Source organism: Halorubrum trueperi (assembly GCF_042662525.1).
Lineage (GTDB): Archaea > Halobacteriota > Halobacteria > Halobacteriales > Haloferacaceae > Halorubrum > Halorubrum trueperi.
The window spans coordinates 339317-394084 of the sequence record NZ_JBHSXI010000001.1 but is presented as its reverse complement, the minus strand read 5'-3'; the positions used below and the strand labels follow the sequence as shown (position 1 = coordinate 394084).

At 66.2% G+C, this 54768-nt stretch carries 56 protein-coding genes and 1 tRNA gene (1 of these 57 running past the window's edge); 35 read left to right on the top strand and 22 right to left on the bottom strand.

Annotated features, from left to right (window positions below):
* Window positions 1-32: the 5' end (the start) of a DUF5658 family protein gene (locus ACFQEY_RS01940; RefSeq protein ID WP_379764264.1), read on the bottom strand. 889 nt of this gene lie to the left of the window's left edge; 32 of the gene's 921 nt are visible here — the first part of the coding sequence; the start codon lies at window positions 30-32; its stop codon lies off the left edge, out of view.
* A gap of 85 nt (window positions 33-117) precedes the next feature.
* Window positions 118-717 carry a hypothetical protein gene (locus ACFQEY_RS01935; protein WP_379764262.1) on the bottom strand — a complete coding sequence of 200 codons (600 nt, stop codon included), beginning with the start codon at window positions 715-717 and terminating at the stop codon, window positions 118-120.
* 260 nt (window positions 718-977) lie between these two features.
* On the opposite strand from ACFQEY_RS01935, the gene ACFQEY_RS01930 reads away from it, so the two are divergent.
* The 5 genes from ACFQEY_RS01930 to ACFQEY_RS01910 all read left to right on the top strand — a co-directional run bounded on the left by ACFQEY_RS01930 (window position 978) and on the right by ACFQEY_RS01910 (window position 5851).
* Complete coding sequence (locus ACFQEY_RS01930; RefSeq protein ID WP_379764260.1) at window positions 978-1544, top strand: hypothetical protein; 567 nt, start codon at window positions 978-980, stop codon at window positions 1542-1544.
* Between the two features lie 255 nt (window positions 1545-1799).
* Window positions 1800-2564, top strand: a complete 765-nt coding sequence (locus tag ACFQEY_RS01925) for a hypothetical protein (protein WP_379764258.1) — start codon at window positions 1800-1802, stop codon at window positions 2562-2564.
* 712 nt (window positions 2565-3276) lie between these two features.
* Window positions 3277-3828, top strand: a complete 552-nt coding sequence (locus ACFQEY_RS01920) for a hypothetical protein (protein ID WP_379764256.1) — start codon at window positions 3277-3279, stop codon at window positions 3826-3828.
* Window positions 3829-4010: 182 nt separating this feature from the next.
* Entirely contained in the window at window positions 4011-4556 is a 546-nt protein-coding gene (locus tag ACFQEY_RS01915) for a DUF7344 domain-containing protein (protein WP_379764254.1), read from the top strand.
* A gap of 239 nt (window positions 4557-4795) precedes the next feature.
* Complete coding sequence (locus ACFQEY_RS01910; protein WP_379764252.1) at window positions 4796-5851, top strand: hypothetical protein; 1056 nt, start codon at window positions 4796-4798, stop codon at window positions 5849-5851.
* A gap of 10 nt (window positions 5852-5861) precedes the next feature.
* Here the strand turns inward: ACFQEY_RS01910 and ACFQEY_RS01905 are convergent, their stop codons facing one another.
* Window positions 5862-6980, bottom strand: coding sequence for a DUF5305 domain-containing protein (locus tag ACFQEY_RS01905; RefSeq protein WP_379764250.1), 1119 nt, complete (start codon window positions 6978-6980; stop codon window positions 5862-5864).
* 106 nt (window positions 6981-7086) lie between these two features.
* Window positions 7087-8355 (bottom strand): DUF7504 family protein, encoded by a 1269-nt coding sequence (locus ACFQEY_RS01900; RefSeq protein WP_379764248.1) that lies wholly within the window; start codon window positions 8353-8355, stop codon window positions 7087-7089.
* Between the two features lie 219 nt (window positions 8356-8574).
* Here ACFQEY_RS01900 and ACFQEY_RS01895 point away from each other — a divergent pair, with 219 nt between their 5' ends.
* Entirely contained in the window at window positions 8575-9696 is a 1122-nt protein-coding gene (locus ACFQEY_RS01895) for a hypothetical protein (protein WP_379764246.1), read from the top strand.
* A 39-nt stretch (window positions 9697-9735) separates the two neighbouring features.
* On the opposite strand, the gene ACFQEY_RS01890 is transcribed toward ACFQEY_RS01895, so the two are convergent.
* Window positions 9736-10272, bottom strand: a complete 537-nt coding sequence (locus ACFQEY_RS01890; protein ID WP_379764244.1) for a hypothetical protein — start codon at window positions 10270-10272, stop codon at window positions 9736-9738.
* A 166-nt stretch (window positions 10273-10438) separates the two neighbouring features.
* Here ACFQEY_RS01890 and ACFQEY_RS01885 point away from each other — a divergent pair.
* A tRNA-Gln gene (locus tag ACFQEY_RS01885) sits at window positions 10439-10581 on the top strand.
* 1237 nt (window positions 10582-11818) lie between these two features.
* Window positions 11819-11950: a rubrerythrin-like domain-containing protein gene (locus ACFQEY_RS01880; protein WP_379764243.1), complete on the top strand. Its 132-nt coding sequence runs from the start codon at window positions 11819-11821 to the stop codon at window positions 11948-11950.
* Window positions 11951-11977: 27 nt separating this feature from the next.
* On the opposite strand, the gene ACFQEY_RS01875 is transcribed toward ACFQEY_RS01880, so the two are convergent.
* From ACFQEY_RS01875 to proS, 3 genes are all read right to left on the bottom strand, one after another.
* Window positions 11978-13216 carry a helix-turn-helix transcriptional regulator gene (locus tag ACFQEY_RS01875; protein WP_379764241.1) on the bottom strand — a complete coding sequence of 413 codons (1239 nt, stop codon included), beginning with the start codon at window positions 13214-13216 and terminating at the stop codon, window positions 11978-11980.
* Window positions 13217-13327: 111 nt separating this feature from the next.
* On the bottom strand, window positions 13328-14563 hold the full coding sequence (locus ACFQEY_RS01870; RefSeq protein WP_379764239.1) for a DUF7096 domain-containing protein: 1236 nt from the start codon (window positions 14561-14563) through the stop codon (window positions 13328-13330).
* Between the two features lie 103 nt (window positions 14564-14666).
* Complete coding sequence (gene proS, locus ACFQEY_RS01865; RefSeq protein ID WP_379764237.1) at window positions 14667-16199, bottom strand: proline--tRNA ligase; 1533 nt, start codon at window positions 16197-16199, stop codon at window positions 14667-14669.
* A 163-nt stretch (window positions 16200-16362) separates the two neighbouring features.
* On the opposite strand from proS, the gene ACFQEY_RS01860 reads away from it, so the two are divergent.
* The gene (locus tag ACFQEY_RS01860; RefSeq protein WP_379764235.1) at window positions 16363-16965 is read left to right on the top strand and encodes an NUDIX hydrolase; all 603 of its coding nucleotides are present in this window, start codon (window positions 16363-16365) and stop codon (window positions 16963-16965) included.
* Window positions 16966-17117: 152 nt separating this feature from the next.
* On the opposite strand, the gene ACFQEY_RS01855 is transcribed toward ACFQEY_RS01860, so the two are convergent.
* The 4 genes from ACFQEY_RS01855 to ACFQEY_RS01840 form a co-directional block, all read right to left on the bottom strand.
* Complete coding sequence (locus tag ACFQEY_RS01855) at window positions 17118-17603, bottom strand: DUF371 domain-containing protein (protein WP_379764233.1); 486 nt, start codon at window positions 17601-17603, stop codon at window positions 17118-17120.
* 75 nt (window positions 17604-17678) lie between these two features.
* Window positions 17679-18509 (bottom strand): amidohydrolase family protein, encoded by an 831-nt coding sequence (locus ACFQEY_RS01850; protein WP_379764231.1) that lies wholly within the window; start codon window positions 18507-18509, stop codon window positions 17679-17681.
* A gap of 76 nt (window positions 18510-18585) precedes the next feature.
* Window positions 18586-19773 carry a redox-regulated ATPase YchF gene (locus ACFQEY_RS01845; protein WP_379764229.1) on the bottom strand — a complete coding sequence of 396 codons (1188 nt, stop codon included), beginning with the start codon at window positions 19771-19773 and terminating at the stop codon, window positions 18586-18588.
* 418 nt (window positions 19774-20191) lie between these two features.
* Window positions 20192-21301 (bottom strand): OBG GTPase family GTP-binding protein, encoded by a 1110-nt coding sequence (locus tag ACFQEY_RS01840; protein WP_379764227.1) that lies wholly within the window; start codon window positions 21299-21301, stop codon window positions 20192-20194.
* Window positions 21302-21456: 155 nt separating this feature from the next.
* Between ACFQEY_RS01840 and ACFQEY_RS01835 the strand changes: the two genes are divergently transcribed.
* Window positions 21457-21657: a VNG_1110C family protein gene (locus ACFQEY_RS01835; RefSeq protein WP_379764225.1), complete on the top strand. Its 201-nt coding sequence runs from the start codon at window positions 21457-21459 to the stop codon at window positions 21655-21657.
* Window positions 21658-21790: 133 nt separating this feature from the next.
* Here ACFQEY_RS01835 and ACFQEY_RS01830 read toward each other — a convergent pair whose 3' ends face one another.
* On the bottom strand, window positions 21791-22210 hold the full coding sequence (locus tag ACFQEY_RS01830; RefSeq protein ID WP_379764223.1) for a hypothetical protein: 420 nt from the start codon (window positions 22208-22210) through the stop codon (window positions 21791-21793).
* A gap of 366 nt (window positions 22211-22576) precedes the next feature.
* Here ACFQEY_RS01830 and coxB point away from each other — a divergent pair, with 366 nt between their 5' ends.
* Complete coding sequence (coxB, locus tag ACFQEY_RS01825; protein ID WP_379764221.1) at window positions 22577-23335, top strand: cytochrome c oxidase subunit II; 759 nt, start codon at window positions 22577-22579, stop codon at window positions 23333-23335.
* The gene (locus ACFQEY_RS01820) at window positions 23332-25830 is read left to right on the top strand and encodes a cbb3-type cytochrome c oxidase subunit I (protein ID WP_379764219.1); all 2499 of its coding nucleotides are present in this window, start codon (window positions 23332-23334) and stop codon (window positions 25828-25830) included. Before coxB ends, ACFQEY_RS01820 begins: the two co-directional genes overlap by 4 nt.
* A gap of 76 nt (window positions 25831-25906) precedes the next feature.
* Here the strand turns inward: ACFQEY_RS01820 and ACFQEY_RS01815 are convergent, their stop codons facing one another.
* Window positions 25907-26422, bottom strand: a complete 516-nt coding sequence (locus ACFQEY_RS01815) for a DUF7575 domain-containing protein (RefSeq protein ID WP_379764217.1) — start codon at window positions 26420-26422, stop codon at window positions 25907-25909.
* Between the two features lie 79 nt (window positions 26423-26501).
* Here ACFQEY_RS01815 and ACFQEY_RS01810 point away from each other — a divergent pair, with 79 nt between their 5' ends.
* Window positions 26502-26642, top strand: a complete 141-nt coding sequence (locus ACFQEY_RS01810; RefSeq protein ID WP_379764215.1) for a hypothetical protein — start codon at window positions 26502-26504, stop codon at window positions 26640-26642.
* A 52-nt stretch (window positions 26643-26694) separates the two neighbouring features.
* Window positions 26695-27687, top strand: coding sequence for an NAD-dependent epimerase/dehydratase family protein (locus tag ACFQEY_RS01805; protein ID WP_379764213.1), 993 nt, complete (start codon window positions 26695-26697; stop codon window positions 27685-27687).
* 16 nt (window positions 27688-27703) lie between these two features.
* On the opposite strand, the gene ACFQEY_RS01800 is transcribed toward ACFQEY_RS01805, so the two are convergent.
* Both ACFQEY_RS01800 and ACFQEY_RS01795 read right to left on the bottom strand, forming a co-directional pair.
* On the bottom strand, window positions 27704-28453 hold the full coding sequence (locus tag ACFQEY_RS01800) for a GNAT family N-acetyltransferase (protein ID WP_379764211.1): 750 nt from the start codon (window positions 28451-28453) through the stop codon (window positions 27704-27706).
* 177 nt (window positions 28454-28630) lie between these two features.
* Window positions 28631-28906: a cytochrome C oxidase subunit IV family protein gene (locus tag ACFQEY_RS01795; protein WP_379764209.1), complete on the bottom strand. Its 276-nt coding sequence runs from the start codon at window positions 28904-28906 to the stop codon at window positions 28631-28633.
* 264 nt (window positions 28907-29170) lie between these two features.
* Here ACFQEY_RS01795 and ACFQEY_RS01790 point away from each other — a divergent pair, with 264 nt between their 5' ends.
* Window positions 29171-29689 carry a hypothetical protein gene (locus ACFQEY_RS01790; protein WP_379764207.1) on the top strand — a complete coding sequence of 173 codons (519 nt, stop codon included), beginning with the start codon at window positions 29171-29173 and terminating at the stop codon, window positions 29687-29689.
* 15 nt (window positions 29690-29704) lie between these two features.
* Here the strand turns inward: ACFQEY_RS01790 and ACFQEY_RS01785 are convergent, their stop codons facing one another.
* Complete coding sequence (locus ACFQEY_RS01785) at window positions 29705-30229, bottom strand: halocyanin domain-containing protein (RefSeq protein ID WP_379764206.1); 525 nt, start codon at window positions 30227-30229, stop codon at window positions 29705-29707.
* A 180-nt stretch (window positions 30230-30409) separates the two neighbouring features.
* On the opposite strand from ACFQEY_RS01785, the gene ACFQEY_RS01780 reads away from it, so the two are divergent.
* Together ACFQEY_RS01780 and psmB are read left to right on the top strand one after the other, a co-directional pair.
* Window positions 30410-31009, top strand: coding sequence for a hypothetical protein (locus ACFQEY_RS01780; protein ID WP_379764204.1), 600 nt, complete (start codon window positions 30410-30412; stop codon window positions 31007-31009).
* 154 nt (window positions 31010-31163) lie between these two features.
* Window positions 31164-31895: an archaeal proteasome endopeptidase complex subunit beta gene (gene psmB, locus ACFQEY_RS01775; protein WP_379764202.1), complete on the top strand. Its 732-nt coding sequence runs from the start codon at window positions 31164-31166 to the stop codon at window positions 31893-31895.
* A gap of 40 nt (window positions 31896-31935) precedes the next feature.
* Here the strand turns inward: psmB and ACFQEY_RS01770 are convergent, their stop codons facing one another.
* The gene (locus tag ACFQEY_RS01770; RefSeq protein ID WP_379764200.1) at window positions 31936-32688 is read right to left on the bottom strand and encodes a protein sorting system archaetidylserine synthase; all 753 of its coding nucleotides are present in this window, start codon (window positions 32686-32688) and stop codon (window positions 31936-31938) included.
* Window positions 32689-32861: 173 nt separating this feature from the next.
* Here ACFQEY_RS01770 and ACFQEY_RS01765 point away from each other — a divergent pair, with 173 nt between their 5' ends.
* Together ACFQEY_RS01765 and ACFQEY_RS01760 are read left to right on the top strand one after the other, a co-directional pair.
* Complete coding sequence (locus ACFQEY_RS01765) at window positions 32862-34016, top strand: SPFH domain-containing protein (RefSeq protein ID WP_379764198.1); 1155 nt, start codon at window positions 32862-32864, stop codon at window positions 34014-34016.
* Window positions 34017-34094: 78 nt separating this feature from the next.
* On the top strand, window positions 34095-34703 hold the full coding sequence (locus tag ACFQEY_RS01760; protein WP_379764196.1) for a winged helix-turn-helix transcriptional regulator: 609 nt from the start codon (window positions 34095-34097) through the stop codon (window positions 34701-34703).
* A gap of 28 nt (window positions 34704-34731) precedes the next feature.
* On the opposite strand, the gene ACFQEY_RS01755 is transcribed toward ACFQEY_RS01760, so the two are convergent.
* The 3 genes from ACFQEY_RS01755 to ACFQEY_RS01745 all read right to left on the bottom strand — a co-directional run bounded on the left by ACFQEY_RS01755 (window position 34732) and on the right by ACFQEY_RS01745 (window position 36595).
* Window positions 34732-34986 carry a DUF7123 family protein gene (locus ACFQEY_RS01755; RefSeq protein ID WP_379764194.1) on the bottom strand — a complete coding sequence of 85 codons (255 nt, stop codon included), beginning with the start codon at window positions 34984-34986 and terminating at the stop codon, window positions 34732-34734.
* A gap of 187 nt (window positions 34987-35173) precedes the next feature.
* The gene (locus ACFQEY_RS01750; protein WP_379764192.1) at window positions 35174-35770 is read right to left on the bottom strand and encodes a DUF84 family protein; all 597 of its coding nucleotides are present in this window, start codon (window positions 35768-35770) and stop codon (window positions 35174-35176) included.
* A gap of 54 nt (window positions 35771-35824) precedes the next feature.
* Window positions 35825-36595, bottom strand: a complete 771-nt coding sequence (locus tag ACFQEY_RS01745; RefSeq protein ID WP_379764190.1) for a cobalamin-binding protein — start codon at window positions 36593-36595, stop codon at window positions 35825-35827.
* Window positions 36596-36788: 193 nt separating this feature from the next.
* On the opposite strand from ACFQEY_RS01745, the gene ACFQEY_RS01740 reads away from it, so the two are divergent.
* From ACFQEY_RS01740 to ACFQEY_RS01715, 6 genes are all read left to right on the top strand, one after another.
* Complete coding sequence (locus ACFQEY_RS01740) at window positions 36789-37760, top strand: transcription initiation factor IIB (protein ID WP_007998204.1); 972 nt, start codon at window positions 36789-36791, stop codon at window positions 37758-37760.
* An 89-nt stretch (window positions 37761-37849) separates the two neighbouring features.
* Window positions 37850-38554, top strand: a complete 705-nt coding sequence (locus ACFQEY_RS01735) for a type I 3-dehydroquinate dehydratase (protein ID WP_379764188.1) — start codon at window positions 37850-37852, stop codon at window positions 38552-38554.
* 347 nt (window positions 38555-38901) lie between these two features.
* Complete coding sequence (locus ACFQEY_RS01730; protein ID WP_379764186.1) at window positions 38902-39867, top strand: rhomboid family intramembrane serine protease; 966 nt, start codon at window positions 38902-38904, stop codon at window positions 39865-39867.
* Between the two features lie 120 nt (window positions 39868-39987).
* A complete protein-coding gene (locus tag ACFQEY_RS01725; RefSeq protein ID WP_379764184.1) occupies window positions 39988-40782 on the top strand; it encodes an endonuclease V in 795 nt (264 codons plus the stop codon).
* 76 nt (window positions 40783-40858) lie between these two features.
* Window positions 40859-41131, top strand: coding sequence for a DUF7385 family protein (locus ACFQEY_RS01720; protein WP_379764181.1), 273 nt, complete (start codon window positions 40859-40861; stop codon window positions 41129-41131).
* A 62-nt stretch (window positions 41132-41193) separates the two neighbouring features.
* The gene (locus ACFQEY_RS01715; RefSeq protein ID WP_379764178.1) at window positions 41194-41487 is read left to right on the top strand and encodes a hypothetical protein; all 294 of its coding nucleotides are present in this window, start codon (window positions 41194-41196) and stop codon (window positions 41485-41487) included.
* A 92-nt stretch (window positions 41488-41579) separates the two neighbouring features.
* Here the strand turns inward: ACFQEY_RS01715 and ACFQEY_RS01710 are convergent, their stop codons facing one another.
* Window positions 41580-42026, bottom strand: coding sequence for a universal stress protein (locus ACFQEY_RS01710; protein WP_379764175.1), 447 nt, complete (start codon window positions 42024-42026; stop codon window positions 41580-41582).
* Between the two features lie 152 nt (window positions 42027-42178).
* On the opposite strand from ACFQEY_RS01710, the gene ACFQEY_RS01705 reads away from it, so the two are divergent.
* The 10 genes from ACFQEY_RS01705 (at window position 42179) to ACFQEY_RS01660 (ending at window position 54573) form a co-directional block, all read left to right on the top strand.
* Window positions 42179-43591 carry a GntP family permease gene (locus tag ACFQEY_RS01705; protein ID WP_379764172.1) on the top strand — a complete coding sequence of 471 codons (1413 nt, stop codon included), beginning with the start codon at window positions 42179-42181 and terminating at the stop codon, window positions 43589-43591.
* A 265-nt stretch (window positions 43592-43856) separates the two neighbouring features.
* Complete coding sequence (locus tag ACFQEY_RS01700) at window positions 43857-44624, top strand: nucleotide-binding protein (protein ID WP_379764169.1); 768 nt, start codon at window positions 43857-43859, stop codon at window positions 44622-44624.
* On the top strand, window positions 44621-45322 hold the full coding sequence (locus ACFQEY_RS01695; RefSeq protein WP_379764166.1) for a DUF8054 family protein: 702 nt from the start codon (window positions 44621-44623) through the stop codon (window positions 45320-45322). The genes ACFQEY_RS01700 and ACFQEY_RS01695 overlap by 4 nt, the downstream gene beginning before the upstream one ends.
* A 285-nt stretch (window positions 45323-45607) precedes the next feature.
* Window positions 45608-47965, top strand: coding sequence for a phosphoenolpyruvate synthase (gene ppsA, locus ACFQEY_RS01690; protein WP_379764163.1), 2358 nt, complete (start codon window positions 45608-45610; stop codon window positions 47963-47965).
* A 136-nt stretch (window positions 47966-48101) separates the two neighbouring features.
* Window positions 48102-49169: a tyrosine decarboxylase MfnA gene (gene mfnA / locus ACFQEY_RS01685; RefSeq protein ID WP_379764160.1), complete on the top strand. Its 1068-nt coding sequence runs from the start codon at window positions 48102-48104 to the stop codon at window positions 49167-49169.
* Window positions 49170-49449: 280 nt separating this feature from the next.
* Complete coding sequence (locus tag ACFQEY_RS01680; protein WP_379764158.1) at window positions 49450-50124, top strand: 2,5-diamino-6-(ribosylamino)-4(3H)-pyrimidinone 5'-phosphate reductase; 675 nt, start codon at window positions 49450-49452, stop codon at window positions 50122-50124.
* Between the two features lie 256 nt (window positions 50125-50380).
* Window positions 50381-51304, top strand: coding sequence for a coiled-coil protein (locus ACFQEY_RS01675; protein WP_379764156.1), 924 nt, complete (start codon window positions 50381-50383; stop codon window positions 51302-51304).
* A 145-nt stretch (window positions 51305-51449) separates the two neighbouring features.
* On the top strand, window positions 51450-52385 hold the full coding sequence (sppA, locus tag ACFQEY_RS01670; RefSeq protein ID WP_379764154.1) for a signal peptide peptidase SppA: 936 nt from the start codon (window positions 51450-51452) through the stop codon (window positions 52383-52385).
* A gap of 72 nt (window positions 52386-52457) precedes the next feature.
* Window positions 52458-53588: a DUF373 family protein gene (locus tag ACFQEY_RS01665; RefSeq protein ID WP_379764152.1), complete on the top strand. Its 1131-nt coding sequence runs from the start codon at window positions 52458-52460 to the stop codon at window positions 53586-53588.
* A 160-nt stretch (window positions 53589-53748) separates the two neighbouring features.
* The gene (locus ACFQEY_RS01660; RefSeq protein WP_379764150.1) at window positions 53749-54573 is read left to right on the top strand and encodes a shikimate dehydrogenase; all 825 of its coding nucleotides are present in this window, start codon (window positions 53749-53751) and stop codon (window positions 54571-54573) included.
* Window positions 54574-54768 lie beyond the last annotated feature (195 nt).

The following is a 54768-nucleotide window of genomic DNA, read 5'->3' as shown; positions in this document are numbered from 1 at the left end:
AAGAGAACCGTCGCGTGGGCGGAGCGATCCATGCGTGCTGGCCGTACGTTACACGCTCCGATTGTTAAACGACGCGGGGATCGCGAACGAAACGGTGAGAGATGAGTGGGGAGGAGTCTAGCTGTCGTCGGACTCGGCGGTGATAGTGAGGGTGTAGTCCCCGTTATCGAGGTCTCCCTCGTCCCCGCCGTTGATCAGGTCGATCTCGATGCCGAAATTGATCGAGTCGCCCGATTCAAGGGAGTCCGTGATGTCGTCTTCCCCGGTGAGGATGTCGCCGCCGTTATCTACCGAGTCCTCGCTGTCCCCGTCGAACTCGTCGACCGGGAATGAGAACGTCTCCGAGGCGTCAGCGTCACCCGGTATGTCGGTGAACTCGAGCGTGACCGAGTTCACGGTCTGGGTCCCCTGATTGGTCACGGTCACGAGGTTCCGGAACGTCGTAATCGCGTTCTGGTTAAGTCCATCGGCCCCCTCTGGGTCGTTTCCGTCGAGGTTGATCGCGATCGTGTCGTCGGTCTCCTCGACGTACGCGTTGTTGTCGTCTCCGTCGCGGTCGGCCGGCTCGAGCCCCAAGAGGGCGTTCGCGTCGCCGGCGGTCTCGACGGAGACCGTCCGATCGGCCTCCACCGTGTCGAACGCGCCCGTGCTGAGTATCGCGCCGCCGCCCGCCACCAATCCACCGAGTCCGATCAGGACGCTGCGTCTGTTTGCCATATCTATCCAGTGTATCCCCACCCCCTTTGTATTGGGCCGCTTGAACGGGACTGCGCCCGAACACGGAAGCGGTATCGGTCGGCTTGAACCGCGCCACAGGTGAAGGAGAGCCGGTATCGGACACCTTGAACCGCCCGTCGTCGCCCGTCGCTCTCGCGGTCTGACCGGCCGCCCGGGGAAAGCCCGCCAATACAAAAGGGGCGGACGACGTAGAGTGGGACACGAACCGCGGATCGGTACGAGCCGCGGCGGCGGAACGCATGATCACGAGACGACAAACTGCGATCGGACTCGCCTCCGCGGCGCTCGGAAGCGCAGCCGTCACCTCGGCGTCTGTCCTCTCGAACACCGCCGCGGCGTCCGCGGACCTGCGCGTGGTTATCGCCTCCGAGCTTCGGCTCGTGCCCGCGCGCCCGAACGAGGAGTACGTGCAGACCGACGACGCCGGTGCCGTCGAGGCGATCGTGATCGAGAAGCTGAACCAGCGGTCGGTCTCGCGCTTCGACGGGCTCGTCGAGATCACGAACGAAGGCGACGTGACGTACGACTGGCTCGCGTTCGCGTTCCGACCGGCCGGCGACGATCCGGACGAGTCGGACGCGGCCGTCGCCGAGACCCTCAGCGTCGTCTCCGCCGAGGGGGACGCCGACACCGACGAGGAGGGTCGGACGACGCTGCTCGCGGATACGAACGAGGCGCTGGCCCCCGGCGACTCGACGACGTTCGGCGTCGCCGTGAACCTGATCCCCGACGACGACCCCGGCGACCTCGACGACCTCCCCGGCGGCTCGACGATTTCTCTGGAGATCACCGCCGTACGCGAGTAGCGAACACGTGACTGAAGTTCGACCATTCTGCGAAACGGTGAGAGAACCTCCCGTGGTATCACTAACCACGGAATTTTCGTCGGCGGAACGCGACCCCCTCCGAGTCGTGCGATTGTTCCCAATCAGCTTGCACCATCAAGCACCGCTTGAACCGATCGCGGTGCGAGACGAGCGCTTGAAGAGGGCCCTTCAATCGTTTCAAGTAACCTAATACTAAGTGGATACCGTTACTGGTGACGAGTAGGTGGAACCCTCATGGCCAAACGACGCAGTATGTTACTTGGACTCGGCGCGTTAGCGACAGGGAGCGGGGCGGTGTTCTCGTCGGCGTCGTTCACGTCGTCCGCGGACTCGAGCGCTGACTTCCGCGTTGTCGTTGAAGATGATCTTATCGCGGAGGCGGGTGAAAGCTTTCGTGATGGCGAGGAATTTGATCCCGACGAAGACATGTACTACGACATCAGTAGTGAGTCTCTATTTAGCGGTGGTGACGACGATATCGACGGGACGCTAAACACTCTCGAACCAGGAGACCTTCCAGCAGTTGGAGCGAACGCTGAAACGAACGAAGACCTCGCGTTCGAAGTCGCAACGATGATCGATACTTCACACGACTTCGACGGGTTCCTCCGGATAAGAAATGAAGGAACAGAAGACAAAGATGTTGGTATCACGTTTACTCCCAGCGATACCATAACTGAAGATGGACCGCTTACTCTAGGTCTCGTCCAAAACACGTATCAATTTAAACTTGAGGGCGGGATGATTATCTCCCCAAATCCCAGCGGAAACGGAGATGGTGACTCTGATCCAGCGAATTTCGTTACGATACCAGCCGGTGGGTCCGAAAACGTTGCACTCCACGTAAACACGGAAGACCAAACGAGTAAAGACTTGACTAAAGGGGCCGATTTAGACGACCTGGATCCGTTCTCCGAAAACGGTGAGCACGCGACAATCGATCTCGTAGACGAAATCGTCATTGGTACCAGTGGTGATCAAAACAACCCAGAAGAGTAAACCCCTATCTCGAAATACACACCTGAATTGATGGCCATACTCACATGGAATAATGTCTCAACTGAGAACGTGAGAACGATAGTACTCTCCGTCCCAGACGACTCTGTTGAATTTAGATTCTTCAGACACCGTAGTATCTGAAACACCTGATCGTTGAACGGTGATTCTTGAGCGATTGCGGGAGTAGGTATTGCAGAACGCAGCCGGCGACGCGACATTTAAAACAACAAGTGCGAGAGCGACGCCCGCTTATAAATGATCGCGGCGGTGGCGCGCCTCCGAGCGCCCGCAGGGCGCGAGGAGCCCGCGAGGGACGCCGCGAGCGAAGCGAGCGGCGAGGTTGGGGAGGTGTGAGGTACGGGGCTGTGCGGTTGTGGGGTGGGACTCAAAGGGGCAGCCGTGAGGCGGGCGCAGGCGACGTAAGCACCGCAGGAACGAGTGGAGCGAGTGACGAGGCGCGCAGCGAGCGTGCGCCCGCCTCACGGCTGGGGCTTTGCAAGTGGTCACCACGCCAGCAACGGTACATAAACAGTCGCCAACAACATCACTCATTCACTTATAAATGTTCACTCCAATGAAATGATACACTTATTTTCGGAATCGCTCACTGCTCTTCCTGTATCGACAGGCTATTTCGTTTCGTATCATATCCGATGAATCGTATTTCAACAGAGCCAGTAAAGTTATAATTCGGCATGAATCTACCTAAGACATGGTTAGTCGACGCAGGCTACTATCCGCGATTTCGCTTTTCCTCTCTCTATCCCTATCCGGCTGCCTCGATACGTTCACCGGCGGCGAGGGAGGACTCTCCGGTGGTGGCGGCGGTGATATCGACGACGAGCGCCGCGAGATCGTCCAAACGTACGACGACGCGCTCGTCGCCCGCAACGACGCGCTGGGAGCCCGCGACGAGGGGATCACCGCGTTCAACGAGGAGTCGTACGCGGCCGCGATCGAGGCGATCGAGACCGCCGCGGCGGACATCGAGCGAGCCCAGTCGGGATTCGCCGAATCGGTCGACCTCGCCCGCGAAATCGCCGAGGACGCGGCGACGTCGCTGTGTGAAACGGCGGCCGAGGAGACTGACCTTCAGGTCGCCGCGACCGAGGCCGCGCTGGCGGCCGCGACCGCCGCCGACGAGGACGCGGACGCGGGAACGATCAACGGTCACATCGAGGAGTACCGCAGTCGAAGATCGGAGGCGTCCGAGCGCTCCGTCGAGGACACCGACGCGGTCGCCAGTGCCCTCGGACTCGAGTGACGGCTCGGCGGGTCGGCACGTGCGTCGACTCCGGAACCGACACCCGAATAGTATATACCGGCTGAAACGAATCGGGGACACAGCATGCGTGGGAGCACGGGTCCTCACCCGGAACGAGAGCGGACGCCACCCGTCGAGCGACCGGGATCGGGGGGATTGGGGGGATCGGGGGGTTCGTGAGCGTGTCTCTCACCGACCAACGGGAGTACACGCGCCCGGAGAAGGACGAGCTCTACGACCTGTTGAGCAACCACCGCCGGCGGTACGTCATCCACTTCTGTAAGAAGGCCGACGGGCCGCTCACCCTCTCCGATCTCGCGGAGAAGGTGGCCGCTCGCGAGCAGGACAAGTCGGTGGCGGAACTCACCTCCGCCGAGCGCAAACGCGTGTATACGTCCCTCCAGCAGACGCACCTCGACCGACTGGCCGACGCCGGGATGATCGACTACGACGGCGATCGGATCGAGCTCACCGACGAAGCCGCGACCCTCGACGTCTACCTCGACGTCGTCCCGGCGGGATCGATCTCGTGGGGTATCTACTACCTCGGCGTCTCCGCCCTCTCCGCGGTCGTGCTCGCCGGCGTGTGGGTTGGGTTCGTCCCGACGGGCGTCGTTCCGGAGATCGGCTGGGCCGCGCTAATCCTCGCGGTGTTCTTCGCATCGTCGATCGCACAGGTGCTCCAGAACCGCCGCTACCGGCTCGGCGGAACCGAAGAGCCACCGTGACCGGTTCCGGCGACGACGGTCGGAACATCCCGGAGGACTACGGTCGCCCCCGCCATCGGTCGGAACGCCCCGGGCGAACTTCGCCCATCCTGCACCCCTATAAGACTATATGTCTGTGGGCATAAATTATCGGTGAGCGCGGTACGTATCCGCAGGTTTCGTCGATCCCGTCCGTTCGACGCCGACCGGGATCGGCGGCACCGGTCGACAGCCAACAGATCAGCGTCAAAACCACCGAGATGCCCCGAAAACGGCAGCGTGACAGAGGCGAATCCGGCGGCTCCGTGAGCCGCCGGGCCGCGCTCGGGCTGCTGCTCACCGGCGGGGCCGCTGCAGCCGGAGCACAGGGAACCGGCGCGTTCTCCGCGGTGGCCGGCGACCGATCGTTCAGCGTCGGGACAGCCGAGGACGCCAACGCCCTGCTGGGCGTTGAGGCGGTCGATCCGACCGGCGACGCCGGCGACTCGGTGACGCTGTTGACGCTGACAAACCGATTCTCCGAACCCCTCTCGATCGAGCGAGTGAGTGTCATCTCCTCCGACGGCCTCGGTATCGACAGAAGCGATCTCGACGTCTCCAGATGGACCCTTCAACCGGGTGAAGAGTCCCACGTCGGGACTGAGCTCGCGTGCTCGTCCAACACCGCCGGCGACGTCGACATGCGGATCCGCGCGGTCACCACGGACCGCGACGAATCGGTCGAGCTGACGCGGACCACGGCCGTTACGTGCCGGGCGGTCTCCGCGGCGTGTCTCACCGCCCCGGAGATCGAACTGGAGGAGGAGACGGTCCCCTGTATCGACGTCGACCTCCGTGGCGGTGGGGAAGTCGAGATCGAAGCTGAGGACAGCGTCGTCGACGGCGACGCCACCGTCACTCTCGGCGGCGGGGGCGATGTCGAGATCGAACTCGACGGAAGCGACATTCGCGGCGATCTCCGGATCGACATCCGAGGGGGCGGGAGCGTCTCGCTCTCGATGGCCGATAGCGACATCGACGGCGAGGTTCGGATCGACACGCCCGGCGGTGCCGAAGTCGAGATCGAAATGGAGGACGCCAGGATCGGTGACGGGATTGCCGTGACCCTCGGCGGCGGTGGGGAGGCTTCCCTCTCGATGGAGGGCAGCGAGATCGGCGACGACGTCGTGATCGCGACGGGCGGCGGGAGCAGCGTCGACGCCGAACTGGAGAACAGCGCGATCCGGGGCGATTTCGACGTCGACGCCAGCGGCGGCAGTAGCGTCGACATCGAGGCCGAAGACAGCGAGATCGAGGGCGACCGACCGGACGCGTGACCTCGACGCGTCAGAAGTCGTACTCTTCGAACTCGGCCATCGTCGTGTCGGCGTAGTTGACGAGCCACTCGCCCGCCGGTGAGTCCGGCCGAACGTACACGTACACGTACTCCCCGTCGAGAACCGTGCTCACGCCGAGCTGCTCGTCTTTGATCACGCGCTTGTTGGTGTCGATGGCGACGTCGACGAGCCCTTCGAGGTCGTCGACGAGCACGGTCGCCTCGTACTCCCGCTCCGACGGGAACGTCCCGCTGGTTATCCACTCGGAGAACTCCTGTTCCTGCTGGTGGATCCGCAGGATCTCGCGTTCGTCCGCCGAGAGATAGACCAGACCGTTCTGACGGGCGAACAGGAGCCCGCCGAACGTGCCCAGCCCGAGGACCAACACGAGCGCCGATCCGGCCGCTTCGATCCCGCTCGGCCCGACGGTCCGCTCGACCGTCTCCGTTCGCTGGCCGGACTCGTCGATCGTCTCGGTCTCCAAGACTCGGAGGGTTTGCTGATTGACGGCGATCGGCATCACGCTCTCGTAGGAGTCGCTCACCGACTGTCCCGACAGGGTTCCCTCCACGTTCGACGTCGACACGACGCGGATCTCGATGGTCCCGGCCGCGCCGAGTTCCTGTTCGATCGTGGCGATGGTCTCGAAGACGTCGTCGATGTCGACGGTCGCGTCCACCGTGTGGTTCCCGTCCGCGGTGACGTCCTCGTCGCTACCGGTCGCCAGCGGTTCTGCGTACTCCCAGAGCACGTCGTCGTCCTCAACGCTGCGGTACACGAGGCGCATATCGGTCGTCACGTCGACGGACCCGTCTTCGGCGGTGTGTTCGTACGTGTACGTCACGTCGAGCTCCTCGGCGAGGTTCACGTAGTACACCGGGCGGTTATGTACGCGTTCGCCCTCCTCGAAGACCAACGACTCGTTCACGATGACTGAGCTGTGGTCGTAGGCGGTCGACTCCGACCACTGACTGACGGTCACCTCGTCGCGTTCGACCTCGGGAGTGGCGTATACCTGATAGCTCCACCAGCCGCCGACCGCGGCCAGAAGCACCGCGGCGATCAGGATCACCGAGAGCCACTGTTCGAGGAACGCGCGGACCCGGATCGACCGCTCGACCTCGCTCACGGTCGCCACCCGTCGAATCGGTCAGGTCGCCACCCGTCGAAACGATCAGGTCGCCACCCGATCCGCGTCGCGGAGCGCTCCGTCCGCGTCGTCGTCGATAGATCCATCATTCTCTGTGGACCCCGACGGAGTCGATCGCGACGACTTCGTCGAAGAGCGGTTTGAGCGTGTTCACGTCCTGGGGGTCCCCGGCGATGGGGTCCACGTGAAAGTGCGATACCGTGTCGGCGGAGCGGAGCGTGTTGAGAAGCACGTGGAGGAAGCGGAACGTGCTCTTCACGTCTCTGTAATTCAACACGACGTTGAGGGAGTCGAAACAGACCGCGATCGGGCGGTCGTCGTCCGACCAATCCGCTATCGTTCCGGAGAGGACGATGCCCAGCCGCGTGATGTCGTTCGGGTTGGTTATCCGCACGCAGTCGACCGCGTCGTCGACGGAGGCCGGCACCGACTGCCCGTAGCCGATCGCGATCAGCTTGAGACGGTGAGACCCCTCCGCGAGGCGCTCCAGACGGCTCGGATCGAGCTCTTGGTACCGGACGAGAAGCGTGTACGGTACGGTACCGTCTCTCTCATCGTACAACAGCGCGTGGCAGGCGTGTTTGCTCCGGTCGTCCCGCGATTCGGACTGGACGAGAACGCTGGTGCCGGGCGCGACGGACACGCCGCTCGGGAGTCCCCCATCGACGTGTTCCGGGGCATCCTCGGAAAATGAACCCGGTGACGGTGAATCGATCGATCGGTTCGACTCGGTCGCGGTATCGTCCGACGCGATCGCACCGCGGTCAAGCGATCCGTCAGTCGTGGATCGCTCACGATCCCAGATTCGTCCCTCTCCACGCCCGGCCCGTCGTCGGTCGGAAGCCGACGGGGACGGCTCGGCGTCGCTCTGCGGCGGTTCCGAGACGGCGTCGGATCGGTCGGTTTGCCGGCTCCAGTCGGGTGGCCCCTCGCTCGCTTCACGCTCTTCACTCTCCTCGCTTTCCTCACTCTCGCTGGGGTTCTCCCTGCCCGGCCTGCCGTCCGCGAGCCACTCCCACGAATCGACTTCGTCGGTCCGTCCCTCGGTGCCGGCGGGCTCCCGCGCGATCACCGCGTCGTCCGAGTTCGGATCGGCGGTCGACGTCCCGTCGATGGAATCGTCCGTCGACGTCCCGTCGGTGTCCGGATCGCGATCCGAATCGTCCGTCGACGTCCCCGTCGATCCGCCTGTGGTCCCATCGCGAGGATCGTCCGGATTCCGTGATCGACCGTCACGGTCGTCCTCGAACCGTGTCCATAGCGCCTCGAATCGCGATCTCCGGTCCGGGCTGTGTCCGCTACCGTCCGGATCTGTTTCCTCCTGCCGGGAGTCGTCTGCTCCGTCATCGCTCATGGGCGTCTCGATCGCGCCGCGACGGTCCGCGGGTCCCGAACCCGGTCGCCGGTCGGCACCGCGGCTCGTTCGTTCCCGGAGCCCCGCGTGTTCTCGGTGCGATCCAGCCCACACATTTCGTAGTGCGTAGTCATTTCAGAGTAAAAAACTATCGCACAGGCCGCCTCGGAGCGTCTCCCGGCACAACCGTTAAGCTACTGGACGTTTAAGATTGGCCCCGTGTCAGACTCTTGGGAAGCGGACGAGTCGGTTCCGGTCGACGTCGATACGTTCCAAGAGTGGCTTCGGTACACCGCGGACTCTCGCGATGTCGACGAACAAGAGCTGTTGAATCGGCTCGTCTCCGCCTACTGGGTACTCGACGAGATGAGCGACGTCGTTCCTGACGCCGGTACGCGCGGATCCGGTTCCCGCCCGCCCGACAGGAATCCGATCGACGGAGTGCCGGACTGGAGCCCTCCGGCCTCGGAACACCGTCGATCTGCCGACGAACCCGACGCCGGATCGGCCGATGGACGTACGGAAACCGAACGGCCGACGAACGAACGACCGCCGAACGAACAGCGGCCGAACGAACAACCGACGAACGAACGCGCTTCCGGCGACGGAGACGACGAATCCAGTTCGGCGGACGGTTCGTCGACCGAGGACGCCGTCGCGGACGAGATAGCGGAGCTTCGGAATTCGGTACACACCCAGATCAGTCTGGTTCACACCGTCGCGGAACTCCGACGGCAGGTCTCCGACCTGTCGCTCGACGTCGAACAGCAGCGATCCAGACAGGACGGGTTCACCGATCGCATCGCAGACGACGTCACGCGCCTCCACGAGCGGATCGAACGGATCGAGACGCAGTCGGGCGGCGACACAGCGGAACTGGAACGGCGCGTCGCGGACGTCGAGGAGACTCTCGACGAGATCGAATCGACACACGGCGAGCTCGAAACCTGGGTCGACGGGGAGTTCGACGAAATCGAGTCGTTGTTCGAGCGTCTCATCGAGAAGACGGACCGCCTCGACGATCGGCTCGGCGACGTCGATCCGATCGTCGAGAGCGTCGCCGACCGCGACCGGAACCGACGCGAACTCGCCGCACTCCGACGCCAGGCGTTCCGTCTGGACGTTAGCGGAGGCAACTGCGAAAGCTGCGGCGCGTACGTCGATTTCTCTCTCCTCACCGACCCCGCCTGTCCCGGCTGCGAACGGACGTTCACCGACATCGAGCCCGACGACTCGTGGAACCCGTTCTCGAAGCCGACGCTTCGCACCGACGCCGATCAGCGGAATTCGCCCGGTCCGCGAGGCCCGATCGATCCGCGAGATTCGACGGACAAGCGCTGAATTCTCCGCTGCGGGCGTCAGTCGGCGACGGCGTGACAGTTAGAACAGTTCGACAGCACGCAGTCCCGCGACGACGATCGTCGCGTTGTACACGGCAACGACCGCGAACAGCGCCGACGGGATCCCGTACCCCGTCAGCCGGACGATCGGGGCCAGGTGCCCGTCTCGGCGACGCATCGAGACGGCGATGGACGCGACCTCCGTGATCACCGTGATCGCGACGACGATGGCGAAGGAACTCACGAGCAGACCGGTCACGATACCGACGCGGGACAACAGGGAATCGACGACGGGGTTCGCTTCGTACACCGCGGGCACGAACCGGAGGCCGACGCCCGTCGTGAGCGCGTCAGCCATCTTCGTGGCCGTCAGCACCGCGACCCCCGAGATGGAGAGTGCGCTTCGCCCGTAGGTACTCGGCGAGTTCGTCCCTCCGGATCGTCGGTCGGTCGTGGGTTTGACCGAGCGAAGCGAACGACCGCCCTCAGACCGAGAGCGATCGGTGACGCCGGTCCAGCGGCGACGGCTCGCGGCGCTCCCGCGGCCCGCCTCCGAGTCGGCCGTGCGTCTCGACATAGTTTCTATCCGACAAGATAGTTTCAATATACATAAATTTATGCGATACCATTCCACACGGATCGGTTCGGGCGTCGGTGGCCGCTCACCCTCGTCGTCTCCGGCGGGTGTCCGACGGTCCGGGAAAAGTAACCTACTTGAGTGCGCGCGAGCAACCCGGAAACGCAGTCCCGTGGTGTAGTGGCCAATCATAATGGCCTTTGGAGGGAATCCGTCCGCGGCCGCGACGCGATCACGGGCCGTCACCTGTGACGCCCGTCGGATGCCCGAAGTCAGCCATTGACGGCGGTTCGAATCCGCCCGGGACTATCCTGCGACGAGCGATTCGCGAGCCACAGGTACGTCCAGCGGATTCGAACCCTGAAAGACGCAGCGTCGAGTGAAACGAGACGACCGTCTTTCTCTGGTTCGAGATTCGCCCGGGACTATTCTCCGAACGAAGTGAGGACGAATAGTCGCACGGAGCCATCTGAGATCGTTCCGCTACCACCACGTGACGATTGAGAACCGCCCGCAGCGATCCCGTTGAAACCCAGTTTTTTAGACCGGTCGACTGAAACAGCGGTTCGTTCCCGATCGTCGCTCGATTGAGTTCGGGAGTGGGTATTGCAAATCACTGCCAGCGACTTGATATTTAAAAGCGATGAGCGTGGTAGCGTCGATTGCTTATGAATGAACGTGCGGTGCGGTGGCGTGCCTCCGAGCGCTCGCTTTGAAGCGAGCGCGAGTAGGGAGGGACCGAAGGTCCCTCTGACAGCCGGCGGCGAAGCCGCCGGCGAGAGCCCGCGAGGTCGCCGGACTACGTCCGGCTGCCAGAGAATCTCCGATTCTCGCTGGACGCCGCGAGCGCCTTATAAAGGCGCGAAGCGGCGAGGCTGGGGAGGCGTGAGGTGCGATGCGGTTGCGGTCAGGGTGGGGGTGGGACTCAAAGGGGCAGTCGCAGGGACGAAGCACGCTGCAGTAAGCACCGCAGGAACGAGTGAAACGAGTGACGAGGAGCACAGCAAAGCGCGCGAGTCGTCGCGACTGGGGCTTTGGACGTGTTCACCGCGCCGGCAACAATCACTTATAAACAACCAACGCCAGAACCACAGCGATTCACCGCGTCAGCAGCGATATATAAACAGCCGCCAGCAACCACATTCGAGCACTTATAAACGCCGACTCCAATGCAGTGAGATCCCTACTCTTGCAATCAATCACGCGGCGATTGGCAACGGAACGGGTGTTTCAGTTGAAGATCAGCCTTGAAATTCGGGTTTCATTGTCATCCTCCCCACGCTGAAGCGCGAGGGTTCCCACGGAACGACACCGCTGGGGTGGGATAGTGACTTAAAACATCCGTTCAGCGCGTCAAACAGGGACTATTGAGAGTATTGTCGGATTCATCACCGCCGTCAACCGCGAGGTTGCGCTCGACCCGACCGCCGCACAGACCGCCGGCGGTTGAATCCGATCGTTCGTCTACCTACCCTCGGATATTGTCCCGTACTCTGTAAAGAATATTAGGGTAGAGATTAGGGTTCGAGCCATTCAAATAGCAAATATGCGACCGGAGTGCAAAATGAAGGCGAAAGAACTGTACGAGTGTTTCAAATGCGGTTCGCGGCGGGAGACCGGCGGCACCTGTGAGTGTGGCGGCGCACTACAACACCTCGGGCGCTCGCGAGACCTGTAGCGAGGGCAGGGGTCAGTTGACGGGGCGTCAGGATCCGTCGACGGAGCTCTCGTCCCCACCGTTGTCGTCGTCCCCGGCGTCACCGGCGGACTCCGCATCGTAGTCGGGCAGCGAGAGGACGTTCTCGCGGCCCAGTCGGAATCCGTCGAGTTCGTCGTCGTCGCGGAGCCCGGTCACCACCTGGCTCGTCTTGGCGGCGGTCCAGTCCAGTTCCTCGGCCACCCGCTTCTGTTTCATCCGGCCGCCGTTCGACTCGATGAGTCGAAGAACCTGTTCTTCGTTGCTCAACAGGTCCTCGTCTACCGTCGAGGCTCCGGCATCGTCGGTCTCGCTCGTGCCCGATCCCGCTCGGACCGCCGCCCCGTCTACGCTCGCGTCCCCGTCGACACCGGCAGCCGGGCGATCCTCCCCTGCGGAGTCGCCTGGCCCGACGGAATCGCCCGATCCGACCGACGCGTCGCCTCCGTCTCTCTCGCGGGACGAATCCGTCCAGACGCCCCTGACCGATTCGAGGACTGGGGCCCCGATCCCGTCTCGCCGCCGACGGTACGCGACGCCGACGGCGACGACGAGCGTGGCGACGACGAGCGCGGCGACGATCGGGACCGTGCCGCCGAGGACCCCGTCGGGTTCGATCGTCGCTCGGGGCTGTCCTTCGGTAAAATCGACCGGCCCCCGCCACACGACCGAGCCCTCGCGGGTCTCCGTGGGCGCGGGAGACGTTTCGGCGAGTCGATACCCGTCCGGCCACGAGACGATGAGCGACGAGGCCTCGTCGAGGAACATGCCGTCGATCGCGTCGCCGATCACGATCCGATCGTCGTCGACCGCCGCGAAGTCGCGCCACTCGAATCGGTAGGTGAGCACGCCGTACGACTGCGGAAGCTCCCGTCGATCGGCGGTGACGGTCGCGTTCGACACCGCCATCTCGCGACCGGTCGCGTTCTCGGCGGCGGCGGCCGTCGACGCCATTCGGTCGTGGAATCGATTCGTGTACGCGTCGGGATCGGACTCGACGTCCGTGCGGAGGTCCTCGAACGCCTGTTCCTCGTCGTCGGTCGACAGCCGCACCCGGTACTGTATCTCCCAAACGGCGTCGCCGTCCGGCTCGACGGTCACGTCGATCAGGACGTCGTCCGCGTCGACGTCCATCTGTTCGAGCCCTCCCGCGGGGACGCCGGACGCACCGGACGCGCCGCCGACGGCGGCGAATCCGACGGCAAAGACGACCGTCGCCACGACGAGAAGGGACACCGTTCGCTGCACGAACGAGTACTCACGGGGGCCGGGTAAATCGCTTCCCATCTCGAAATGCGGACCGCCGGACCGAGCGGTCGCTCGGTGAGTTCGGGTGTGGGGCTCGCACGCGAAATTCACTCACCGCACACGAAATCGAGCGGATGCAAAATCGAGCGGACGCGCATCCGAGAGGTCCAGAGCGCCCGCCTCCACCGTCGATGGAAGCGACGACAGCCAGCGTATTACCTCACCGCTCGCGGCTCGCACCGACCGCCGTTCGCTCGCGTTCGCGGTTTCGCCGGGCGTGTCGGACGACGATACCGCACCACCCGAACCGTCACCTGCGTCGCTCCCGCTGTTCGAGCCCTTCGTTTCGTCCGGTCGGCTCACCCCGGTTGCTCCCGACGTCCCGTCGGTCGGACGGTTTGTATCGTCCGCCTCGCCGGTTTCGGTTCCCTCGCCGGTCGCGTTCGGTCCGTTGGTTTCGGGGCCAGTTCCCCCGGTTCTTTCGGTCGGTCCGATCGTCTCGCTGGAGTCGTTCACGGCCCGGACCCCGTTCTCGCCCTGGACTCCGTTCGCTCCCGGTCCGCCGTTCCCGCCGGAGCCACCCGCGCCCGCACCGTCGGTGGCGTTCGGCGAGGTTCCGTTCCCGCGATCCGTTCCGCTGACCGGGACGTTTGCCGGCGGTCCCCGCCGGTCGGAGGCGAGCGGTCCGCCGACATCGCCGCCGGTGACGTCGCGGGCGGCCGCGGCGACTTCCGGGCCGGTCGCTTCGCTCGCCCGGTCTCGGACCGCGTTCAGCCGCTCCTCGTCGAGGCCGCGGCGCTCCCTGGCCGCTGCGGGGATGTCACGAGCGACGGCGGCGCTCCGGTCGGCCTCCCGTCGCGCGGTGTCGGCGCGGGCGCTCGTCTCCGCCATTCGGGCCGCGAAGGCCCCCTGACTCAGCTCGCCGGCGTCGCGGCGTTCACGGAGCTCACGCTGTCGCCGCTCGATCGCGTCGAGTCGTCGCTCGGTTTGGTTGATCCGCTCGGCGACCAGTTCGGCCCGCTCGTCGGCGGTCTCCGACCGGTTCAGTCCGATCTCGAACGACCGTGAGTCGACTTCGCCGTCGATCTCGGCGCGCTGGACGCCGATCACTCCGGAGAGCCGCTCGCCCGGGCTGATGTCCGCCGACCGATCCTCCGCGTCGGCCCCGCTCGCCTCGTCCGTCCCGCTCGTCCCGCTCGTCCCGCTCGTCCCGCTCGTCGACACCGGATCGTCCTGCGCGACGACCGTTCCGGCCGGGCCGACCGGTCCGGCCGCGGCGAGACCGGTCAGGCCGACGGCGGCGACGATCACAACGACGGCGACGAGAAGTGCGATACCTCGGTTCATCACGAGAGGGTACGCGACAGATCCGTATATAAATGGATCTCCGTTAAGCCGGATCAACGCGAATTAAGAGGCCAGGAGCGGGTCGTACCGCCGATTCGACAGGTCAATACGACTTCGCGAAGTACGCCGTCCGCTCGGCGTCGTCGCCGCAGATCGCACAGGTCTCGTCGCCGTGATCCTCGCCGTCGCCGTTTTCGCCGTCGCCGTCGTCGCCGTCGTCGCCGTCATCGCCGTGGTCCACAAGCGGATCGTCGTCCTCGAACGGAACCATCACGATCTCGGCGGCCATCGGCTCCTTTATCGGCTCCTCGCACGCCTCGTCGCCGCACCACGGCGTCTTCACGTAGCCCCCGTGCTGTCCGAGGGTGCCGAGGATCCCCGCGCGGTCGTCCGCCTCGCGGACCTCCCCGTCGAGGGTCTCCTCGGCGGCGGCGTACAGTTTCGCGTAGACCTCGTCGAAGTGATCGCGGACCGTCTCGGCGACGCCTTTGCGATCCTCGACGACGCTCTCGCCGTCGGGTCGGTGGACGAGCGTGAGCTCGTCGTCGTCGACCTCGTGCGGGCCGATCTCGATCCGGAGCGGGACGCCGTTGAGCTCGTGTTCGTTGAACTTGAACCCGGGGTTGCGCTCGTCGCGATCGTCGAGCTCGACGCGAATATCCGCGTCGTCGAGGTCCTCGGCGACACCCTCGGCGTACGCCAGCACCTCGCCTTTCGTGTCCTCCTGCCAGATCGGGACGACGACGACCTGCTCGGGCGCGACCGTGGGCGGGAGCACGAGCCCCTGTTCGTCGGAGTGAGTCATGATCAGCGCGCCGAGCGCGCGCCACGAGAGCCCCCACGAGGTCGTGTGCGCCACGCGGTCCTCCTCGTCCTCGTCGGAGAAGGTGATGTCGAACGCCTCGGCAAACGACCGACCGAGGTGGTGTGAAGTCGCGCCCTGTACCGACTTCCCGTCGGGCATCAGCGCCTCCACCGTCGTCGTCGTGTCCGCCCCGGGGAACTTGTCGTGGTCGGGCTTTTGGCCCTTCAACACGGGGATCGCGAGCAGGTCTTCGTACACCGACTCGTACTGGCCGAGCCGAGTGAGCGTCTCGTCCCACGCGCCCTCGTCGGTGGCGTGGGCCGTGTGCCCTTCCTGCCAGAGGAACTCCTTCGTGCGGAAGAACGGCTTCGTCTCGGTCGCCTCCCAGCGCACGACCGAACACCACTGGTTCACGCGGAGGGGCAGGTCGCGGTGACTGCGAACCCACTGACTGATGTACGGCGTGATGATCGACTCGGAGGTGGGTCGGACCGCGAGCCGCTCTTCCAGTTCCTTCGTGCCCGCCTCGGTCACCCACGCAACCTCCGGATCGAACCCCTCGACGATATCCTTCTCGCGTTCGAGGTAGGACTCGGGGATGAACAGTGGGAAGTAGGCGTTCTGAACGCCGGTGTCCTTGAACTTCGCGTCGAGGAACCCCTGCAAGCGCTCCCATATCGCATACGCGCGCGGTCGGGTGACGATGAATCCGCTCATCCCCTCGGGGCCGTAGTCGGCCAGCCCCGCCTTCTGTACGACCTCGGCGTACCACTCGCCGGTGTTGTGTGACTTGGACTCGGTGATCCCGAGCTCCTGGCCGTCGTCGCTCATTATCCACAGACGCGTGGGTCGCGGGCTTAAAACGTCCGAAGCCGCGCGGACGGAGTCCGGAATATCGACCGCCGCGCGTCCCGATCGACCGACGGGAGGCGGTCGTTTCGGATTCCCGGAGTGCGGAGAAACGTTAACCCGGTTCGGGTGCCTACCTCCGGACATGGACCTGTCTGGGCTGCGTCGACACACGCCCGGGACGGTCACCGGGGCGCGCCGGGAGGCGGCCGTGCTGGCCCCCGTCATCGAGCGCGGCGGCGAGGCCCACCTGCTGTTCACGAAGCGGGCTTCGCACCTCGGGAACCACCCCGGACAGATGAGCTTTCCCGGCGGCGGCCGCGAACCGATTGATCGGACCCTGACCGACACCGCTCTCCGGGAGGCGAACGAGGAGGTCGGGATGCGCTCCGAGGAGGTCGACATCGTCGGCCGAATCGACGACACCCGGACCGCCTCCGACTACGCGGTCCGGCCGTTCGTCGGCGTCGCGCCCGACCGCGAGTACGTCCCCGACGAGTCCGAAGTCGCGGAGGTGGCGGTGCTCCCCGTGAGCGGGCTGACCGACTCGGCGAACTACGAGTCCGAGCGTCGGCTTGGTCACCCGGAGTACGGCGACCACCGCGTCCACTATTTCCACGTCGACGGCTACACCGTCTGGGGCGTAACCGGCCGGATGGTCGTCCAATTACTGGAACGCGCCACCGACTGGCGGGTGCCCGACGAGGTGGATCGCACCGTCGCCGCGGACGCGGAGCTCCCGATATAGATCGTCGCAAGCGTGGCGACCTCGCGCGATGCTGCTCGCGGCCTGCCGGCCGCCCGCAGGCGTGCGCCACCGGCCCACAGCGTTTGTCCGTTCGCGATCTTTGCCGTCGCATCAGCAGTTAAATACCCCGTTGCCACGGCGTTCCGATATTCTCACTCCGCCGGCTCGACCGCGAGCCGCACCGTCACCGGCGCTCCGTCCGCAAGCGCGGCGACGAGGTCGCGATCGAGGTCCGCGGCCGCGCCGTCGGCGTCGACGAGTATCGTGCGCTCGTCGTCGGTGTAGTCGCTCGTCCGCCCCACCATCGAACGATCGTCGAGGAGAGTGAGACCGGGATCGCCGCGGCCCGCGATCGACGCACGGAACTCCTCGTCACCGGCGTCGACAACGATCGTCGCCACGATTGTCGCCGTCGGATCCCGGCACGCTTCGCGGAACTCGGAGGAGAAATCACGGGGTGCGCGGTCGGCCTCGACGGCGACGATACAGTCGCCGGCGGGCGTGAGCCAGTCGTCGGTCGTGAACTCGAACGTGCTCGCGTGCTCGGCGGTCACGTGCTCGTGGCCGGATGCGCGGACGGTCTCGACGTGTGGGTCGTCGGCCGCGGCGTCGTCGGCCCCAGTCTCGGCGTCGCTCATGGTCGTCACGTCGGCGGCGGCGAGACAAGTGGGTACCGTCTCGGACCGCGCACCGGTTCCGGCGTCGCGGACGGCTCAGACGTCGGCACCCTCGGCGACCGCGGGGATCAGCCGAGCGGGGTTCTTCGCGAACACGCGACGCATCAGATCCTCGGAGACGTCGAGCGTGAGCACCTCCATCACGCCCACGTTCGGATGCGCGTCCGGCGCGCCGGAGCCGAACAGCACCCGGTCCGGGTGTTCGAGCACGCCCCGTTCGAGGACTTCGCGGTAGCGAACGGCGCTCGTATCGACGTACAACCGATCGTACTCGTCGAGGAGGTCGAGCGTCTGATTCATCAGGTCGGCGTCGAGCGGGTATCCGCCGAAGCTCGCGAGGACGATGGGGAGGTCGTAGTCGAGCAGCTCGCGCTCGACCGCTTCGGGCGGAAACTCCCTCCCGGCGTGGACGATGAGAGGCAGATCGGCGGCCTCCAGGCGGACGAGCACGTCCTCGTTCGGGAGCCCGTCGGCGTGCGGAACGAGCGTGAATCCGTGGAACCGATCGTCGTACGAGTACTGCTCCACGTCGTCCGGGCGCGCGTGGTGGTCCTCGCGCTCCGCGCGGAGGTTCTTGACGGCCGCCAACGGGCCGCTTCCGGAGTCTCGGGGACCGTTGAGCCGCGCGAACGCGACGAACGGACGGTCGATGGAAAGCCGCGCGACCGCGTTGTTCGCGCGCAGGTAGCTCCGCCCGGCAGCGCGACGGCCCGGGCTCGCGACCGCGCGGACCACGCCCGCCTGCAGCATCTCCCGTTCCAGCCGCTCGGGGGAGATGTCCCGGCCGTGCGTGGCGACCGACGACTCGTCCGGATCGAGGGTCACGCGGGTGTCGACGATCCGGAAGTCGTGTTCCAGCCCGAGCATCTACCGACCCCTCTCGGGCGATATGCATGTGCCTGTCGATCTCACGCTCGCCGCTCGGAGCGGCCGTCTGCTTCGTTCACGGTCCCGCCGTCGAGACGATCTTGATCACGTCGCCCTCGGCCAGATCGTGATCCTCACCGATCCGCCGCGAGGAGCGAGCGTCGACCGCGTGGAGGTATCCCTCCCCGATGTCCGTGTGGACCGCGTACGCGAGGTCCGGCGGGGTCGAACCCGCCGGAAGCAGGAAGGCGTCCGGGAGGACGGTCCCGGTCCCGTCGGTCCACTTCGCGGCGTCCTGCACCGGGTACACGGTGATCCGATCGAGCAGGTCGTAGACGGCCGCGTTCAGCGCGGTCTGGACGCCCGTCCCGCCGTGTTCGATCATCGCTTCCCGGATCGCGTTCAGCCCCGCCCGCTGTCCGTCCGAGATCTCGCCGACGATCTCGAAGTCGCCGTCGCCCGGGTCGTAGTCGACGACGCCCGCCTCCGCCGCGCGCCGCAGGGCCAGCTCGCCGTCGGCGGTCGCCGGCACGACTGGCTTGTCCGTGCCCTCGCGGATCCGGTCGACCGCGTCGTCGGGCGCGGCGTCGACCTTGTTGGCGACCACGACGATCGGCTTGGTTCGCCGGCGGATCGCCCGCGCGAGCGCCTCGCGGTCGTCGCCGGTCCAGGCCTTCGGATCGTCGGGGTACTCCAGCCCGCGGAGGACGGTCGTCACGTCGTGTTCGCTCGCGCCGAACCCCGTCAACAGATCCGTGATCGACTCGTCGAGGTCGAAGTCGGGCGAGCGCGACTTCCGCTCGACGCCCTCCCAGTTGCGGTCGACGATCCCGGCGAGCCACAGGTCCATCTCCTCCTCGACGAAGTCCACGTCGTCGAGGGGGTCGTGAGCACCGACTTCGACGGGCTCGCCCTCGGCGTTCGTCGCCCCCGAGGCGTCGACGACGTTCACCACCACGTCCGCGTTCGTCAGCTCGTCGAGGAACTGGTTGCCGAGCCCCTTCCCCTCGTGTGCGCCCGGAACCAGTCCCGCCACGTCGAGCAGTTCGATCGGAACGTAGCGCTTCCCCTCGCGGCAGTTCTCGTTGCCGCAGCGTTCTTCGCGGGCGAGACAGGGACACTCCGTCCGGACGTACGTCACCCCCCGGTTCGCGTCGATGGTCGTGAACGGGTAGTTCGCCACGTCGACGTCGGCCATCGTCGCGGCGGTATAAAAGGTGGACTTCCCGGCGTTCGGTTTCCCCGCCAGCGCGACCGTGATCATGGTCGTGGGTCGCGGCCGCGCGAAAAGCGCCTTTCGGTCGGCTCCGACGACGCTTGGAGTATAAAAAGGACGGCGGCATCACCGACTCGCTGTCGCGGTGGCGTGCGCCTGCGAGCGGCCGACAGGCCGCGAGCAGAATCGCGCGAGGTCGCCGGCGGCGGAGCCGCCGGCTGCCAGAGGCGCTTTGCGCCTCGCTGGACGCCGTGAGCGCCTTTATAAGGCGCGAAGCGGCGAGGCTGGGGAGGTGTGGGGCTGCGGTGCTGTGTGGGGTGGGACTCAAAGGGGCAGTCGCGAGTCGTCGCGGCTGGGGCTTTGGATGTGTTTACCGCACCGCCGCCAGCAACGATCACTTATAAATAATCGACTGGGGCGTTGGACGTATCTTCCGTCGATCCGCCGTCAACACCCATTTAAAATCTCACTTTCGAGCGACGATCCGGAGCACGTCCTCGTCGGCCAGCTCGTGGCCCTTGCCGACCTGCTGGTCGTCGTGTTTCGCGCTGGGGCCCGAGACGCGAGCGAACTTGAATCGCTCCTCGAACTCGCCGCCGATCTTCTTACAGGCGTCGCCGACAGTGTCGCCCTCGAAGAGGACAAGCGGCTCCTCGTAGTCGACGCCGCGCCCGGGTTTGTCCATATAAATACGGATCACGCCAAGCTCCTCCCAGAGGCGCTCTTTGAGCCCGTCGAGGCCGAGCTCCTCTTCGGCAGAGATGAAGATGACGTCGTCCGGATCGAGGCCGCGCTCGCGAAGTTCCTCCTTGACGGTCGGGAGGTAGCTCTTGTCGATGAGATCGGCCTTGTTCACGGTGACCATCGACGGGAGGTACTCGCGGTTGTCCATGACGGCGTCGACCAGTTCGTCGATCGTGAGATCGTGTGGGATCGTCACCTTCGCGTTAACGTACCCGTACTCGCGGAGCACCTGCTTGACGGTGTTCTCGTCGAGGCTCACCTCGTCGCTCATCGTCACGCCGATGCCGTCCTTGTGCGTCTTCCGAATGTTGATGTTCGGCGGTTCCGTGTCGAGCCGGATGTTCGTGTTGTACAGCTCCTCGCGGAGCCGGTCGTACTGCTCGATCTCGAAGACGGAGAGCATGAACACGACCAGATCCGCGGTCCGGACGACCGAGAGGACCTCCTTCCCGCCTCCGCGTCCGCCCGCGGCCCCCTCGATGAGCCCCGGGACGTCGAGGATCTGGATGTTCGCGCCGCGGTACATCAGCATGCCCGGGTTGACGTCGAGCGTCGTGAACTCGTAGGAGCCGACCTCGCTGTCGGCGTTGGTGAGGGCGTTGATGAGGGTCGACTTGCCCACGCTCGGGAACCCGACGAGCGCGACGGTCGCGTCGCCGTGCTTCTCGACGGCGTACCCGTGACCGCCGCCGGCGGAGGACTGGTTCTCCAGTTTCTCTTTTTTCTCCGCGAGCTTCGCCTTCAGCCGCCCGATGTGGGCCTCGGTGGCCTTGTTGTAGGGCGTGTTGGCGATCTCCTCGCGGAGGTCCTCGATCTCGTCCTCCAGTCCCATTGGCGTACAGTCGGCCGCTCGTCTCGTTAAAGGTGTTCTTTCCGACCGACCGAGGCGGCAGAGAGCGGCGTCGATCTCGGATCGACACCTCCTGACCGTCGTGTCGATACTTCGACACGGTTATATTCGAGACGGGAGATCGACACGTACGTCGAATGCCCGATCCGTCGAGTCTCCGTGATAGCACGCAGATCGTTCTCCCCTGCCACGCGCTCGACGGACTTTGTGACCGGCTTCACGAAGAGTTCACGGTCACCGTCGTCGAGACGGACGGGTACTACCGGATCATCGGGAGTCCGGTCGAAATCAAGGCTGCAAGCAATTATCTCGCCCGCAACGGCGTCGCCGTCGCCTGATCGACTTTCGACCGGGACACCACGGTACCCCCGATCGATACCACTCTCGATCGAGATCCACTTCGGACCAGTTTCTCACCGATCTGCTGACGATGCCGATCAGCCGACGATGCCGATCAGCCGACAATGCCGATCAGCCGACAATGCCGACGAGGAGTTGAATCGCGATGACCAGAAGGAACACCAGTCCCGTCGCGAACGAACCGGCTGCGACGCCGTGTGCGTTACCGAGGCCGCGACCGCGGGCGCTAAAGTACGCGCCCAGGAAGACGAAGCCGGTCAACATGAGGCCGACGGCGGCGTAGACGACGGTCAAGAGGCTCCCGGACAGTCCCTCCGGAAGTCCGAAGTCGCCGACAGCGAGGAGGGTAATCGCGCCGACGCCGACGGTTACGGCGATGAACGCGACGGCCCAGACGATCGGTTTCCCGGTGAAATCGCGGAGCGCTCCCGTAACCGCCGCGTACCTGTCCGAGCCGTCCGCGCCCGGTGCGGTGCGTTGCGCGCCGATCCGTGCGACGGCGACGAAGGTGGCCACGACGAGTAGCCCCATTAGTGCCGTGCTCAAGAGCGTGAGTGAAACCATGGTGGTCGTTGTTAGGCGGTCCGTTCGCGCGTACAAATAGTCTTCGTATACTCGGCCCGTTTCCGTGCGGAACATACGCGCGGTTTCGCCGCGGAGCACACGCCCGTTTCAGTGACTGAACGCGTTGGTCATCGATGCGCGCAGCACGTGAGAACACCCCCTTCTGTCCGCGCCGTTCGTCACCGTCGATCCGCACGTATTTCTCCAGTCAGCGGTCGTTAGAGGGGAGTCCCGGCGAGCGTCCTTTGGGACTCCCGTGTATCGCTTCTCGTCGCGCTACACAAGAGCTAAGTGTACCATCGCCAAGGAGGGTACAAGAGCAGAGTGACGAACATGATAGATTCACTTATCCTGCAACAGGGGAGCGACTGGCGCGCGCAGGCGGAGGTCTTCGACGAGATATTCTTCGTCTTTCTCGCGTTAGGTACCCTCATCGGTACCATCGTCGTTGCGTACATGCTGTGGAACGTGTACAAATACCGCGACGACGGTGGAGAGCCGAAAGAGGACTTCGACGCGCCGGTTGTCGGCGAGCTCCCGACGGGACAGGGCGGTCCGAAGGCCAAGAAGCTCTTCCTCTCGTTCGGATTGAGCGCGATCGTCGTCATCAGCCTCGTCGTGTATGCGTACGGAATTCTCCTCTACGTCGAGGAGGGACCGGACGCGGGCGAAGAGGGCGATATCGAGATCCTCGTCGAAGGCTACCAGTTCGGCTGGGAATACGAGTATCCCAACGGGCACACCCAGACCGAGGAACTGATCGTTCCCGCCGACCAGCGGATCGACATCCAAGTGACCTCACGAGACGTGTGGCACAGCTTCGGCTCATCGGAGTTACGGATAAAATCGGACGCTATCCCCGGAGAGACCAGCACCAACTGGTTCTCCGTGAGTTCCGAGGAAGTTGAGGCACAGGGCGGCGAAGCGACCTACACCGTCGAGTGCTTCGAGCTCTGCGGACAGGGCCACTCCGCGATGAAGGGACAGATAACCGTCATTCCGGAAGACGAGTGGGAGGAGTGGTACGCCGGCACCGAGGGTGAGAACGCCTCGCGCATCGACGGCACCGCCGTCGGGGGTGTTCCCGCGTGAGCGAACTCCCGCCGACGACGTCCGTCAAGCGCTGGCTCGTCACGACGAACCACAAGGATATCGGGATCTTATACACGATCACCGCGCTGTTCTTCCTGCTTTTCGGCGGCGTGCTCGCGCTGCTGATCCGCGTCCAGCTGTGGGACCCGGCGAACCAGGTTCTCTCCGGAATGGCGTACAATGAGGCCGTCACCGCCCACGGGCTGATAATGGTGTTCTGGTTCCTCTCACCGTTCGGGTTCGGGTTCGCGAACTATTTCGTCCCGCTACAGATCGGGGCCGACGACCTCGCATTTCCGCGTCTGAACGCCCTGTCGTACTGGATGTACCTGTTCTCCGGCGTGCTGCTGGGGATCAGCTTCTTCCAAGGCGGCACGCTGAGCGCCGGCTGGACGATGTACGCCCCGCTCAACATTCCCATGTACACCCCGAGCATCGGGTCGACCGGCGCGGTGCTCGCGCTCGCGATGTTCGTCATCGGCGTCACCGCGTCGACGGTGAATTTCCTCACCTCGATCCACCACTCGCGCGCCGAGGGGATGGGAATCATGGACATGCCGATGTTCACGTGGTCCATGCTCGCGACGGTGTGGATGATGCTGTTCGCGTTCGCGGCGCTGCTCGCGGTGGGACTCATCCTCGCGTCCGACCGCGTGCTCGGCAGCGTGTACTTCTCGGCGACCGAAGGCGGATCCCTCCTGTGGGGTCACCTGTTCTGGTTCTTCGGCCACCCAGAGGTGTACATCGTGTTCTTCCCGGCGCTCGGCGCGATGTTGGAGCTCTTCCAGACGTTCTCCGGGCGTCGCCTCGTCGGTCGGAAGTGGGTCATCATCGCGATCTGTCTGATCTCGGTTCAGTCGTTCCTCGTGTGGATGCACCACATGTTCCTGACGACGATCAACCTTGAGATCAAGACGCTGATGATGGCGACCACCATCGGTATCTCGCTACCGTTCGACTTGGTGGTGTTCTCGCTGATCTACACCTTGATCAAGGGGCGCATCCAGTTCACGACGCCGTTCCTCTTCGCGTTCGGTGCCCTCCTGCTTTTCATCCTCGGAGGGATCACCGGCGTGTTCCTCGGCGCGATCGTCCTCGACTACGAATTCCGCGGGACCTACTGGGTGGTCGCGCACTTCCACTACGTCATGTTCGGCGGCGCGACGGCGCTGTTCGGTGCCGCGTACTACTGGTTCCCGAAGATGACCGGGAAGATGTACGACGAGTTCCTCGGGAAGATCCACTTCGTGATCTTCTTCATCGGATTCAACGCTGTGTACTTCTCGATGTTCCTCGGGTGGGAAACCCCGCGGCGCGTCTTCGAGTACAATCCCGCGTTCCAGTTCTACCACCAGATCGGGACGATCGGAGCGTTCATGCTCGGATTCTCCTTTTTCATCATGTTCTACAACTTCGCGAAGTCGTACGTCTCCGGGCCCGATGCGGGAGACAACCCGTGGGACTACTCGCGGACCGCCGAATGGGCGATTTCCTCGCCGCCGCCGTTAGAGAACTGGCCGAACCGTCCCTCGTACGCCTCCGGTAAACTGGAGTTCGTCAAGGACTACGTGCCCGACGGCGGCCCCGCCGTGAAGACCGACTCGGACGGCAACGCGGCGACCGACGGCGGTGACAGCCACTCCGAACACATCACGGAGTATCCCTACTGGGACAAGCATCCGAGCCACGCGAGCATCTGGCCGTTCGCCCTCTCGCTGGCGACCGGGTTCTTCCTGTTCGGGCTCTCCGGATTCAACGATTCGCTCGAGTTCTCGATCGGCGAGACGCTCGCCACCACGAGCATCACGGTCGCGAATCCGGTGTATCCCGCTTTCGTCCTTCTCGGAGTGGCGGGAATGATTTGGGCAGGCGTGAAGTGGGGGGTGGAGGACTTCTACGCGCCGCCCAGCGAATTCGCCGAGCGATGGCCGTTCAACGGCGTCGAGAAGGTGAAGCTGGGGATGTGGTTCTTCCTCGCGTCCGACGTGATCGTCTTCGGTGCGTTCATCTCGGCTGCCGTGTTCATCCGGTACAACGCCGGCTGGCGCACGTGGTCACCGCTGACCGAGTCGCTACCCGGGTTGATTAACACGTTCGTGCTGATCACCTCCTCGTTCACGGTGATCCTCGCGCTCGTCGCCGCTCACCGGAACAGCCGACAGGGACTGCTCGCGTCGCTGGGCTCGACGATCCTGCTCGGGTTCACGTTCCTCGGGATCAAGATGTGGGAGTGGCACCACGAGGTCTTCGACCGCGGTGTCACGCTGTCACAGAACGCACACGGCGAGCCGATCCAGGCGTCGATCTACTACGTGACGACCGGTCTTCACGGGATTCACGTGGTCATCGGACTCGTGATCGCCATGTTCCTGTTCTACAGGGCCTACCAGGGACACTACCTGGACGACGAGCGGCCGGTCGAGTACTTCGGACTCTACTGGCACTTCGTCGACATCGTCTGGGTGTTCATCTTCCCGCTGTTCTACCTCTTCTGAGGGCACGGCGGGACCGTCTTGTTTTTTGAGGACCGTCCCGAGTAACGTTCGAACTGACCGCTACGTTCGAGCCGTCTCACTCGTCCAGCGCTTCGGCACACCACTTACAGAAGTCGAGATCCGAGTCGGTCTCTCGGCCGCAGTGCGGACAGGTATCTCCGGTCGGTGTCGTGGAGGTGCGTTCTGCCCTCGCCGCGCTCGCCGTGCTCGACACCGTGTGGTTCCCGCTTTCCTTCTGTTCGTCTCGTGACGCGTTCCCTGACGGCTCACCGCGATCGCCCGTCCGGATGTCGTCAACGGCCGCTGTCCGTCGCTCATGCTCGCGATTGTTCCGGATCGCGACGACGTACGCGTCGACGACGCTGGCGGACACGACGAGCACCGCCGGCGCGATCTCGCCGAGCGGTGGGGGGTCGCCCGCGAAGAGACCCTCGACGGCAGCGTCCGGAACCAGGAAGACGAGCGTCGCGGTGATGACCACGTACCACCCGAACGCGCGCGCCCAGCGCCGGAGGTACGCGTGGCCGAGTCCCGATACCACGAGCGCCAACGCGGCCGCGAGCCACGGGCGTCGTCGACTGCTATCGCTCATGGCCGTCGATACGGGCCCCGGGACCGAGTAGCTGCCCCTCGCTCGGAGCGTTTATGTGGTCGAGACGCCGAGTCGGTGTATGTTCGGCGTCCCGACCGGAGAGTTCCTCATCGGACTCGGCTACGCGGTGTTCGGGGTCGGAACGTGGGTCCTCGGACTGGGTATCGCGTACTTCCTCTATCTCCGCTGGCGCGGGGACGGTCCGCGCGACGGGGACTGACGCGTCGTTCCGGTTCGATCACGCTTTTGCGTGTGCTCCGCCCATCGCCGGTATGACCGACACGGCGCTCGTCATCGGCGGCACGCGGTTCATCGGCCGTCATACCGTCTCCGAACTGCTCACGGCCGGATACGAGGTCGCGATGGTGAACCGCGGGAACCACGGGAACCCCTTCGCCGACGACGATCGGGTGACCCGCGTCGAGGGAGATCGGAAGAACGAACGCGACCTCCGAGCGGCGAAGCTGTCCGTCGAGCCCGACATCGTCATCGACTGCGTGGCCTACCAGCCGGCCGACGTCGAGACCGCTACCGACGTGTTCGCGGACGTCGACGCATACGTGTATATCTCGTCCGGCGACAGCTATGCAATCGAAACGGTTCCGAAACGCGAGGGTGAGACGCCGCTCCGTCCGTGTACGCAGGAGCAGGCGGTCGACAGCGGATCAGACACCTACGGCAATCGGAAGGCGGAGGGCGACCGCGCCGTGTTCGACGCCGCCGAGGAGGGGGTCAACGCGATGGCGGTACGTCCGTGTATCGTCTACGGGCCGTACGACTACACGGAGCGTCTCGATTACTGGATCGATCGCGTGCGATCGTACGACCGCGTCGTCGTTCCGGGCGACGGACAGAACCTCTGGCACCGCGCGTACGTCGAGGACATCGCGAGCGCGCTGCGGATCGTCGCCGAGCGCGGGGATCCCGGCACCGCGTACAACGTCGGCGACAGACGGGTACTCACGTTGGAGGAAACGCTGGAGGCCATCGCGGACGCGGCCGGCACGGACTGCGAGGTCGTACGCGCGAGCGCCGACGCCCTCGCCGCCGGCGGGCTCGAACCCGCCGACTTCGTCCTGTACCGCGAGTATCCACACCTGCTCGACACCTGCGCGCTCGCCGACCTCGGTTGGGAGTCGACGCCCGTCGACGAGGCGATGTCGCGGACGGTGACGGAGCACCGCGACGCCGAGCGCGACGGCGGCGAGTGGGACCCCGGTCGCGATGCGGAAGAGCGCGTTCTCGGCGTGAAAGAGACGCTGTGATACCGTCCGGCGCGGCTCAGTAAGCGGCGTCCCAGCGGGACGGCTTCCGCCGGTTCCCGCAGTCCATACACTCCATCCGGTCCATCGTGTCGATAGCGATGTCGGTCCCCTCGCAGTTTCCGCAGAAGTACCCGTATCGCCGCTCCCGATCCTCGTCAACGTAGGCGACGTAGAACGGGGCGGACGATCCGCGCTCGCTCTCGTCGAAGGCGACGTACACGGTTCTACCGTCGTCGGTTTCGACGACGCCCTCGGAGATGCCGGTCAACCGGCTGATCTGCTTTCTGTACTCCCGTTCGTCGAACGTCCTCTCGCCGATGTCCACGGACCGCTCCCCGACGAGCTCGTAGCCCTCGCCCTCGTAGAACGCGGTGCCGGCCTCGTTGGCGACGAGTACGCGCGCCTCGATGCGATCGACCTTCGCGGCGCGGAGTTCCGACTCGACGCGGTCCAAGAGCGCGGAGCCGATTCCCGATTCGCGGTGGTCCGGGTGGACGTGAAGCCAGTCGATCTCGCCCACGCGCTCGCGCCGACCGACGACGTAGCTCTCGGCGAACCCGACCACCTCCCCGTCGACGAGGGCGACCGGGCACACGGTGTCCTCGTCGTCGATGTCGGTATCGAGGTCGGCGGGGTCGTACCACTCGTCGACGGCCTCGGCGAGCAGCGCCTCGTCGACCGCGTGGCCGTACGAGGCGAAAAGCGATTCGCGGGCGACCGATCGGATCGCGTCAATGTCGTTGGTCGTTGCGGTACGGAGTTCCATACCACGGTGTTCACTCGGAACTACAAAAAACACGCCCGAACCCGTCAAATATACCGCCCGGTTCGGTGACTACAATTCGATTCGGTGAGCGACGCTTGGCTCGGTGAGCGACGCTTGGTTCGGTGAGCGACGCTTGGTTCGGTGATTGCCCCTCGGTACGGAACTCGCTGGCGTCGATTACGAGATGGAGTACGTCGCTGCGGCCATCAGCAGCATGGTCAACGCCAGCGCGAGCGACATCACGTAGGTCAGAGAGCGGTTCTCCCACCGGAGGTGCTGGAAGTACGCGACGATGAGTAGGGTCTTGACCGTCGCGATCACCATCGTACCGCCGAGCTGCTGCGCGTACGTGAAGTTGAGAAAATCGGCCTCGAAGAGAACGAAGTTGAGGGTGGCTGCAACTAGGAGCGCGACGTATATCGCCGAGTACAGTTTGACGGAGTCGGACGACATTGCTTGCCTGTTCCTTCGTCCGGGTGCTTAAAGAATTAACCATCGGAACCGACAGCCGAGGAACCTGCGCACCCAAAGATCGACCCGGAGATCGCCCCGGAGACACCCAGATATCGCCCCGTGATCCATCCCGAGATCGACTCCGAAATCGCCACGAGACGGCTTCGGGGATCCACCCGAGATCCTCCCGAGTTCGACCCCGAAACGCATATCCGCTCGACGCGCCGAGCACACGTCGGTCGCAGACAGCCGACCGGACCTACCGTGGACCCGCTCGAACCGACGGACGACCTGCTCGAATCGCTGTACGTCGTCAACAAGATCGCAAAGCAGTTCGCCGACGAGGCGACCGCCGCCTACGAGCGCGGCGACGTCACCGAGAGCAACGTTCGTTCGGCGCGCAAGGACGCGCTGTACCGAACGAAGACGGCCGTCCTTTCTCGCGTCGTCGCCCACGATTCGTCACACGTTACCGGGGAGTATCACGCCATCAACGGTGACGTCTGGCTCTTCCTCGCGGTGGGCGACTGGCGGTTCCACCAACCCCCCCACGCGATCGGGAGCGGCCTCACCGACGAGATCGATATCGCGAACGAGCGGTCTGAACCAGTCGACGCTCCGTACGTCCGCGACTCGTCTGTCGACCGCTCCGATCGAACGCTCGAAGAGGCGCTCTCGCGGCTGGCGGACGCGGGTGTCAACGCGAACGATCACCTCGCGCGGCCGACCGTCACGAGCGAGCACGACCGGATCGTTGACGTGCGGTGGTCACACCTCCCGTAGCGGAATTCGGCGGCGTTAGCTCTCGACGACGTCGATCGCGCCGATCATCCCGCTCGTTTCGTGCGGCAAGCAGTAGTAGAGCTGGATACCGGCGTCGTCGAACGACTGCTCGAAGGTCGCGCCCTCGTCGTCGACGGCGTCGCCGCTCTCGAAGTCGGATGCGGACTCCTCCGCGGAAACGACGTTGTGCGCGCCGCCCTCGCCTGTCCACTCCCAGACGACGGTCGTTCCCGAATCGATCCGGATCGCCGCCGGATCGAACGCGAAGCCCACGTCTCCCGCACCGACGCTGACGGTGACCTCGTCCTGCCTGGTGTAATCGTCGATGGTGCCGTCGTACAGGCGAGCCTCGCCGGCGGAGAGGTACTCGTCGATCTCGCTCGGGACGTCGTCGAGAGCTTCCCCGCCGTCATCGCCGCCGTTCCCGCCGTTCCCGCCGTCACCACCGTCGCTGCCGCCGGAACAGCCGGCGAGCGTTCCGAGCGTCAGCGCGGCCCCGGTTCCGGCGACGTACCGCCGTCTGGACAGTCTGTGAGACATCGTTGATCGTAGGGGGTCGAGCCTTACAAACCCCTTGACGACTCTCGGAATGTGAGACCGTTTCGCGGCGGATCGGCGTCCGTCTCGGATCGTTCGGAACCCGTCTCGCGGCGGTGGAACGGTGCTCGGTGACGACCCGCCGTCGGCGACTTTATCGGCGGTGAAACCGTATGTCGGCGCATGCGAGAGGACGAGCTCGCGGCGCGCGTCGTCGACCACTACGCGGCCGCCCACGGCGACCCCGAGATACGGCTGGAGGAGCCGTACGACGCGGACGGACGCCGCGGGGTCGCAGACGTGTACGTTCGTCTCCGGACGCCGGAGCGGGTCGACCACGTCATCGAACTCAAGGGCGATGCCGCGGTTCGGCGCGCGACCGGCGCGAACGAAGTCCTCCGGCAGTACCGACGGATGGAGCGGTACTTCCATGCCGATTCTTCTCACTCCATCCGACCCAAGCTCGGCCGGACCGAGCCTGGGGCGCGCTACCTGCTGTGTTTCGCTCCGACGCCGACGTGCGTGCACCACGTCGCCACGCATCGATCGCTGTACGGTTCCGTCGACGTCGCGGCCCGCGTCGACGACGTGCCGGCGGTCCGAATGGTCGCGTTCGTCACCGGCCTCGACGGTGACCCCGTCGACCTCGGGTTGGTCTCAGTGAATGGCGACGCGCCGTTCGGTTCCGAACCGTTCCTCGACGCGGTTCCGGACGGCTCTCGATTGGCAGAGAGCATTCGACGAGTCGACGACGACGTGATCGGCCCGGCTTCGCCGAAGTGATCGCCGTCGCAGCTATCCCGACTGGATCGGAGCGGCCGGTCCGTGACGCCGCCGCCGTCGGCCGACTACCGGCCACGACGAATAGGCTCGTCGGAACCGGCGGGCGGTCCCCGAAGGGTTGCCTTTATCTGCGCGCCGGGCCAACAGAGGCGTAATGCGAACACCGACTGGCGACCTCTCCGACGGACCGGCCGAGGAGTTGGGCCGCGACCAGCCCGTCTTCGGTCCGGAGCTCGGCGAGTTCGAACACAGCGAACGCCGCGCGGCGCAGGCCGACGGCGAGGGCGAGATGAAGACCGGGACGACGACCGTCGGCATCCGAACCGCCGACGGCGTCGTCATGGCGACGGACATGCGCGCCTCCATGGGCGGAATGGTCTCCTCGAAGGACGTCCAGAAGGTCGAGGAGATCCACCCCCGCGGCGCGCTCACCATCGCCGGATCCGTCTCCGCCGCGCAGAACCTCATCTCGACGCTCAAAGCCGAGACCAGCCTCTACGAGACCCGTCGCGGCAAGGACATGTCGATGGAGGCGCTCTCCACGCTCACCGGGAACCTCCTGCGAACGGGTGCCTTTTTCATCGTCCAGCCGATCCTCGGCGGCGTCGACGACGACGGTGCCCACATCTACTCCATCGACGCCCTCGGCGGAACGACCGAAGAGGAGTACACCGTCACCGGCTCCGGCTCCCAGTACGCCCTCGGCGTGCTCGAACAGGAGTACCACGACGAGCTCACCGTCGACGAGGCGAAAGGCGTCGCCGCCAAGGCGATCCAGTCCGCCGTCGAGCGAGACCTCGCGTCCGGAAACGGGATCAACGTCGCCGTCGTCACCGACGAGGGCGTCGACATCACCCGCTATAAGGACTTCGACGACCTGCTGTAGACGCTCCGCTCCCGTTCGTTCTTCTTGTCACCTCGTTCGATCAGGCACGCCGATCCGCCGCGTTCTCGGGCGGCGACCGGATCCCGTCACCCCAGTAGAATCGCGGACCGAGGAGGAGGTACCCGCACGCTAAAAACAGCAGCGCGAACGCGAACCCTTCGCCGATCCACGGCGGGAGGGCGGACGTGACCATGTGGCCGGCCGGCGTGAGGATCACGGCCGCCTGCACGACGCCCATAACGAGCGCGTCCTGCGCGTGGAGATCCGGGTAGGTGATCGTCGACCCCATGAGCACGGCGAAGGCCGCGGTGGCCGCGACGAGCAGCGCCGGCGAGGTATACCCGGCGATGACCGCCGCGGCGAGGACCGTCGCGGCGAGCGTCGTCGGCACGCCAACCGTCTCCCGATCGTCGCTGTCGTAGGCGGTGTACATCCCCAGACGAGCGACCGCCATCGCGACGAACAGCGCCCCGGCGGCGACGCCGACGGCGACGAACGCCGGATCGCTCTCGAACGACCGCGCGTCGAGGACGAGGAACGCGACGAGTCCCGCCGGGGCGACGCCGAACGACGCGACGTCGGCCAGCGAGTCGAGGTACGGGCCGGCGTCTGTCGACCCCCGGTGGCGGGCGACGACGCCGTCGAGCCCGTCGGCGACCGCGGCGAGGAGGATCAGCCGGGCGGCTACCTCGACATCGATCGTGGCGGCGACGACGGCGAGGAAGCCAACCGCCGCGTTCGCAACCGTCACCGCGTCGGCGAGCCCGAGCCGCTCGACGAACCGCAGATACATACCGGATCGGTCGACGAGCCGGGTTTTAGGGTTTGTTATCCGCGGAGGGTGGACGAGTCCGACAGCTCGGGAGGATATCGGAGCGGCGATCCGCGGCGATCCGGCAATTCGTCTGCTCGCGGCGACGCGCCCGTCGGGCGAAGTATTAAGCGTCGGATGGCCCAACTCCGGGTATGGATACGATTACCCTCCAAGCTGGCCTCGGTTTCGGCCTGGTGAGCATCGGCTTGCTCTTTTTGCTGCTGGTGATCATCACGCTCTGGCAGTCGTTCGAGATCGTCGACGCCTACGAGAAGGAGACGCTCACGGTGTTCGGCGAGTACCGGAAGCTGCTCGAACCGGGCATCAACCTCATCCCGCCGTTCGTCTCGCGAACGTACGCGTTCGACATGCGGACGCAGACGCTCGACGTCCCTCGTCAGGAGGCGATCACGCGGGACAACTCGCCGGTGACGGCGGACGCGGTCGTCTACATCAAGGTGATGGACGCGAAGAAGGCGTTCCTCGAAGTTGACGACTACAAGAAGGCCGTCTCGAACCTCGCACAGACCACCCTGCGGGCCGTCCTCGGCGACATGGAGCTCGACGACACGCTGAACAAGCGCCAGGAGATCAACGCGAAGATCCGCAAAGAGCTGGACGAGCCGACGGACGAGTGGGGGATCCGCGTCGAGAGCGTCGAGGTCCGCGAGGTCAACCCCTCGAAGGACGTTCAACAGGCGATGGAACAGCAGACTTCCGCCGAGCGTCGGCGGCGGGCGATGATTCTCGAAGCGCAGGGGGAACGGCGCTCCGCGGTCGAGCAGGCGGAGGGGGACAAGCAGTCGAACATCATCCGCGCGCAGGGGGAAAAACAGAGCCAGATCCTCGAAGCACAGGGGGACGCCATCTCGACCGTTCTCCGCGCGCGCTCCGCCGAGTCGATGGGCGAGCGCGCCATCATCGAGCGCGGCATGGAGACCTTAGAAGAGATCGGCAAGGGCGAGTCCACGACGTTCGTTCTCCCCCAGGAACTCACCAGCCTCGTCGGCCGGTACGGCAAGGCCCTCTCCGGCTCCGACGTCCAGCAGATGGAGGGCTTAGAGAGCGGCGAGTTCGACGAGGAGACCCGGACGATGCTCGGGCTCGATAACATCGACGAGATCCTGGGCCAGATCGACGAGGCCGCCGAGATGGACGTCGAGGAGCTGGAGAAGGAGGCCGAGGCCGTGAAAGCCGGAGACGCCGGCGCGAACATCAAGTCAGCCGACGAGGTCATCCAGGAGATGGACGACGAGAGCGCAGGCGGCGAGGACGTCGCGGACGGCGAGGTCGAACGCGAAACCTGATCCGGCGAAAATCGACTGCTGTCCGGGGTATTTCCCCCGAGCGAAGTCCTTTTTGCCGGGCGACGACTACCGAGAGCCGTGCCTGACGACTTCGACGGGCGGAAGCGCGAGACGCTCCGACGGTTCGCAGCCATCGGAGCCGCCGCGCCGTTCGTCGGAACCGCGAGCGCAGACGCCGGGGGCGACGACAACGAGACCCGCGAGGCGATCCGCGGGTACGTGCCGACGACCCCGGGCGCTCACTTCTCGAAGCTCCGCGACGACCTCAAGCTCGGCACCGGCGAGGCGCAGTACCACCTCCGAAAGCTGGAAGACGCGGGCGAGATCGAGTCGGCGAAGGACGCCGACTACCGGCGATACTTCCCGGCCGGCCGGTTCGACGCCCTCGACAAGCGCGCGCTCGGCTACCTCCGCCGGGACACGCCCAGGGGAATGATCCTCGCGCTGTTGTGTTCCCCGGACGCGACAGGTGCGGACCTGGCCGCCGCCCTCGACGTCTCCCGGCCGACGGTGAGCGCCGCCGCCGCAGACCTCGACGACGCCGACCTCCTCGACCGGACCGACGGCTACACACTTACCGAGCCGGAGCGCCTGCTCACGCTCGTCGTCCGCTACGCCGACTCCTTCGACGCCGACGCCGTCGAATTCGCCGACGACGCGGCCTCGCTGATCGCTTACGCTCCGTGAGACGACCGTTCGACATCCGCCACTCCCGCTAGGCGGTTACCATCCACGTCGTGCCCGAGGAGTACCCCCACTTTTCGACGTCGAGATCGGTGGCCGCGTCGGCGACCGCACTCATGTTCGCTCCGACCTCCTTCGCGGAGAGGTCGAGCTTGTCGGCGATCAGCCGGGACTTGAAGTAGGTCTGTTCGGCGGCGTTCTCGCGGAGATACCGCAGGATACGCGCCTGTTTCGCGGAGAGGCCGGCCGGCTCGACGGCGATCGATTCCGGGTGGACCGTGCTCATACCGAATACAGGCGGTCTCGACCTATAAGGCGGTTGGTAGACGGGGTTAACACCTCGCTGTCGGGCGGTTTCTCCGTTCGACCCACCGGTCGCCGGCGACCCAGCGTTCGATTTCGGTACGATCATCGAACGGCGATGTCGGGCCGGCGTCGACCGACGAGATCGTCCCGGCGACGGTGCGTTCGGCTCAGTACAGATCGGACACGAAGGGACCCAACGCGCCGGCGACGCCGTGTGCGAGGGCGTCGGCGCGATCGACGCGTCCGTTCGTGAGTGCGCCGGCGGCTCCGCCGCGCCGTGCGACGCCCGTGGTATCGAGTACGGCGTCCATCACGGGACCGAGTTCCTCGCCGCCGTCGACCCGGGCGGCGATGTCGACCGGGAGTTCGAGGCTCGGCCCGGCCGCGCGGCCGGTGCGAGTGCCGTCGGAAACCGCCGCCCACATGATGAGGAAGAGCCCGTCGGCCCCCTCGAAGCGGGCGACCCCTCCCTCGATGCCGACGCCGAGGTCGTACGCGCCCTCCTTCGGCTCGAGGTTCAGAACCGCCTTCGCCCGGTTCTCCGCGCCCGCGATCGTCTCGGCGTGACCGGTGGGCTGCTCGCCCACGCCGGAGGGGACGGGGACCGACTCGACAGCGACCGCCGCCGATTCACCCGACACCTCATCCGACATCTCACCCGAGACCCCGTCGATCGGCTCGTCTGCCGCCGATTCGAGTGCCCGCTCGACCGCGCGCCGTTTCACCGGATTGCCGCTGCCGACGCCGATTCGCGTTCCGACCATGTCTGCGGTTGGTCGACGCCCTACGAATAGGCGTCGAGATGGAGCGGACGCGTCCTACGGGAGCGCTCCGGGGTGGAACAGTTCTGACAGCCGCTCGATCCCGTCGATCAACGCGGGACTCGGCTGGTTCAAAAGCGAATCGTCGATCACGTGGACCGGCGCGTCGACGTCCCAGTCGCGCTCCGCGACGGTCGCGGGATCGATCCGGTCGCCGTGTCCGCAGACGTGGACGACGACGTGATCGGGATCGGCGTCCTCGACGGCCGCGAGGCCGACCTCGCGGGAGCGCTCGCCGGGATCGGCGAAGGGGTAGCGACCGCCGGCGGCCCGGACGGCGTCGGGGACCCAGTTACCGGCGGCCATTGGCGGGTCCGACCACTCCTCGCAGTAGACGGTGGGTCGCGGTCGGTCCGCGACCGCGTCGGCGACGCGGTCGAGGCGTTCGCGTGCCTCGGCGGCAAGGGTCTCTCCGCTGTCCGGTCGCCCCACGTCGGTCCCGCGGGCGGCGAACGTCTCGATCGCCCCGTCGAGCGTCGACGGCTCGCGGTGGCTGACGTCGAATCCGCGTTTTCGGCAGTCGTCCGCGAGGTCGGCCTGCAACCCGTCGCTCGTGAGAACCACGTCGGGGTCGAGGGCGGCGACGCGGTCCAGATCCGGGTTCAGCCAGCCGCCGACTCTGGCGGCCGTTCCCTCGACGTGACCGGATCCGGCGTCCGCGGGCGGATCGCAGTGGTGGGTGACGCCGACGAGCGCGGACGCGCTGCCGAGGGCGGCGACCGTGGCGGTCGCGCTCGGTGCCAGCGAAACGACGCGAGGCGTACGCATCGGATCTCGATTGGGGGCCCGTCCGCCCAAGCGTTTCGGTCGCGGCGACCGCGATCGCCGAAAACCCGTGATAGATCGTGTCCTTTCGTCGGGTTTCCGGCGACACGTTCCGGTCGTTTTAAGTTACGTTCCGCCGTCTATCGGACAAGATCGCTCTCGGACCGTTGTTCAGTTACCGAGAGGGGGTTTAGCCATGAGTGAACGACTACACACGCGGGGGAGTCGCTCCCGAACGGAGACGGAGGACGAATCGGAACGCACCGACGAGACGCTGAGCTGTCCGGAGTGCGGCGGCAACGTCATCAACGACGAGGAGCACGGCGAGAGCGTCTGCGCCGACTGCGGACTCGTCGTCGAGGCGGACTCGGTCGACCGCGGGCCGGAGTGGCGCGCGTTCGACTCGCGCGAGAAGGACGAGAAGAGCCGCGTCGGTGCTCCGACGACCAACACGATGCACGACAAGGGGCTCTCGACGAACATCGACTGGCGCGACAAGGACGCGTACGGCCGGTCGCTCGGCGCGCGCCAGCGCCAGAAGATGCAGCGGCTCCGCAAGTGGAACGAGCGCTTCCGCACCCGCGACTCGAAGGAGCGCAACCTCAAGCAGGCGCTCGGCGAGATCGACCGGATGGCGAGCGCGCAGGGGCTCCCGGACAACGTCCGCGAGACCGCGAGCGTCATCTATCGCCGCGCGCTCGACGAGGACCTCCTTCCGGGCCGCTCCATCGAGGGCGTCTCCACCTCCTGCGTGTACGCCGCCGCGCGGATGGCCGGCGTCCCGCGCAGCCTCGACGAGATCGCCGACGTCTCGCGCGTCGAGAAGGCCGAGATCGCGCGGACGTACCGCTACGTCGTCCGCGAGCTGAAGCTCGAAGTGAAACCCGCCGACCCCGAACAGTACGTCCCGCGATTCGCCTCCGACCTCGAACTGTCCGAGGAGTCGGAGATGCGCGCGAAGAGCCTCCTGCGCAACGCCAAGGAGAAGGGCGTCCACTCGGGCAAGTCGCCCGTCGGCCTCGCGGCCGCCGCCGTCTACGCGGCCGCCCTCCTCACCAACGAGAAGACGACGCAGGCCGCCGTCTCGGAGGTCGCCGACATCAGCGAGGTCACGATCCGGAACCGGTACCACGAACTGTTGGAGGCCGAAGACGGCCTCGTCGCCTAGGCCCGACCGGACGACGCTTTTCCGACACCTGCCGATCGGTTCCCCGTCAGACGCACACAGCTAAGTCCCCGGCGGCGGTACCCCGGCGTATGTTCGAGGAGTTCGTCCTGACCGCGAGCACGGCCGACCTCGGCGAGGAGTCGCGCGCTCGCGAGCACGCCGACGCCGTGGAGTTCCGGATGGATCTGGCGAGCGACCCGCTCGCCCAGCTCGAGGCGTACGACGGCGAACTCCCGCTGCTCGTCACGAACCGCGCGTCGTGGGAAGGGGGCGAAGCCGACGATCTCGGGCGGTACGACGCGCTCTCGACCGCGCTCACCAGCGATGCGGTCGCCGCCGTCGACGTCGAGCTCGCCGCGCTCCGCGGCAACGCCCCCGAAGGCGAGCGGTCGCACGCGACAGCCCTCCGTGATACGGCCCGCGAGGAGGACATCGCGGTCGTCGTCTCCGTCCACGATTTTCAGTCCACCCCCGAGCCCGGGGCGCTCGTCGATCTGCTCGCCGACGCGGCCGCCGAGGGCGACGTGGGGAAGCTGGCGACGACCGCGACCGCGCCGGCGGACGCGCTCGCGATGATCGAGGCGACCCACGAGGCGACCGCCGCCGGCCATCGCGTCGCGACGATGTGCATGGGCGAACCCGGTCGGCACACCCGCGCGGTCACCCCCTTGTATGGCTCCAGAATCGGCTACGCCCCCGTCGATCCCGCGAACGCGACCGCGCCCGGCCAGTACCCCCTCGCGACGCTCAGAGAGTTCGTCGACGGGTTGCGCGGCGACGACCCGGACGAGTAATCCACTTATAAACCCGGAGCGGCAGCGTCGAATGCTTATAAACCGACAGCGGTGGCGCGCCGGTGAGCGCCCGACGGGCGCGAACAGCGAGGGACCGGAGTTCCCTCTGTCAGCCGGCGGCAGAGCCGCCGGCGATGAAACCGCGAGCTCGTCGCGGCTGGGGCTTTGGAGGTGTTCACCGTCGATTCGTCGTCAACCGCTTATAACCGAGCGGCTGGGACTTTGGCGAAGTTCACTCCCGCGGTACCAGACACCATTTATAAACCATCATCACAGCCGTCGACCGCCTCCCCGTGCACTACGTAAAGAGCCAAACCGCTTTACGAGCGCCCCCGTAAAGGCCGGTAATGGCGACGTGCGACGTGTGTGGGGAGTACGAGAACCTCCCGTACCAGTGTAAACGGTGCGGCAAGACGTTCTGTGCGGATCACCGTCTGCCCGAGAACCACGACTGCCCCGGCCTCACCGAGTGGAACGACCCCGGCGGCGTCTTCGACAGCGGGTTCGACGGAAACGTTGACGCGGGCGACTCGGGCGCACCGAGGGGGTCAAGCGAGTCCGGCGGGGCCGGAATCGCGAGCCGCGTCAAGCGACGGATCGACCGCGAGACGAGCACGGGCGGGCTCGTGAGCTACGTCCGCGGGAACGCGACCTACGCCATCCTGGCGGCGATGTGGCTCACGTTCCTCGCGCAATTGATCATCTATCACGGAATTAGTGAGACGCTACACAACCAGGTGTTCGTCCTCCAGTCGAACGCTATCGTGAACGTCTGGACGTGGGTGACCTCAGTGCTCTCTCACTCGCCTGTCGGTCTGTATCACATCCTCGGGAACAGTATCGTACTGTTCTTTTTCGGCCCGCTCGTGGAGCGAGCGGTGGGTTCGAAGCGGTTCGTCGGGTTCTTCTTCGCGTCCGGAATCCTCGCCGGGCTCGGCCACGTCCTGTTCGCGGTGGCGACGAACGCGCCGCCCACGGGCGTGCTCGGAGCCAGCGGTGCGGGCTTCGCGATACTCGGCGTGCTCACGGTTTGGCGACCGGATATGGAGGTCCTCCTCTTTTTCGTCATTCCGATGAAGATCAAGTACCTGACGTGGGGGATCGCGCTCATTTCGGCGCTGCTCGTGGTCCAGACCGGGACGGGCGGCGTCGGCGGCATCGCGCACCTCGCGCACCTCATCGGCTTCGCGATCGGACTCGCGTTCGGAAAGCGAAACGAGGGACTCGCGCGATCCACCGGAGGCCGAGGCGGGGTGCGGATGAGCCGGGCGGGCGGTCCCCGCGGCCCGGGCGGTCCCGGCGGTCGATTCTGAATGTCGCCGGAGCCTCCGAACTCGTCAGGTTCGTCGGAGCCTTCGAGTTCGCCGCGCGTCGGCCCGGACGACGTCGCTCGCCCAGAGTTCCTACCCGACCCTACGCTCTCTCGGACGGAGATGGAATCGCTCCAGCACGATCTGGCGGCGGCGGCGACGTTCGCTGACGACCACAACATCGCGTCCGAGGCGGTCGCGATCGACGAGCCGGCCGACCTCGCGGACGGGTTGCCGCCGGCGCGCTCCGGAGCGGACGCGTCCGATGCGCCGGTTGTGGTGGGCGTCGACCAAGCGTTCCGGACGGGAGACTCCGACGGCAGCGGTGGCAGCGACGAGGCCGTTTCCGCGGCGGTCGCGGTCCGCGACGGTGTCGTCATCGAGTACGCGAGCGCGGCCACACCGCTATCGATCCCGTACGTCCCGGGGCTGCTCGCCTTCCGGGAGGGAGAGTCTCTGTTGGCCGCGCTCGACGCGCTCTCGGTCGAACCGGATCTGCTGGTGTGTGACGGCTCGGGGCGGATCCACTTCCGGGAGGCCGGGATCGCGACCCACGTCGGCGTCCTCCGGGACGTACCGAGCCTCGGAGTCGCCAAGAGCCTTCTGTGCGGCGTTCCCGACGAGCCGACCGATGAGCGTCCAACCGGGTGGCGGACGCCGATCCGCGCGGACGATTCGGTGGAGACGATTGAAGCGTTGGCGGGTGCGACCGCCCCCGTCATCGGTCACGCGTACCAGTCGCGACAGTACCCGAACAGTCGCCGCGTGAACCCCCTGTACGTCAGTCCCGGGCACCGCGTGTCCGCCGAAACGGTCGTCGATCTCGTCGAGGCGCTGTGTGCGGGGTACAAGCTCCCCGAACCGACTCGGCTCGCTGACGCCTACGCCGACGTGGCGAAGCGGACGGACGGGGAGTGAACCGACGCCCGACTTCTTGTGCTATCAATTGTCACGGACCGGCGGTTTATATACCGTGGACTGCGAACGCGAACGTATGGGAGACGAGGACACGGACGGACCGATGTCTGCCGAGGAGTTCAGATCGCTTCGGGACGGACTGGTTCGACAGAGTTCCGGCGGCGGGACGACCGTTTATAAGAACGCCGCCGGAGTCGGCTGCCCGAACCCCGACTGCGACCGCGGCGTGTTCCAGACGCTGTTCGTGAGCGACCACGGCTGGCAGCAGATCGGGGCGACCCGCGACGGGATCGACCTGTGTCTGTGCAACACCGATTCGAAGCGCCTCGTGTTCATCCACGACGAGTGAAATCCGTTCGCCCCGGGTCGTCGGGCGAAACGCCTTTTTGAGCTCCGGGTGCCAACGATCGCATGGCCCTCCCCTGCCCCATCAGCGCCGAGGATTTCGTCGACGCCGTCTTCCTCGCGGTGGCGACCGTCGCCGGATTTCTCGCCGGCGGCGTCGTCGGTCTCGTTCTCGGCCTGCTCGCCGGCTACGCGTACGTCGAACTCGCCGGTCGCGTCGCCGACCTCGAAGCGACCGTGAACGCGCTCGTCAGCGAGAAGGAGGATCTCCGCGGACGCGTGACGGAGTTGGAAAGCGAAGGGGGAAACGGTCAAAATACCGGACCGAACGACCGAAACATCGGACCGAACGGCCGATAGCCGTCCGATCAGTTACTGCGGATCGGACGGTCGATGCGGATCGAACGGTCGATGCGGATCGGACGATCCGCGTCCGTGATCGGTCCTTCGAGTCAGGAGGTCACGACGGTGACCGGCCCGTCGAAGTCGAGGAGCACCCGCTGAGTGGGATCGCCGAACAGCGCCTTGCCGGTTGGGGATCGCTCGCGACCCGCGAGAAACACGTGATCGCAGTCGTGCTCTTCCGCCGCGTCGATCAGCACCTCGCCCTTCTCGCCGACGTATCCCGCCGCCTCGTACGCCACGTCGAGGCCCGCGAGCGCGTCTTCGGCGAGGTCGCGGGCGAACGCCGCCGCGCCTTCGCTTGCGTCGTCCGTGCTGTACGTCTCCGTGCCGCCTGACATCGATGCCATCGCCTGTCGACGGGCGGCGTACTCGTCTTCGGTCGTGACGTGAACGACGATCACCTCGGCGTCGACGCCCGCGGCGAGGGTTCCGGCCTCGCGCGCCAGCTGTTTCGTTCCGTCTGTCGGTTCGATCGCTACGAGCGCGCGCTCCATGTCCCCCGAAAGCTGGTCCGTCGGCTTAGTGTCACCGGAGGGTGGTGATTCGGTGCCCGATTGATCAGAAAGTATCTGTCATGAACTTTGTTGATTTTAATGATTTACTATATATAACTTTTTAACTCCGGAGTTAGCAAGTCCCAGTTTGTATGGGACCGATACCGTTGCAGGCTGTCGAATTCGCGCATAGCCCGCTTCTGACGTTCATCATCGGGTTGATCACGGTCGTCGCGCTACTCGTGTGGCTCGACTTCCCGGCGTTCATCGGACTGGTCATCGCGGGATTTACCGTGGGACTCGTCAACGCCGCGTTCGTTCCCGACTTCACGTCGACGATGGCCGCCACCGAGGTCGCCGGCGCGTTCGGCGACAACATGGCCGGCATCGGGATCCCGATCCTGATGGCGGCCGTCATCGGAAAGGCGATGCTAGAGAGCGGTGCAGCCCAGCGCGTCGTCCGCGGCTTCCAGAACGTCCTCGGTGAATCGAACTCGGACATCGCGCTGCTCGGGAGCAGTTCGGTTCTGGCGATCCCCGTCTTCTTCGACAGCGTGTTCTACCTGATGGCTCCGCTGGCCCGATCGATGCGCGCCCGCGTCGGGCGCGACTACACGCTGTTCATCGTCACGGTCGGCACGGGTGCGGCCGCCGCGCACGTGTTCGTCCCGCCGACGCCCGGACCGCTCGCCGTGGCCGCGGAGGTCGGAAGCGACCTCGGAATGACCATCCTCATCGGCGTCATCACCGCCATCCCGGCGGTTCTCGTCGCCGGCCTCGGTTACGGTCGGTGGATCAACGCCCGTCTCGATATCCCGCTCCGGGACACGATGTCCACGACGACCGAGGAGTTGGAAGCGGTCGCCGAACGGTCGACCAGCGAGCTCCCGGGCATCCTCGAATCGCTCGCACCGATCGTCGTCGCGGTCGCGCTCATCGGGTCGGGGACCGCCGTCGACACGTTTCAGCAGTGGTATCCATCGCTGGCGACGCTGGAGCCGATCGTCGGGTTCCTCGGAGACAAGAACGTCGCGCTGATGTTCGCCGCCGTCGTCGCATCGGCCTCTTTCTATCGTCACGACGACCTGATGCAGGGCGAGTGGAGCGAAGAGCTCACCGAGGCGCTGAAAAGCGGCGGAAACATCGCCGCGATCACCGCGGCCGGTGGCGCGTTCGGCGCGCTGCTCGCGGCCTCCGGGATCGGCGATTACATCGCCGGCTCGCTCCAGGAAGTCGGGATCCCGCTTCTGGTGACGGCGTGGCTCATCGCCGCGGTCGTCCGCATCGCGCAGGGGTCCGCGACCGCCGCGATGCTGACCGCGGCGGGAATCATGGCCCCGCTCGTCGGACAGCTCTCGGTTCACCCCGCGTACCTCGTCATGGTCATCGGGGCCGGCGGGAACATCTGTTCGTGGTACAACGACTCCGGCTTCTGGCTCGTCAAGGAGATCGGTGGGCTCACGCAGGAAGAGACGCTGAAGACGTGGACCGTCCTCACGACCCTGATCGCGGTGTCGGGGCTCGTGACGACGCTCGTCTTCTCGTCGGTGTTCCCGTTCGCCTGATCGGCTCACGCGGGTCGACGCACGCGGGTCGCACCTACTGATTCGTCCGATCCGCGTCGTGTCTATTGATTCGCCCGATCCGCGTCGTGTCTCGCGCTCGATTTCGTTCCATCCCGTTTCCCGCTGGCACGCCCCTCACGCGGCCTTGTCTTCTCGTTTCTCTGTGGCACGTTCGGCCCTGACTCGTTCCTCCCCGCGACGCTGTTCCCTGTCGAACCGTCAGCGATGGACAGCTTTTAGCCGGACGGCCGGGGAACTCGGGTACATGGTCGAGGCGTTCGCGGTCGCCAGCGGAAAGGGCGGCACGGGGAAGACGACGAGCACGCTCGCGCTCGGCATGGCGCTCGCCGAGGAGCACGACGTCACCGTCGTCGACGCCGACACCGGGATGGCGAACCTGCTGTTTCACACCGGGCTCGACGACGCGACGGTGACCCTCCACGATCTCCTGGTCGAGGGGACCGCGACGGACGTCTCGGCGGCGACGTACGACCGGTTCGGGCTTTCCGTCGTCCCCTGCGGCACGTCGCTCGCGGGCTTCGAGGCCGCCGAACCCGGTAGGCTCCGCGAGGTCGTCGCGGATCTCGCGCGCGACACCGACGTGTTGCTGCTCGATTCGCCGGCCGCCCTCGGGTCGAAGTCGGCGGTGCTCCCGGTCGTTCTGGCGGACCGCGTCGTAATCGTCGTCGAACCGACGATTCCCGCACTCTCCGACGGGCTGAAAGTCCAGGAGTACGCCCGCTCGTACGGGACCGAGACCGCGGGCGTCCTGTTCAACAAGGTCCGGGACGAGGCGGCCGACGTGGCCGATCAGGCGGAGCGGCACTTCGGCGGTCCGGTGCTCGCGAGCGTCCCCGACAGCGACGTGGTTCGAGCGGCGCGGCGGGCCGGCGAACCGCTGCTCGCGCACGCGCCGGAGAGCGATCCGGCCGCCTGCTACCGGCGAGCCGCAGCCGGGCTCGACGTCCGCGACGGCGACGGCGACGCCGTGGCCGACCGGTTCAGGAGCGCCGTCGTCCCCGACACGCCATGACCGGCGCGTCGGACTCATCGGAGCTCCGGATCCCCCGGGGGACCCTCCTGCGCTCGCGCGTCGTCTCCGACGTGGGGACGACCCTCTCGCGCGCGCTCGATCGCGAGCTAACGGGGTACGCGACGCTGGTCCCGCAGGAGACGCTCCTGCTGTCGGGCGAGGCGAAGGGCGTGCTCACGTTCGCTGACGGAATTCCGGTGTTGGCGTACAACACGGTGAGCGACAGCGGCGGGGCGGACGCGCTCGCGGAACTCGCCGTCCCCGGCCCCTACCGCGTCGAGCTGTACGCGGTCGACGGCGGCGGGTTGGAGACCGCCCACGAGGAGAACGCGCTCCGGGTCGCGCCCGGCGCGGCCGCGACCGAGCTCGCCGACGATCAGCGGCTCGCCGAGCGCACCCGAGACGCGTCGCCCGACGAGCGGCTCGAAGACCCCGACAAGGACGACACCGACGCCGTCGCGGCGTTCCTCGAAGACGACGACCGGATCGAGGCGATCCGCGAACAGGCGAGAGCGGAGGCGGCGGCACGCGCAGACGAGTGGGGCCTCGATGCCGCGATCGACGGCGGACGTCCGAACGAGACGAACGACGAGGGCGACGCCCATCGATCCGACCGATCCGACAGATCCGACCGGTTCGATAGATCTGACAGATCCGACCGCTCCGACAGATCCGACCAATTCGGATCGAGCGGGTAGCTGTTACAGAACCAGTAACACGTGTTCGGTCCCGTCCGTTGCGCGGAGGATAAGTATAGGACGGCACCCACCGATCGATCGATACGAGCCGGTCGGCGGTTCGTTCCCTCATCCCCTCGCGTTTTCGGCCCTCATTCGTTCCGTTTCCGAATCCGAGAACACCCTCCAGCCGCCGCGTCCCGACCGGCGGTGACTGTCGGTAACTCGCCTCTGAGTAATATTTAATTCACCGTTGTGGAGGTCGGAAGCTTCATACGTCGGCTCGCGGATCCTCCGGGTACACGAATGGCAGTACTCTGGCTGGAGGAAGTCGATGCCGACGACGTCGGGACCGTCGGCGGGAAGGCGGCTTCGCTCGGCGAACTCATCGGTGCGGGGCTCCCGGTTCCGCCGGGATTCACCGTCACCGCCGGCACGTACCGAACCTTCATCGAGGAAGCGGAGATCGATGAGGAACTGTTCTCGGCCGTCGATGTCGACCCCGAGGATTCGGCCGCGCTCCGCGATGCGGAAGAAACCGCCGAGAAGCTGATCCTCGAAACGCCACTGCCCGACGACGTCCGCGAGGAGATCCTCGATCGGTACCGGTCGATGGGATCCGACGGCGACGAGGCGTTCGTCGCCGTTCGCTCCTCGGCGACCGCAGAGGACCTGCCCGACTCCTCGTTCGCCGGACAGCAGGAGACGTTCCTCAACGTCCGCGAAGACGCCCTGATCCGCCGCGTGAAGGAGTGCTGGGCGTCGCTTTTCACCCAGCGCGCGATCTACTACCGCCAACAGCGGGGATTTCCGCACGCCGACGTCGACATCGCCGTCGTCGTCCAGCGGATGGTCGACGCCGACAAGTCCGGCGTGATGTTCACCAGTCACCCCTCGACCGGCGATCCGCAGATAACAATCGAGGCCGCGTGGGGTCTCGGCGAGGCGGTCGTCTCCGGAACGGTCTCGCCCGACAACTACGTCTACGACCGCGAACGCGGATCCGTCGATCAGGTGACCGTCGCAGAAAAGAAGGTGGAGATGGTCAAGGATCCCGAGGCGGGCGAGACCGTACAGCTCGACATCGAGGACGAGCGGCGGGACGGGCGCGTCCTCTCCGACGCGGAAATCGAGGAACTCGTCGCACTCGGTGAGCGCGTCGAGGATCACTACGGGACGCCACAAGACGTCGAGTGGGCGATACACGACGGAGAGATATTCATGCTCCAATCGCGCCCGATCACGACGATACAGGAGGAATCCACCGCGGACGACGGCGAGAGGGACGACGCCGGAACGGCGGCCACGGGATCCGACGCCGACGGCGATGCCGGGGGGACTGGAAGCGTCGCCACCGGCGGCGATCACGGCGCTGTGGACGACGAGGACGTCCTCGTCGACGGGCTCGGTGCCAGCCCGGGCGTCGTCTCCGGTGCGATCCGAATCGTCCACAAGCTCGACCACCTCGATCAGGTTCAAGAGGGCGACGTCATGGTGACGGAGATGACGATGCCGGACATGGTGCCGGCGATGAAGCGGGCCGCGGGTATCGTCACGGACGAGGGGGGGATGACGAGCCACGCCGCGATCATCTCGCGCGAACTCGGCGTGCCGGCCGTCGTCGGCACCGGGAACGGAACGAGGCTCCTCGACGACGGGCAGAACGTCACGCTGGACGGCGACAAGGGAACCGTCCGCGCGGGAACCGCCGAGGACGCCGAGTCCGGAGCGGAGTTCGAGCCCGTCGAGGCGGCGCGGCCGGAGACCCCGGTCAAGCCGATGACGGCGACGGAGGTGAAGGTGAACGTCTCGATTCCGGAGGCGGCCGAGCGAGCCGCGGCGACGGGTGCCGACGGCGTCGGACTGCTCCGGATCGAGCACATGGTGCTTTCGCTCGGTAAGACGCCGGAACGCTACATCGCCGACCACGGTGCCCGGGCGTATCAGGACGAGCTCATCGACGGAGTCCGACGGGTCGCCGACGAGTTCTACCCGCGGCCGGTCCGCGTTCGAACGATCGACGCGCCGACCGACGAGTTCCGCGAGCTGGAGGGCGGCGAGGGAGAGCCGAACGAGCACAACCCGATGCTCGGTTGGCGCGGGATCCGGCGGAGCCTCGACAAGCCCGACCCATTCCGCCAAGAGCTCGCCGCGTTCGCGCGGCTTCTGGAGATGGGATACGACAACCTCGAAGTGATGTTCCCCCTAGTCAACGACGCCGCCGACATCGAGGGGATCAAAGGTCACATGCGCGACGCCGGTATCGATCCCGAGACGAATCGGTGGGGCGTGATGATCGAGACGCCCGCGAGCGCGCTGCAGATCGAAGATCTCGCCGCCGCGGGGATCGACTTCGCCTCCTTCGGCACCAACGATCTCACTCAGTACACGCTGGCCGTCGACCGAAACAACGAGCACGTCGCCGGTCGGTTCGATGAGCTCCATCCGGCGGTGCTAACGCTCATCGGCGACACGATCGAGACGTGCCGGGAGCTCGGGGTCGACACCAGCATCTGCGGACAGGCCGGATCGAAGCCGGAGATGGTCGACTTCCTCGTCGAGGAAGGCGTCTCCTCGATCTCAGCGAACATCGACGCCGTCCGCGACGTCCAACACGAAGTGAAACGGACCGAACAGCGACTCCTCCTCGACTCGGTCCGCTGAGAACGGACGAGAACCCGGGCGATCCCGGGGACGAACCCGGGCGCGAACCCGAAGCCGGCCCCAACGGCGATCGCACGTTCGGCTGCGAGATCGAAGAGCGGAACGGGTAAGACCCTCCGCGGTAACGTTTCGTCGAATGCAGCAGCCCGAGCCGCAGTCGTTCGACCGGGTGCTCTCCTCGATGTGTACCGAGCCGCATCCCGCAGCCCGGGAAGCGGGAGAGCGCTTCCTCGCGACGAATCCGGGAGATCCCGCGACGTACGACGCGGTCGCGTCGCTGGAGGAGCGCGCGGTCGAACTACTGGCGACGCTCGCGGATCACCCGACGCCGACCGAGGCGTCCGGCTACGTCACTTCGGGCGGAACCGAGGCGAACGTGCAGGCGGTGCGCTCCGCGCGAAACAGACACGACGCGAGCGACGTGAACGTCGTCGTACCGGAGAGCGGTCACTTTTCGTTTCACAAAGCGGCGGGGCTGCTCGACGTCGAGCTCCGCACCGTTCCCGTCGACGGCGACTACCGGACCCGGACCGACGCCGTCTCCGCCGCCGTCGACGAGTCGACCGCACTGGTCGTCGGCGTCGCCGGGTCGACGGAGTACGGGCGCGTGGACCCGATCCCCGAACTGACCCGAATCGCACACGACGCCGGCGCGCGGATGCACGTCGACGCCGCGTGGGGCGGCTTTATCCTCCCGTTCACCGGCCACGAGTGGTCGTTCGACGACGCCGCGGTGGACACGCTGACGATCGACCCGCACAAGTTCGGACAGGCGGCGGTTCCGGCCGGTGGCCTGCTCGCCCGCGACGCGGCGGCGCTAGATGCGCTCGCGGTCGACACGCCCTACCTGGAGACGCGCTCGCAGGCGACGCTGACTGGTACGCGGAGCGGCGCTGGCGTCGCCGGCGCGGTCGCGGCCATGGAGGCGCTGTGGCCGGACGGCTACCGCGACGCCGTCAAGCGAGCGAGCGGCAACGCCGACTGGCTCGCCGCGGCGCTCGCCGATCGCGGATACGACGTGATCGAACCGGAGCTGCCGCTCGTCGCCGCGTCGTTCCCGGAACCAGAGTTCGACGCGCTCCGCGAGGTCGGGTGGAAGATCTCGCGGACGGCGAGCGGGGAGCTCCGCGTGGTGTGTATGCCACACGTGACCCGCGGGGCGCTTCGCGCGTTCGTCGCGGACCTCGACCGGATACGAGCGTGAGCGGCACGGGAGCTACCGACGTCCGTTCCGCGAGGTGATGGCGAACAGGCGGCGAGAGACTGGCGAACAGGCGGCCGTATCGTCGTCCGTCCGGGCAGGTGGCCGCGCCACCGCTTCGACCGCGCCGGGGCGACCGTCAGGCCACGGGCGGCGATTCCTTCGGTTTCCGGGATAAGCGGCCGGTGTCCGGCACAGCGGACGCGGGTCACCGATCAGTTTCGACTGAGCGGACCGAGTGCTGGACCGAAACGGCCATGGGACGGCGAGTCGATCGTCGCGTATGCACGTCGTCGTCAACGCCGCCCAGAGCGTCGACGGGAAGATCGCGACGCGGCGACGAGAACAGCTCCGGATCTCGGGTCCGGAGGACTTCGACCGGGTCGATCGCGTCAGGGCCGCCGCCGACGCGGTGCTGGTCGGCGTCGGGACGGTTCTCGCCGACGATCCGCACCTCACCCTCGACGAGGAGGATCGCCGAGTTCAGCGGCTCCGGACCGGGCGTTCAGGGGATCCCGCCCGGGTCGTCGTCGATTCGACCGGTCGGACGCCGACCGACGCGCGGATCCTCGACGACGCGGCGACGACCTACCTGCTCGTCTCGGAGGCGACGCCCGCCGATCGCCGCGAGGAACTGGACGCGGCCGGCGCGGAGGTGATCGTCGCCGGCTCGGAGCGAGTCGACCTCGTGGCGGGGATCGACGAACTGGCCGAGCGCGGCGTCGGCCGACTGATGGTCGAGGGCGGCGGAGAGGTGATCTACTCGTGTTTCGCGGCGGAGCTCGTCGACGAACTGCACGTGTACGTCGGGTCGATGGTCGTCGGCGGCCGCGACGCTCCGAGCCTCGCGGACGGCGAAGGGTTCGACGAATCGTTCCCGCGGCTCGACCTCGTCGACGTCGAGCGGCTCGACGACGGGCTCGTACTCTCGTACGAGGTCGACGCCGGCGGCTCTTGAGGTCGATGCCGGTAGCTCTTAAATCAGAAGGGGTGTGTGACCGTTCGTCACGGATCGGCGGGTATACGGCCCGTGCTACCGGCTTACACCCGAATTCACCGAAGTCTTTATGTGTCGGGATGCGGTAGTGTCTGTTACCAGAACGCCTCCGGCGCTGGTGGGATCGCACGCTGAAATGAACGGGAGCTCTTGTGAACGGCCCGATGCACGACGGCGAGCGATCGCTATCCCCGGAGCGGTGATGGAGAGATAAAAAATGGTAACGAAAGACGAAGTCATCGAGCAGTACGAGATCGAGGCGATGGACGAGGCGGACAACGTGGACCTTTCTGAGGACGACCTGGAGAATGGGTCGAAAGGCCAGCTCATCAAACGCGCCGGGCAGCTTCGTGACCGACGCAACGAGCTGAACCAGATGGCCTCCGAGCGCGCGTCGAAGCGCGACGACCTCAACGCGAAGACCCGCGAGAAGGTCGATGAGGCTCAGGAACACCGCGAGAACCGCGACGAGCTCAACGAGCAGGTCCAAGAGCACAAGGACAAGCGCAACGAGCTCAACGCCGAGGCCAACGAGCTGTTCGACGAGGTCGAAGACCTCAAACAGGACATGGAGCTCGGCTCCGGCAAGTCCATCGAGGAGCTCAAAGAGGAGATCGAAGACCTGGAGTTCCGACAGCAGACGGAGGTCCTCGACGCCGAGGACGAGCGCGAGCTCATCGAGAAGATCGACGAGAAGCGCGAGAAGCTCGCCGAGAAGAAGGAGAAGGTCGACGACACGAGCGAACTCGACGACCTCGTCGAGGAGGCCGAGGAGGTCCGCTCGGAAGCGTCCCAGCACCACCAGAAGGTGACGGAGCTCGCGGACAAGGCCCAGGAACACCACAACCAGATGATCGAGGCCTATCGCGAGGCCGACGACATCCGCGACGAGGCCGACGAGATGCACGAGCTGTTCGTCGAGGCCCAGGAGGCCGCCGACCAGCACCACGAGGACTTCGTGCGCGTCCAGAAGCGCCTGCGCGAGCTCGACAAGGAAGAGGAGGAGGAGCGCAAGGACGAGCGCGCTGAGAAGCGCGAGGAAGAGAAGGAAGAGGCCGAGGAGATCTACCAGAAGTTCAAGGAGGGCGAGACGCTCGACACCGAGGACCTGATGAAGCTGCAGAAGACCGGTCTGCTGTAGCTCGGACGCCGATTTCCCTGATTTTTCGGTTCGTTTTCGAGGCCACATAGCGCCTTCTCAGCGTCGGCCGTCCGAGCGGATCTCGCCCGACGAGAGCGCTGTGAATGACGCCACCATATAAACGGCCGCGACCCCAACCGACGGTATGGAGATCGACGCGCGTTCGGACGGACGGAACCTCCTCGCGGCCGCCGTGGTCGGCGCGACGGCGACGGTGGCGGGCCGGCGGATCGTCGCCCGGCTCACCCGGGGACGGTTCGGCGACGCCGAGGAGTACAACGCGGCGAAGGTGACGATCTCCGGGCCGATCACCCGCAAGAGCGGGCGACCCTCGCCGCTGTCGGGCCCGGGCGGAACGACCGCCGACGAGGTCGTCGAGCAGATCGAGGCGGCCGACGAGGACGAGGAGGTCGAGGCACTGATCGTCGAACTCAACACTCCCGGCGGCGAGGTGCTGCCGAGCGACGACATCCGGCGCGCCGCGGCCGACTTCGACGGACCGACGATCGCGTACGCGACCGATCTCTGCGCGTCGGGCGGCTACTGGATCGCGAGCGGCTGTGACGAGCTGTGGGCGCGCGACGCGAGCCTCGTCGGTTCCATCGGCGTTGTCGGCTCCCGTCCGAACGCGGCTGGACTCGCCGACAAGCTCGGCATCTCCTACGAGCAGTTCACTGCCGGCGAGTACAAGGACGCCGGGATCCCGCTGCGGGAGATCGAAGACGACGAGCGCGAGTACCTCCAGGGGATCATCGACGGCTACTACGAGCAGTTCGTCGACACCGTCAGCGAGGGGCGAGACATGGATCCCGAAGCCGTCCGCGAGACCGAGGCGCGCGTCTACCTCGGCAGCGACGCCCTCGAAATCGGCCTCGTCGACGAGATCGGCACCGAAGACGACGTCGAGGAGCGGGTCGAATCCCTGATCGGGGCGGAGCCCGAGGTCCGCGAGTTCACCCCCGACCGGGGGCTCGCGGAGCGGCTCGGCATCGGCGCGGAGCGCGTCGCGTTCGCCGCCGGAAACGGGGTCGCCAGCGTGTTCGCGGACGAGGGCGGCGACGTCGACGTCGAACTTCGGTAATCGGGTCTCGGAGACGATGACCGGTTCCGAGCGACGGGGAGCTTTTTATCCGGGCGGATAGTGAGTCGAGGTGTGACGACGCTGGTCATCTGCATCGATCGCTCGGGCGCGATCGGCCGGGCCACGAACGTCCCGATGCCGGTCGCCGGCTGGGAAGCGGTCCGGTCGCTCGTCACCGACGCCGGGCTCAGCGACCCGGAAGACGCCAGCGTCAACTGTCTGCTCGAATCGCTACGGGTCGCGCGGGACCTCCGCGACGAGCGCGAGGAGTCGGTCGTCGCGGTCGTCTCCGCCGAGAGCGACAGCGCGGTCGGTGCCGACCGCTCGATCGCCGCCCAGCTCGACGACCTCGTCGACCGCTACGACCCCCGTGCCGCGATCGTGGTGGTCGACTCCGCGGAGGACGAGCGCGTGCTCCCGATCGTGGAATCGCGGATGCCGGTCGATTCGGTCGATCGCGTCGTCGTCCGGCAGGCCCGCGACATCGAGTCGACGTACTACCTGCTCAAGCAGTTCCTCGCCGACGAGCAGCTCCGCTCGACGATACTCGTCCCGTTCGGCGTCGCGCTCCTGCTCGTTCCGGCGCTGTTCTACTGGTTCTCCGCCGGTGAGGCGATCGCGGGCGTGGCCGGCCTGCTCGGTGCCGCGCTCCTGTACAAGGGGCTCGCCGTCGACCGCGTCGTCGCGGGGATGCCCGAGCGGATCCGCGAGGCGCTGTACGCCGGGCAGGTGTCGATCGTGACGTACGTCGTCGCCGCCGGGCTCGCCCTCGTCGGAGGGTTCTTCGGGGTGCTGTCCGCCTCGGATCTCGGCTCAGAGGTCCCCCGGGTGGTCGAGATCATGGAGTTCACGTTCGCGGCGGTTCCGTGGTTCGCGGTCGCGGGGGTGACGGCGGCCGTGGGTCGCCTACTCGACGAACTGATCCGAGACGAGGGGATCCGGACGCCGTACCTCAACCTCCCGTTCGTCATCGCCGCCGTCGCGCTCGTCGTCCGCGGGTTCGCGGGGTACTTTCTCGCACAGGAGGCGATCCTCGATCCGTTCGAGATGGTCGGGATCGTCGTGAGCCCGGTCGAACGGCTCGCGGCGTTCATCGTCGCGGGGATCGTCGTCTCGCTTGTCGGCGTCAAGATCGCGAGCGACGTTGGAACGGAAACCCTCGAAGACGTCATCGACGCGGACCGGGACGCCGACGGGGAGTGACTCCGAGCCGAACGCCGACGAGGAGTGACTCCGAGCCGAACGCCGACGGGGAGTGACTCCGAGCCGAACACCGACGGGGTGTGACCCCCGATGGGAACGAGGCCGATCCGAGCCGCAGGCGACCGCGTTCCTTTTGTCGATCGCGGCCGCGTGAGCGCTCATGGACGTGTACGGACTGATCGGGAATCCGGTCGGCCACTCGCTATCGCCGCCGCTCCACGAGGCCGGCTACGAGGCTCTCGGCATCGACGCGCGCTACGTGACGTTCGAACCGGGAGCCGACGCCGCGGTCGAGGCTATCGAGGGGGCCGCCACGCTCGGCGTGTCCGGGCTTAACGTTACCATCCCCTTCAAGCGGGACGCGCTGGATGCGGTCGAGGCCGACCCCCTCGCCGAGCGGATCGGCGCGGTCAACACGATCGACTTCGCGCCGGTTCGCGAGGGGACCTTGGAGCGTCCTCGCGGCTACAACACCGACGCCGCGGGAGTAAAGCGGGCGTTCTCGCGCCACGGCGTTGGCCTCGACGGCGCGGATGCCGTCGTCGTCGGAGCCGGTGGTGCCGGGCGGGCCGCCGCATTCGCGCTGGCCGATGCTGGGGCGACGGTTCGAATCGCGAACCGCACCGCCGAGCGCGCCGTCTCGCTCGCGGACGAGGTTCGCGGCGCGACCGGCGGCGGACTCGACGATCTCGGGGAGCGCGTCGCCGACGCCGACGTGCTCGTCAACGCGACCAGCGTGGGGATGGACGACCCGGAGGAGACGCCGGTCCCGGCGGCGCACCTTCACGACGGCCTCGCCGTGCTCGACGCGGTGTACGCGCCGATCGAGACGCGGCTGCTTCGAGAGGCGGCCGCCACGGGCGCGACGACGATCGACGGTGCGTGGATGCTGCTGTTCCAGGGCGTGGAGGCGTTCGAGATCTGGACGGACGAGGCGGCACCCGTCGACGCGATGAACGCGGCGCTTCGTGCAGAACTGGAGTAAGGGGCTCTGTAGAAAGACTATCCTACAGACACACTTCGCCCGAATCAGCGGGGTGCAGAATGGTACCTCCTGTTCGATAGCGGGAGTGGGTATTGCAGACCGCCGTCGGCGACGTGGTATGTCAACGGCCGAATGCGGCGACGACTACTTATAAATAGAGAGTTGGTGGCGCGCCTCCGAGCGGCCGATAGGCCG

Excerpts from the sequence above, each read along its gene's own strand:
- ACFQEY_RS01935 (WP_379764262.1), bottom strand. The coding sequence starts at position 717 with ATGGCAAACAGACGCAGCGTCCTGATCGGACTCGGTGGATTGGTGGCG.
- ACFQEY_RS01930 (WP_379764260.1), top strand. The coding sequence starts at position 978 with ATGATCACGAGACGACAAACTGCGATCGGACTCGCCTCCGCGGCGCTC.
- ACFQEY_RS01925 (WP_379764258.1), top strand. The coding sequence starts at position 1,800 with ATGGCCAAACGACGCAGTATGTTACTTGGACTCGGCGCGTTAGCGACA.
- ACFQEY_RS01920 (WP_379764256.1), top strand. The coding sequence starts at position 3,277 with ATGGTTAGTCGACGCAGGCTACTATCCGCGATTTCGCTTTTCCTCTCT.
- ACFQEY_RS01910 (WP_379764252.1), top strand. The coding sequence starts at position 4,796 with ATGCCCCGAAAACGGCAGCGTGACAGAGGCGAATCCGGCGGCTCCGTG.
- ACFQEY_RS01900 (WP_379764248.1), bottom strand. The coding sequence starts at position 8,355 with ATGAGCGATGACGGAGCAGACGACTCCCGGCAGGAGGAAACAGATCCG.
- ACFQEY_RS01890 (WP_379764244.1), bottom strand. The coding sequence starts at position 10,272 with ATGTCGAGACGCACGGCCGACTCGGAGGCGGGCCGCGGGAGCGCCGCG.
- ACFQEY_RS01880 (WP_379764243.1), top strand. The coding sequence starts at position 11,819 with ATGCGACCGGAGTGCAAAATGAAGGCGAAAGAACTGTACGAGTGTTTC.
- ACFQEY_RS01870 (WP_379764239.1), bottom strand. The coding sequence starts at position 14,563 with ATGAACCGAGGTATCGCACTTCTCGTCGCCGTCGTTGTGATCGTCGCC.
- proS (WP_379764237.1), bottom strand. The coding sequence starts at position 16,199 with ATGAGCGACGACGGCCAGGAGCTCGGGATCACCGAGTCCAAGTCACAC.
- ACFQEY_RS01860 (WP_379764235.1), top strand. The coding sequence starts at position 16,363 with ATGGACCTGTCTGGGCTGCGTCGACACACGCCCGGGACGGTCACCGGG.
- ACFQEY_RS01855 (WP_379764233.1), bottom strand. The coding sequence starts at position 17,603 with ATGAGCGACGCCGAGACTGGGGCCGACGACGCCGCGGCCGACGACCCA.
- ACFQEY_RS01850 (WP_379764231.1), bottom strand. The coding sequence starts at position 18,509 with ATGCTCGGGCTGGAACACGACTTCCGGATCGTCGACACCCGCGTGACC.
- ACFQEY_RS01845 (WP_379764229.1), bottom strand. The coding sequence starts at position 19,773 with ATGATCACGGTCGCGCTGGCGGGGAAACCGAACGCCGGGAAGTCCACC.
- ACFQEY_RS01840 (WP_379764227.1), bottom strand. The coding sequence starts at position 21,301 with ATGGGACTGGAGGACGAGATCGAGGACCTCCGCGAGGAGATCGCCAAC.
- ACFQEY_RS01835 (WP_379764225.1), top strand. The coding sequence starts at position 21,457 with ATGCCCGATCCGTCGAGTCTCCGTGATAGCACGCAGATCGTTCTCCCC.
- ACFQEY_RS01830 (WP_379764223.1), bottom strand. The coding sequence starts at position 22,210 with ATGGGGCTACTCGTCGTGGCCACCTTCGTCGCCGTCGCACGGATCGGC.
- coxB (WP_379764221.1), top strand. The coding sequence starts at position 22,577 with ATGATAGATTCACTTATCCTGCAACAGGGGAGCGACTGGCGCGCGCAG.
- ACFQEY_RS01815 (WP_379764217.1), bottom strand. The coding sequence starts at position 26,422 with ATGAGCGATAGCAGTCGACGACGCCCGTGGCTCGCGGCCGCGTTGGCG.
- ACFQEY_RS01810 (WP_379764215.1), top strand. The coding sequence starts at position 26,502 with ATGTTCGGCGTCCCGACCGGAGAGTTCCTCATCGGACTCGGCTACGCG.
- ACFQEY_RS01805 (WP_379764213.1), top strand. The coding sequence starts at position 26,695 with ATGACCGACACGGCGCTCGTCATCGGCGGCACGCGGTTCATCGGCCGT.
- ACFQEY_RS01800 (WP_379764211.1), bottom strand. The coding sequence starts at position 28,453 with ATGGAACTCCGTACCGCAACGACCAACGACATTGACGCGATCCGATCG.
- ACFQEY_RS01795 (WP_379764209.1), bottom strand. The coding sequence starts at position 28,906 with ATGTCGTCCGACTCCGTCAAACTGTACTCGGCGATATACGTCGCGCTC.
- ACFQEY_RS01785 (WP_379764206.1), bottom strand. The coding sequence starts at position 30,229 with ATGTCTCACAGACTGTCCAGACGGCGGTACGTCGCCGGAACCGGGGCC.
- ACFQEY_RS01780 (WP_379764204.1), top strand. The coding sequence starts at position 30,410 with ATGCGAGAGGACGAGCTCGCGGCGCGCGTCGTCGACCACTACGCGGCC.
- psmB (WP_379764202.1), top strand. The coding sequence starts at position 31,164 with ATGCGAACACCGACTGGCGACCTCTCCGACGGACCGGCCGAGGAGTTG.
- ACFQEY_RS01770 (WP_379764200.1), bottom strand. The coding sequence starts at position 32,688 with ATGTATCTGCGGTTCGTCGAGCGGCTCGGGCTCGCCGACGCGGTGACG.
- ACFQEY_RS01765 (WP_379764198.1), top strand. The coding sequence starts at position 32,862 with ATGGATACGATTACCCTCCAAGCTGGCCTCGGTTTCGGCCTGGTGAGC.
- ACFQEY_RS01755 (WP_379764194.1), bottom strand. The coding sequence starts at position 34,986 with ATGAGCACGGTCCACCCGGAATCGATCGCCGTCGAGCCGGCCGGCCTC.
- ACFQEY_RS01750 (WP_379764192.1), bottom strand. The coding sequence starts at position 35,770 with ATGGTCGGAACGCGAATCGGCGTCGGCAGCGGCAATCCGGTGAAACGG.
- ACFQEY_RS01745 (WP_379764190.1), bottom strand. The coding sequence starts at position 36,595 with ATGCGTACGCCTCGCGTCGTTTCGCTGGCACCGAGCGCGACCGCCACG.
- ACFQEY_RS01740 (WP_007998204.1), top strand. The coding sequence starts at position 36,789 with ATGAGTGAACGACTACACACGCGGGGGAGTCGCTCCCGAACGGAGACG.
- ACFQEY_RS01735 (WP_379764188.1), top strand. The coding sequence starts at position 37,850 with ATGTTCGAGGAGTTCGTCCTGACCGCGAGCACGGCCGACCTCGGCGAG.
- ACFQEY_RS01730 (WP_379764186.1), top strand. The coding sequence starts at position 38,902 with ATGGCGACGTGCGACGTGTGTGGGGAGTACGAGAACCTCCCGTACCAG.
- ACFQEY_RS01725 (WP_379764184.1), top strand. The coding sequence starts at position 39,988 with ATGGAATCGCTCCAGCACGATCTGGCGGCGGCGGCGACGTTCGCTGAC.
- ACFQEY_RS01720 (WP_379764181.1), top strand. The coding sequence starts at position 40,859 with ATGGGAGACGAGGACACGGACGGACCGATGTCTGCCGAGGAGTTCAGA.
- ACFQEY_RS01715 (WP_379764178.1), top strand. The coding sequence starts at position 41,194 with ATGGCCCTCCCCTGCCCCATCAGCGCCGAGGATTTCGTCGACGCCGTC.
- ACFQEY_RS01710 (WP_379764175.1), bottom strand. The coding sequence starts at position 42,026 with ATGGAGCGCGCGCTCGTAGCGATCGAACCGACAGACGGAACGAAACAG.
- ACFQEY_RS01705 (WP_379764172.1), top strand. The coding sequence starts at position 42,179 with ATGGGACCGATACCGTTGCAGGCTGTCGAATTCGCGCATAGCCCGCTT.
- ACFQEY_RS01700 (WP_379764169.1), top strand. The coding sequence starts at position 43,857 with ATGGTCGAGGCGTTCGCGGTCGCCAGCGGAAAGGGCGGCACGGGGAAG.
- ACFQEY_RS01695 (WP_379764166.1), top strand. The coding sequence starts at position 44,621 with ATGACCGGCGCGTCGGACTCATCGGAGCTCCGGATCCCCCGGGGGACC.
- ppsA (WP_379764163.1), top strand. The coding sequence starts at position 45,608 with ATGGCAGTACTCTGGCTGGAGGAAGTCGATGCCGACGACGTCGGGACC.
- mfnA (WP_379764160.1), top strand. The coding sequence starts at position 48,102 with ATGCAGCAGCCCGAGCCGCAGTCGTTCGACCGGGTGCTCTCCTCGATG.
- ACFQEY_RS01680 (WP_379764158.1), top strand. The coding sequence starts at position 49,450 with ATGCACGTCGTCGTCAACGCCGCCCAGAGCGTCGACGGGAAGATCGCG.
- ACFQEY_RS01675 (WP_379764156.1), top strand. The coding sequence starts at position 50,381 with ATGGTAACGAAAGACGAAGTCATCGAGCAGTACGAGATCGAGGCGATG.
- sppA (WP_379764154.1), top strand. The coding sequence starts at position 51,450 with ATGGAGATCGACGCGCGTTCGGACGGACGGAACCTCCTCGCGGCCGCC.
- ACFQEY_RS01660 (WP_379764150.1), top strand. The coding sequence starts at position 53,749 with ATGGACGTGTACGGACTGATCGGGAATCCGGTCGGCCACTCGCTATCG.